At 55.4% G+C, this 57,671-nt stretch carries 56 protein-coding genes (1 of these 56 running past the window's edge); 12 read left to right on the top strand and 44 right to left on the bottom strand.

What is annotated here, in order from left to right:
- Positions 1 to 230 precede the first annotated feature (230 nt).
- The 13 genes from PDUR_RS01645 to PDUR_RS01585 all read right to left on the bottom strand — a co-directional run bounded on the left by PDUR_RS01645 (position 231) and on the right by PDUR_RS01585 (position 14,147).
- A complete protein-coding gene (locus PDUR_RS01645; protein ID WP_042204802.1) occupies positions 231 to 977 on the bottom strand; it encodes a TerC family protein in 747 nt (248 codons plus the stop codon).
- A gap of 49 nt (positions 978 to 1,026) precedes the next feature.
- Positions 1,027 to 1,620, bottom strand: a complete 594-nt coding sequence (locus tag PDUR_RS01640) for a TerD family protein (RefSeq protein WP_042204801.1) — start codon at positions 1,618 to 1,620, stop codon at positions 1,027 to 1,029.
- A gap of 135 nt (positions 1,621 to 1,755) precedes the next feature.
- Positions 1,756 to 2,478 carry an amino acid ABC transporter ATP-binding protein gene (locus PDUR_RS01635; protein ID WP_042208958.1) on the bottom strand — a complete coding sequence of 241 codons (723 nt, stop codon included), beginning with the start codon at positions 2,476 to 2,478 and terminating at the stop codon, positions 1,756 to 1,758.
- A gap of 15 nt (positions 2,479 to 2,493) precedes the next feature.
- On the bottom strand, positions 2,494 to 3,141 hold the full coding sequence (locus PDUR_RS01630; protein WP_042204800.1) for an amino acid ABC transporter permease: 648 nt from the start codon (positions 3,139 to 3,141) through the stop codon (positions 2,494 to 2,496).
- A 127-nt stretch (positions 3,142 to 3,268) separates the two neighbouring features.
- Entirely contained in the window at positions 3,269 to 4,153 is an 885-nt protein-coding gene (locus PDUR_RS01625) for a basic amino acid ABC transporter substrate-binding protein (protein ID WP_042204798.1), read from the bottom strand.
- Between the two features lie 202 nt (positions 4,154 to 4,355).
- The gene (gene aguB, locus PDUR_RS01620; protein WP_042204797.1) at positions 4,356 to 5,231 is read right to left on the bottom strand and encodes an N-carbamoylputrescine amidase; all 876 of its coding nucleotides are present in this window, start codon (positions 5,229 to 5,231) and stop codon (positions 4,356 to 4,358) included.
- A 27-nt stretch (positions 5,232 to 5,258) separates the two neighbouring features.
- Positions 5,259 to 6,293 (bottom strand): agmatine deiminase family protein, encoded by a 1,035-nt coding sequence (locus PDUR_RS01615; protein WP_042208957.1) that lies wholly within the window; start codon positions 6,291 to 6,293, stop codon positions 5,259 to 5,261.
- 211 nt (positions 6,294 to 6,504) lie between these two features.
- Positions 6,505 to 7,050: a phosphodiesterase gene (gene yfcE / locus PDUR_RS01610; RefSeq protein ID WP_042204795.1), complete on the bottom strand. Its 546-nt coding sequence runs from the start codon at positions 7,048 to 7,050 to the stop codon at positions 6,505 to 6,507.
- 196 nt (positions 7,051 to 7,246) lie between these two features.
- Positions 7,247 to 8,731 carry a glutamate synthase subunit beta gene (locus tag PDUR_RS01605; RefSeq protein WP_042204794.1) on the bottom strand — a complete coding sequence of 495 codons (1,485 nt, stop codon included), beginning with the start codon at positions 8,729 to 8,731 and terminating at the stop codon, positions 7,247 to 7,249.
- A 390-nt stretch (positions 8,732 to 9,121) separates the two neighbouring features.
- Entirely contained in the window at positions 9,122 to 11,077 is a 1,956-nt protein-coding gene (gene pulA / locus PDUR_RS01600; protein ID WP_042208956.1) for a type I pullulanase, read from the bottom strand.
- Positions 11,078 to 11,294: 217 nt separating this feature from the next.
- Entirely contained in the window at positions 11,295 to 11,909 is a 615-nt protein-coding gene (locus tag PDUR_RS01595; protein WP_042204793.1) for a C39 family peptidase, read from the bottom strand.
- Positions 11,910 to 12,267: 358 nt separating this feature from the next.
- Positions 12,268 to 13,188: a glycosyltransferase family 2 protein gene (locus PDUR_RS01590; RefSeq protein WP_156130235.1), complete on the bottom strand. Its 921-nt coding sequence runs from the start codon at positions 13,186 to 13,188 to the stop codon at positions 12,268 to 12,270.
- Positions 13,189 to 13,376: 188 nt separating this feature from the next.
- Positions 13,377 to 14,147: a YheC/YheD family protein gene (locus PDUR_RS01585; protein WP_042204791.1), complete on the bottom strand. Its 771-nt coding sequence runs from the start codon at positions 14,145 to 14,147 to the stop codon at positions 13,377 to 13,379.
- Positions 14,148 to 14,337: 190 nt separating this feature from the next.
- Between PDUR_RS01585 and PDUR_RS01580 the strand changes: the two genes are divergently transcribed.
- Together PDUR_RS01580 and PDUR_RS01575 are read left to right on the top strand one after the other, a co-directional pair.
- On the top strand, positions 14,338 to 15,444 hold the full coding sequence (locus PDUR_RS01580; protein WP_042204789.1) for a glycosyltransferase family 4 protein: 1,107 nt from the start codon (positions 14,338 to 14,340) through the stop codon (positions 15,442 to 15,444).
- 152 nt (positions 15,445 to 15,596) lie between these two features.
- Positions 15,597 to 15,923, top strand: a complete 327-nt coding sequence (locus PDUR_RS01575) for a P-II family nitrogen regulator (RefSeq protein WP_042204788.1) — start codon at positions 15,597 to 15,599, stop codon at positions 15,921 to 15,923.
- A 185-nt stretch (positions 15,924 to 16,108) separates the two neighbouring features.
- Here PDUR_RS01575 and PDUR_RS01570 read toward each other — a convergent pair whose 3' ends face one another.
- The 6 genes from PDUR_RS01570 to PDUR_RS01545 form a co-directional block, all read right to left on the bottom strand.
- Entirely contained in the window at positions 16,109 to 17,359 is a 1,251-nt protein-coding gene (locus PDUR_RS01570; RefSeq protein ID WP_042204787.1) for a DUF445 domain-containing protein, read from the bottom strand.
- Between the two features lie 334 nt (positions 17,360 to 17,693).
- Positions 17,694 to 18,242: a 6-phospho-3-hexuloisomerase gene (hxlB, locus tag PDUR_RS01565; protein ID WP_042204786.1), complete on the bottom strand. Its 549-nt coding sequence runs from the start codon at positions 18,240 to 18,242 to the stop codon at positions 17,694 to 17,696.
- Positions 18,243 to 18,334: 92 nt separating this feature from the next.
- The gene (locus PDUR_RS29590; protein ID WP_042204785.1) at positions 18,335 to 19,168 is read right to left on the bottom strand and encodes an orotidine 5'-phosphate decarboxylase / HUMPS family protein; all 834 of its coding nucleotides are present in this window, start codon (positions 19,166 to 19,168) and stop codon (positions 18,335 to 18,337) included.
- Entirely contained in the window at positions 19,165 to 20,466 is a 1,302-nt protein-coding gene (locus PDUR_RS01555) for an MFS transporter (RefSeq protein WP_042204784.1), read from the bottom strand. The genes PDUR_RS29590 and PDUR_RS01555 overlap by 4 nt, the downstream gene beginning before the upstream one ends.
- Before the next feature lie 2 nt (positions 20,467 to 20,468).
- Positions 20,469 to 21,428, bottom strand: coding sequence for a sugar kinase (locus PDUR_RS01550; RefSeq protein WP_042204783.1), 960 nt, complete (start codon positions 21,426 to 21,428; stop codon positions 20,469 to 20,471).
- Positions 21,428 to 22,282, bottom strand: coding sequence for a sugar phosphate isomerase/epimerase family protein (locus PDUR_RS01545; protein WP_052409901.1), 855 nt, complete (start codon positions 22,280 to 22,282; stop codon positions 21,428 to 21,430). The genes PDUR_RS01550 and PDUR_RS01545 overlap by 1 nt, the downstream gene beginning before the upstream one ends.
- A gap of 365 nt (positions 22,283 to 22,647) precedes the next feature.
- On the opposite strand from PDUR_RS01545, the gene PDUR_RS01540 reads away from it, so the two are divergent.
- The 4 genes from PDUR_RS01540 (at position 22,648) to PDUR_RS01525 (ending at position 25,670) form a co-directional block, all read left to right on the top strand.
- On the top strand, positions 22,648 to 22,845 hold the full coding sequence (locus tag PDUR_RS01540; RefSeq protein WP_025690607.1) for a helix-turn-helix transcriptional regulator: 198 nt from the start codon (positions 22,648 to 22,650) through the stop codon (positions 22,843 to 22,845).
- A gap of 3 nt (positions 22,846 to 22,848) precedes the next feature.
- Positions 22,849 to 23,268 carry a hypothetical protein gene (locus PDUR_RS01535; protein ID WP_042204782.1) on the top strand — a complete coding sequence of 140 codons (420 nt, stop codon included), beginning with the start codon at positions 22,849 to 22,851 and terminating at the stop codon, positions 23,266 to 23,268.
- Between the two features lie 91 nt (positions 23,269 to 23,359).
- Positions 23,360 to 24,076 (top strand): ABC transporter ATP-binding protein, encoded by a 717-nt coding sequence (locus PDUR_RS01530; RefSeq protein ID WP_042204781.1) that lies wholly within the window; start codon positions 23,360 to 23,362, stop codon positions 24,074 to 24,076.
- A complete protein-coding gene (locus tag PDUR_RS01525; RefSeq protein ID WP_042204780.1) occupies positions 24,060 to 25,670 on the top strand; it encodes a hypothetical protein in 1,611 nt (536 codons plus the stop codon). Before PDUR_RS01530 ends, PDUR_RS01525 begins: the two co-directional genes overlap by 17 nt.
- 182 nt (positions 25,671 to 25,852) lie before the next feature.
- Here PDUR_RS01525 and PDUR_RS01520 read toward each other — a convergent pair whose 3' ends face one another.
- The 4 genes from PDUR_RS01520 to PDUR_RS01505 all read right to left on the bottom strand — a co-directional run bounded on the left by PDUR_RS01520 (position 25,853) and on the right by PDUR_RS01505 (position 29,003).
- Positions 25,853 to 26,869 (bottom strand): LacI family DNA-binding transcriptional regulator, encoded by a 1,017-nt coding sequence (locus PDUR_RS01520; protein WP_042204779.1) that lies wholly within the window; start codon positions 26,867 to 26,869, stop codon positions 25,853 to 25,855.
- Positions 26,870 to 26,994: 125 nt separating this feature from the next.
- Positions 26,995 to 27,792, bottom strand: a complete 798-nt coding sequence (locus PDUR_RS01515) for a DUF6492 family protein (RefSeq protein WP_042204778.1) — start codon at positions 27,790 to 27,792, stop codon at positions 26,995 to 26,997.
- An 84-nt stretch (positions 27,793 to 27,876) separates the two neighbouring features.
- A complete protein-coding gene (locus PDUR_RS01510; protein ID WP_042204777.1) occupies positions 27,877 to 28,563 on the bottom strand; it encodes a hypothetical protein in 687 nt (228 codons plus the stop codon).
- Between the two features lie 32 nt (positions 28,564 to 28,595).
- Positions 28,596 to 29,003: a helix-turn-helix domain-containing protein gene (locus PDUR_RS01505; RefSeq protein ID WP_156130234.1), complete on the bottom strand. Its 408-nt coding sequence runs from the start codon at positions 29,001 to 29,003 to the stop codon at positions 28,596 to 28,598.
- A gap of 176 nt (positions 29,004 to 29,179) precedes the next feature.
- Between PDUR_RS01505 and PDUR_RS01500 the strand changes: the two genes are divergently transcribed.
- Together PDUR_RS01500 and PDUR_RS01495 are read left to right on the top strand one after the other, a co-directional pair.
- Positions 29,180 to 29,989: an alpha/beta fold hydrolase gene (locus tag PDUR_RS01500; protein WP_042204776.1), complete on the top strand. Its 810-nt coding sequence runs from the start codon at positions 29,180 to 29,182 to the stop codon at positions 29,987 to 29,989.
- Between the two features lie 76 nt (positions 29,990 to 30,065).
- A complete protein-coding gene (locus tag PDUR_RS01495; protein WP_042204774.1) occupies positions 30,066 to 32,621 on the top strand; it encodes a UvrD-helicase domain-containing protein in 2,556 nt (851 codons plus the stop codon).
- A gap of 568 nt (positions 32,622 to 33,189) precedes the next feature.
- Here the strand turns inward: PDUR_RS01495 and PDUR_RS01490 are convergent.
- The 7 genes from PDUR_RS01490 to PDUR_RS01460 all read right to left on the bottom strand — a co-directional run bounded on the left by PDUR_RS01490 (position 33,190) and on the right by PDUR_RS01460 (position 38,820).
- Positions 33,190 to 33,426, bottom strand: a complete 237-nt coding sequence (locus PDUR_RS01490) for a DUF6953 family protein (RefSeq protein ID WP_025699597.1) — start codon at positions 33,424 to 33,426, stop codon at positions 33,190 to 33,192.
- 288 nt (positions 33,427 to 33,714) lie between these two features.
- Entirely contained in the window at positions 33,715 to 33,930 is a 216-nt protein-coding gene (locus PDUR_RS01485) for a hypothetical protein (RefSeq protein ID WP_156130233.1), read from the bottom strand.
- 110 nt (positions 33,931 to 34,040) lie between these two features.
- Positions 34,041 to 34,817 carry an ABC transporter permease gene (locus PDUR_RS01480; protein ID WP_042204771.1) on the bottom strand — a complete coding sequence of 259 codons (777 nt, stop codon included), beginning with the start codon at positions 34,815 to 34,817 and terminating at the stop codon, positions 34,041 to 34,043.
- Positions 34,818 to 34,830: 13 nt separating this feature from the next.
- Positions 34,831 to 35,607 carry an ABC transporter ATP-binding protein gene (locus PDUR_RS01475; RefSeq protein ID WP_042204770.1) on the bottom strand — a complete coding sequence of 259 codons (777 nt, stop codon included), beginning with the start codon at positions 35,605 to 35,607 and terminating at the stop codon, positions 34,831 to 34,833.
- A gap of 14 nt (positions 35,608 to 35,621) precedes the next feature.
- Positions 35,622 to 36,638, bottom strand: coding sequence for an ABC transporter substrate-binding protein (locus PDUR_RS01470; RefSeq protein WP_042204768.1), 1,017 nt, complete (start codon positions 36,636 to 36,638; stop codon positions 35,622 to 35,624).
- Positions 36,639 to 36,784: 146 nt separating this feature from the next.
- On the bottom strand, positions 36,785 to 38,236 hold the full coding sequence (locus PDUR_RS01465) for an aryl-sulfate sulfotransferase (protein WP_042204767.1): 1,452 nt from the start codon (positions 38,234 to 38,236) through the stop codon (positions 36,785 to 36,787).
- A gap of 35 nt (positions 38,237 to 38,271) precedes the next feature.
- A complete protein-coding gene (locus PDUR_RS01460; RefSeq protein WP_042204766.1) occupies positions 38,272 to 38,820 on the bottom strand; it encodes a MarR family winged helix-turn-helix transcriptional regulator in 549 nt (182 codons plus the stop codon).
- Positions 38,821 to 39,210: 390 nt separating this feature from the next.
- Here PDUR_RS01460 and PDUR_RS01455 point away from each other — a divergent pair, with 390 nt between their 5' ends.
- Positions 39,211 to 39,609 carry a hypothetical protein gene (locus PDUR_RS01455; RefSeq protein ID WP_042204765.1) on the top strand — a complete coding sequence of 133 codons (399 nt, stop codon included), beginning with the start codon at positions 39,211 to 39,213 and terminating at the stop codon, positions 39,607 to 39,609.
- Between the two features lie 253 nt (positions 39,610 to 39,862).
- On the opposite strand, the gene PDUR_RS01450 is transcribed toward PDUR_RS01455, so the two are convergent.
- From PDUR_RS01450 to PDUR_RS29580, 3 genes are all read right to left on the bottom strand, one after another.
- Complete coding sequence (locus tag PDUR_RS01450; protein ID WP_042204764.1) at positions 39,863 to 40,909, bottom strand: AI-2E family transporter; 1,047 nt, start codon at positions 40,907 to 40,909, stop codon at positions 39,863 to 39,865.
- Between the two features lie 255 nt (positions 40,910 to 41,164).
- Positions 41,165 to 41,965, bottom strand: a complete 801-nt coding sequence (locus PDUR_RS29585) for an RNA-guided endonuclease TnpB family protein (RefSeq protein WP_233277459.1) — start codon at positions 41,963 to 41,965, stop codon at positions 41,165 to 41,167.
- Entirely contained in the window at positions 41,953 to 42,483 is a 531-nt protein-coding gene (locus PDUR_RS29580) for a hypothetical protein (protein ID WP_233277458.1), read from the bottom strand. The genes PDUR_RS29585 and PDUR_RS29580 overlap by 13 nt, the downstream gene beginning before the upstream one ends.
- Positions 42,484 to 42,720: 237 nt before the next feature.
- On the opposite strand from PDUR_RS29580, the gene PDUR_RS01440 reads away from it, so the two are divergent.
- Together PDUR_RS01440 and PDUR_RS01435 are read left to right on the top strand one after the other, a co-directional pair.
- Positions 42,721 to 43,998, top strand: coding sequence for an MFS transporter (locus PDUR_RS01440; protein ID WP_407944275.1), 1,278 nt, complete (start codon positions 42,721 to 42,723; stop codon positions 43,996 to 43,998).
- A 191-nt stretch (positions 43,999 to 44,189) separates the two neighbouring features.
- Complete coding sequence (locus PDUR_RS01435; RefSeq protein WP_042204762.1) at positions 44,190 to 44,510, top strand: hypothetical protein; 321 nt, start codon at positions 44,190 to 44,192, stop codon at positions 44,508 to 44,510.
- 30 nt (positions 44,511 to 44,540) lie between these two features.
- Here the strand turns inward: PDUR_RS01435 and PDUR_RS01430 are convergent, their stop codons facing one another.
- Positions 44,541 to 45,785 (bottom strand): stalk domain-containing protein, encoded by a 1,245-nt coding sequence (locus PDUR_RS01430; protein WP_042204761.1) that lies wholly within the window; start codon positions 45,783 to 45,785, stop codon positions 44,541 to 44,543.
- Positions 45,786 to 46,050: 265 nt separating this feature from the next.
- On the opposite strand from PDUR_RS01430, the gene PDUR_RS01425 reads away from it, so the two are divergent.
- Positions 46,051 to 46,500, top strand: a complete 450-nt coding sequence (locus PDUR_RS01425) for a GNAT family N-acetyltransferase (RefSeq protein ID WP_233277457.1) — start codon at positions 46,051 to 46,053, stop codon at positions 46,498 to 46,500.
- A 93-nt stretch (positions 46,501 to 46,593) separates the two neighbouring features.
- Here PDUR_RS01425 and PDUR_RS01420 read toward each other — a convergent pair whose 3' ends face one another.
- The 10 genes from PDUR_RS01420 to PDUR_RS28445 form a co-directional block, all read right to left on the bottom strand.
- Positions 46,594 to 47,559, bottom strand: a complete 966-nt coding sequence (locus PDUR_RS01420; protein WP_042204760.1) for an ABC transporter ATP-binding protein — start codon at positions 47,557 to 47,559, stop codon at positions 46,594 to 46,596.
- Entirely contained in the window at positions 47,556 to 48,539 is a 984-nt protein-coding gene (locus PDUR_RS01415) for an ABC transporter ATP-binding protein (protein WP_042204759.1), read from the bottom strand. The genes PDUR_RS01420 and PDUR_RS01415 overlap by 4 nt, the downstream gene beginning before the upstream one ends.
- 85 nt (positions 48,540 to 48,624) lie before the next feature.
- Positions 48,625 to 49,905, bottom strand: a complete 1,281-nt coding sequence (locus PDUR_RS01410; RefSeq protein WP_042204758.1) for a M20 family metallopeptidase — start codon at positions 49,903 to 49,905, stop codon at positions 48,625 to 48,627.
- Between the two features lie 134 nt (positions 49,906 to 50,039).
- Positions 50,040 to 51,650, bottom strand: coding sequence for an ABC transporter substrate-binding protein (locus PDUR_RS01405; protein ID WP_042204757.1), 1,611 nt, complete (start codon positions 51,648 to 51,650; stop codon positions 50,040 to 50,042).
- Between the two features lie 97 nt (positions 51,651 to 51,747).
- The gene (locus tag PDUR_RS01400) at positions 51,748 to 52,632 is read right to left on the bottom strand and encodes an ABC transporter permease (RefSeq protein ID WP_042208951.1); all 885 of its coding nucleotides are present in this window, start codon (positions 52,630 to 52,632) and stop codon (positions 51,748 to 51,750) included.
- Positions 52,633 to 52,667: 35 nt separating this feature from the next.
- Positions 52,668 to 53,678 (bottom strand): ABC transporter permease, encoded by a 1,011-nt coding sequence (locus PDUR_RS01395; protein WP_042204756.1) that lies wholly within the window; start codon positions 53,676 to 53,678, stop codon positions 52,668 to 52,670.
- Positions 53,679 to 53,923: 245 nt separating this feature from the next.
- Positions 53,924 to 55,462, bottom strand: coding sequence for a PucR family transcriptional regulator (locus PDUR_RS01390; RefSeq protein ID WP_042204755.1), 1,539 nt, complete (start codon positions 55,460 to 55,462; stop codon positions 53,924 to 53,926).
- 238 nt (positions 55,463 to 55,700) lie between these two features.
- Positions 55,701 to 56,330 carry an aspartate/glutamate racemase family protein gene (locus PDUR_RS01385; RefSeq protein WP_042204754.1) on the bottom strand — a complete coding sequence of 210 codons (630 nt, stop codon included), beginning with the start codon at positions 56,328 to 56,330 and terminating at the stop codon, positions 55,701 to 55,703.
- 28 nt (positions 56,331 to 56,358) lie between these two features.
- Positions 56,359 to 57,306, bottom strand: coding sequence for an aminopeptidase (locus tag PDUR_RS28450; protein WP_042204753.1), 948 nt, complete (start codon positions 57,304 to 57,306; stop codon positions 56,359 to 56,361).
- 13 nt (positions 57,307 to 57,319) lie between these two features.
- Positions 57,320 to 57,671: the 3' portion of an AroM family protein gene (locus PDUR_RS28445; protein WP_042204752.1), read on the bottom strand. It continues 347 nt past the right edge of the window; the window shows 352 of its 699 coding nt (coding positions 348-699); its start codon lies beyond the right edge, outside the window — the gene reads right to left on this strand; its stop codon occupies positions 57,320 to 57,322.

The raw sequence follows: 57,671 nt of genomic DNA, 5'->3' as shown, positions 1-57,671 counted from the left end.
AATCAGGACTCCCAGGATCATTAGACAGCCCCCTTCCCCGTAATAGCCGCGCCCTGTGGCAATGTATGTGCGGGAGAGAGGGATTATGATTGCAGCGGCAAAAAAGACCTGCCGATCAAATCGGACAGGCCTAGCGATTATTCAATAAGAGAGGGTTGTCCCGGTTTAGAAAACTGCCCAGCCCATGGTCCGCCGCTTTCAGCGCCTGACGCTGCCCGGTAGTCGACGGTTTAATGGCGAACTTCGTTCTCCGCTTCACGTTGTTTACGTCCGGAGCTGTACAGAATCGTTCCAACAAAGACCGAGATGATGACGGCAAAGAAGATAACATGGGGCATTTCGTATCCGAAAGCGCCGGCCATCATTTTACCGGCAATAATGGCAATCAGCAGGAAAGCCATCTGCTCCAGTTCAGGGAATTTCTCGATCAGCTTCAGGAAGATCTGTGCCACGCCGCGCATCATCAGCACGCCCAGAATACCGCCCATGAACAGCACCCATACTTCGCTGCTTAGGCCGAAGGCGGCAATGACGCTGTCGATACTGAAGGCAATGTCCATCAGCTCGACGAGCAGCACCGTTCTCCAGAAGGAGGCTCCCTTATTCTCTACCTTTTCGTTCCCGCCGCCCTTGAAGATTCCTTTATAGGCGATGTAGAAGAGATAGAGGGCGCCAAGAACCTTAACCAATGTGAACTTGATCAGATAAGTGCCTAGACCGATGGCCAAGAACCGGAATAGATAAGCTCCCAGAATCCCGTAAAAGAGCGCCTTCTTCTGCTGCTCTTTAGGCAAATGCTTAACCATTACGGCAAGCACGAGCGCGTTATCCGCCGAGAGCAGTCCTTCTAGCAGGACCAGACTTGCGATAATGCCCCAGCTTACGGGGTCCGACAGCGTAGCGATTACATCATGCCATGAGAAAAAATGGCCATAGCTGTCGCTCATGCTCCTAAAAAAATTTGATAACCCTTCCATCTTCACTTGCCTCCGGTAAAATCATATTATTATTTATTCTCGTCCCAGGTTATACATACCGCTCGGCCAACTGGCTGATATGCGCCGCGTGGCTGCCTTCGCCGATCGCCGCAAACTTCCATTCCGATTCGTGCCTGTACAGCTCTCCGCTGATCAGAGCGGTGAACCCGGAGTAGTTGTCCGACAGGTTATATTTCACCAGCTCGGCTCCGCCCGAAGCATTCTTCACACGGATATACGCCGACTTAATCATGCCGAAATCCTGTCCGCGGAGCACGGCGTCGTAGATGTTGACGACAACCAGTATCCGATGCACATCGAACGGGACAGCGTCCAGGTTCACCCTGATTTGCTCATCATCCCCGTCATCATCGCCTGTCAGATTATCGCCGGAATGAACGACCGAATTACAGGAGCTCTGCATGTTATGGAAGCAGACCAGATTGGTCTTCTTCGTCAATTTCCCGTCAGCATTCAGCAGCAGGGCCGAGGCGTCGCAGTCGATATTGGCCTTCTGCCTGGAGCCGAACAACTCCTCGTTCTCTGCAGGGTCCCAGCCCAAACCAACGATCACGTTCTTCAGACCCGAATTGCCTTTGGTCAGATCAATGTTCTGGCCCTTTGCCAAATGAATTCCAGCCAAGCGTGATCCCTCACTTTCAAAAAATGCATATACAAAGTCATACGCTTAGAAATTGAATATGTTTCAATATGGCATATAGCAGCAATGCTGCCGGTCCCTCCCGCGCAGAAAAAAGCAGCGGAAAATCCCCGCCGCCTACAGTACCTTCGACAAAAATCCCCGGGTCCGCACATGCTGCGGATTTCCGAACAGCACCTCAGGCGGCCCTTCTTCCACAATGGCGCCCTGCTCCATGAACAGCACCCGGTCGCCCACCTCGCGCGCAAAGCCCATCTCATGCGTGACGACGACCATCGTCATCCCTTCGCGGGCGAGATCCTTCATGACGGCCAGCACCTCGCCGACCATCTCCGGATCGAGCGCCGATGTTGGCTCGTCGAACAGTATAATTTTCGGCTCCATGGCCAGCGCCCTGGCAATAGCTACACGCTGGGCCTGTCCTCCGGACAGGGAAGGGGGATATACCTCGGCCTTCTCGGCGAGCCCGACCTTCTTCAGCAGCTCCAGCGCCTTCTGACGGGCCTTATCCTCCGGCCATTTGCGAACCTGAATCGGTGCCAGCATAATATTCTCAATCACCTTTTTGTGCGGAAACAGATTGAACTGCTGGAACACCATCCCAACCTCGGTCCGGACCTCGTTGATCCGCGTCTTCTTGTCCATCAGATTGACGCCCTCGATAACGATCTCGCCACCCTGCGGCTGCTCCAGCAGGTTCAGACAGCGGAGAAAGGTCGATTTGCCCGATCCTGAAGGCCCGATTACGACGACAACCTCCCGGCTGTTAATGTCGATGCTGATATCGCCCAGCACCGTATGGTTCCCAAACGACTTGCGAAGATGTCTGACTGAAATAATCGGCTCCATAGCTTCTTACATCCTCCGTTCGATATAGCCGAGCAACTTGTTCAGCGAATAGGTGAGAATAAAATAAATAACCGCCGCCGTCAAATACGGTTCCCAAATCCGCATATACTGGCCTTTCATCGTATTTCCCCAGTACATGATTTCCGGCGCAGCGACGAGCGCCAGCAGTGAAGAATCCTTGACCAGCACGATGAACTCATTGCCGAAAGCCGGCACCATTCGCTTGATGGCCTGTGGCAGCACCACGAACCGCATCGACTGCAGCCTGGTCATGCCCAGCGACAATGCCGCCTCCGACTGACCGGAATCGACCGACTGAATGCCTGCCCGGAAGATTTCCCCCGCATAGGCCGCCGAATTGAGCGACAGCGCGACAACACCGGAAATCAGCGCGTTCGTGCTTCCATAAAAGAAAGGCACAACCCCGAAATGTACGATCAGAATCTGCACGTACAGCGGAGTACCCCGAAAGATATTAACATAGGTGTCAAAAGGCCAACGCCAAAGCGGGCTCTTCAGCATTCTGCCGAATCCGATACCCAGCCCGAGAAGGGACCCGAGTATAATGGAAGCGATTGAAAAACCGATCGTATACAAGGTTCCCCGTAAAAATAATGGCATGTACCCCCAAATGATGTCGAAATTGAAATCCATCTTTCTCTTCCCCTTCTCTTCTTTTCGCGGGTAGACGGCATGCCGCCGTTCCCCATGGCTTCTCTGTCAAAAAAACAAGCACGCGCAATAGTGTTCATTACGCATGCTTGTTGTCGCCTTGCACCGCTTACTTCGCATTCTTCAAATTAGTCAGATCGGGAGCTTCTCCGAACCATTTCTTGTAGATTTCCTCGTACTTGCCGTTCTCAATTACCTTTTGGATCGCAGGGTCCAGCTTCGCTTTCAGCTCGCTGCCCTTCGGATACAGAATCCCGTAAAACTCGGAGCCGAAATTCGGCGTATCCGTAATGCCGACCAGCTTCATTTTCGGGTTGTTCTTAATATACTCGCGAACGATCGCGATATCGGCCACAACCGCGTCCGCACCGCCATTGTCCAGTTCCATCATCGCTACAGCGTTGCTGTCAAAGCGCTTCAGCTTCGTGTTGCCCACACCCATAATCTTGCTCATCAGTTCATCGGCGGTAGTGGCGGTCTGTACGGCAACCTTCTTGTCTTTCAGGTCCAGCGCGCTCTTGATGTCGCTGCCTTCCTTGACCAAAATCATATTGGTCGATTCAAAGTAAGGAACAGAGAAATCATAGGTCTGTTTGCGATCATCGGTAATGGACACCGCAGACAGGCCTGCCTGATATTCCGTGCCCTGCTTCACACTCTGAAGCATCGTATCCCAGCCGGTGTTCACCACTTCGTACTTCATTCCCGCTTCTTCCATGACCGCAGCGATAAAGTCGATGTCGAAGCCCTTGATCGTATCCTTGTCCATGTATTCCATCGGCGCATAGGAAGCGTCGCTCGCGAACTTGACGACTGTTTCTGGGGCGCTTGTTTCTGGGGCGCTGCCGCCGGAGTTTGTGCTGCCTGCATTACTTGCGCTGCTTGCATTATTTGCGTTATCCGATCCGCAGCCCGCAATAGCCAATACCAGAATTGCAATTAAAGCTGACAAAATCCATTTATTTCGGGTCTTCGTCTCTTTTCTAGTCTCCACTCTCTCAATCCCCCTGAGAAATTATCTATAATACAAAGAGATTTTAACAGATTAAAGTGCGGATGACAATTATCATTTCCTCATGATGTTATGTTACATCACACATTATCGGAAGTTTGTAACAATTTGTGTTTTAAAAAGAGCACTGCCAAGAGTTTAACATCTTGGTCAGTGCCCACGGCATTAAATCTGTAATATTTTGTTAAAAAGTCAAATCTCCGTCATAGGAGGCGATCAGGCGATACAGCTCCGGACGGCGGTCGCGGAAGATGCCCCACTCGATCCGGAGGGTCTCCAGCGCGTCCAGATCGAACTCGCCGACCAGCACTGTCTCTTCATCCCGTCCGGCTTCGGCAATCTTGTTGCCCTGCGGACCGGCGATAAACGAGGACCCGTAGAAATTGATGCTCGATTCTTCGTCCTCTTCGCGGCCGATGCGATTGGAAGCTACAACGGGAATCAGATTCGCTGCAGCATGGCCGAGCATGCACATCTGCCAGTGATCCTTCGAATCAATGGAGCTGTCCTGCGGCTCCGAGCCGATGGCCGTCGGATAGAACAGAAGCTCCGCTCCCATCAGCGTCATGACGCGCGCCGCTTCCGGATACCATTGATCCCAGCATACGCCTACCCCGATTTTGGCGTAACGGGTGTTCCATACTTTAAAACCGGTGTCCCCGGGATTGAAATAGAACTTCTCCTCATAACCGGGGCCGTCCGGAATATGGCTCTTGCGGTATTTGCCAAGGATGCTTCCATCGGCGTCGATGACAGCCAGCGAATTGTAGCGCGCATAGTTCTTCTTCTCATAGAAGCTGATCGGCAGCACGACCTTCAGCTCTTTTGCCACCTCTTTAAAATGGTTCACGGCTTTATTCTGTTCCAGTTCCGTCGCGTACTCATAGTAATCCGACTTTTCCTTCTGGCAGAAATAGGGCGTCTCGAACAGCTCCTGCAGCAGAATAATCTGCGCTCCCTGCGCCGCCGCCTCCCGAACCAGCTTGTCGGCCTTGGCAATATTCTCATCAATGCTGCCGGAGCAGCTCATCTGCGTTGCGGCTACTTTTACGTTTCTCAAGCTTGTTCCTCCTTGCTATGACTGAAATCAAAATGTATGAACTTCCGGGGCCGGCATTTGCTGCGTTGTGCAGTGTACGTTGCCGCCCTCACGGATGACCGCCATTCCATTCACCGTGCGGATTCGCCGGTCCGGGAACAGACGCTTTAGCGTCTCCTCCGCGAGCGCATCGCTCTCGGGCGCGCCGAATACAGGCAGGATAATCCCGCCGTTGACGAAATAGAAATTCAGGTAGCTGAGCGTCAACCGATTTCCCTCATGGTCGGCGCGCGGCGGCTGCTGGATTTTGACGATCTCCAGCTTCCTGCCCTTGGCGTCCGCCATATTCTCCAGAATGTGCAGATTCTCGGCCGTGATCTCATAATTCTCATCCTGCGGGTCCTCGCACACCTGAATGATAACCTTGCCCGGAGCGGCAAAGCAGGCGATATTATCGACATGTCCGTCGGTCTCGTCGCCGCTCAGGCCGCGCTTCAGCCAGATAATCTTGTCCGCGCCGGTGTACTGGCGAAGAACCTCCTCAATATCACCCCGTCCAAGTCCGGGATTGCGGTTCGGATTCAGCAGACATTCCTCGGTCGTAATCATCGTGCCTTCGCCGTCGGTATGAAAGGAACCTCCTTCCATCACAATCGGCGCGTCGAACCGGGCAACCTTCACTGTCTCGATAATTTGCGGAGCAACCTTGTCGTCGAGATCCCATGGCGAGTATTTGCCGCCCCAGGCGTTGAACTTCCAGTTGATACCGGCAAGCTGCCCGCCAGTGTTCATGACAAAGGTCGGCCCGTTATCCCGCAGCCAGGCGTCGCTGTGTTCAATCGGCAAGAAGGTAATTCCGGGCCCGCTTACCAGGCGCATAACCTCCTCCTGCTCGTCCGGACCCACAACGACCGTCACCGGCTCGAATTCGGCGATGGCCCGGATAATATCGGCATAGCCTTGGCATACGGATTCATGGTCGTCCGGAAAGCACATGGACGCCTGCACCGGCCAGGATATAAACGTCCGTTCATGCTTCGCCCATTCGGGCGGCATGCTATAATTCAAAGCTTTAGGATTCATCATTTTAGCTCACTTTACATTAGTCTCCGGAATACACTTTTCCCGGCATTCCTTACCCATCATACAATATTATCAACCCGGGCTCAATTCCGTCTGGAAGGCTGAAATCCGGCATTTTCCAGCAGACGGATGACCGGCCAAGCGAAAAAACTGGACGCACGCGCCCGGTCTTCATTTATGCCCGCAGCGGCGGGCGTATTCTTTTTACGAATCAGGAAATCCGGATCGACTTCACCGTCTCCCCCGCAAAGCTCTTTACCGTAAACTCCCCGCCCTCCAGTACGCCATAGGAATTGGGATTGTTTTCTTTGGGGAGCGAGATGGAGCCGGGGTTAAGCACGTAAATGCCTTCCTTGACGCCGGCCACCGGAACATGGGTATGTCCCTGAATGAAGATATCCCCTTCGCTGAGCTCCGGCAGATTCTCAATGCTGAAGCCATGTCCATGCGTGACGTAAATGCGTCTGCCTTCGTACAGAATTTGCGTATAGTCTCCCATCATCGGAAAATCGAGCAGCATCTGATCCACCTCGGAGTCGCAGTTGCCCCGCACGGCTGTAATATGCCGCTTGATCGCATTGAGCTCCTGCGCCACTCCCTTAGGATCGTAACCATCCGGCAGCGGATTGCGGGGACCGTGGTACATGAAATCCCCCAGAATGACTAGGCCGTCCGCCTTCTCCTCGGCGTATTTCTCCAGCGCTTTCTTTAACCAGTGCAACGAACCGTGAATATCGGAAATAAACATCAGCTTCATGCATTTCCCGCCCTTTCCTGTTTTGGATATGTACTATTATCACGCAAAAAGCCCCACAAAGTGAGGCCTTTCATTGATGTTGGTCAGATATTGTGCCCGGACCTCGAAAATAAATCAGGTAAAGGGGGCCGGCTCCTTAGCCGACGCCCCGCTGTTTCTATCGCGCTTGCTTCGTGTCTTTCGACCCGCTTAGGCGTTAAGGCAGATTCGAGGAGCCCATCAGATAACGGTCCACTTCCCGTGCAGCCTGACGACCTTCGCTGATCGCCCACACGATAAGGCTCTGTCCGCGGCGCATGTCGCCGGCGGCAAAGACGCCCTCCACATTGGTCGTATGCACTCCGTATTCCGCCTTGATGTTGGAACGTTCGTCGCGCTCCAGACCAAGCTGGCTTGGCAGCGTCTCCTCCGGTCCGGTAAAGCCCAGCGCCAGCAGCACGAGCTGCGCCGGAATGACTTCTTCACTGCCCGGAACTTCTTTTGGCACCATACGGCCATCTTCGTTGCGCACCCATTCGATACGTACTGTGTGCAGTTCCTTCACATGTCCGTTCTCATCCCCGGCGAACCGCTTCGTCGATACAAGATAGCGGCGCGGATCTTCCTGATACAAAGCCTTCGCTTCTACCTGTCCGTAGTCCACCTTAAGCACCTTCGGAAATTCTGGCCAAGGATTGCTTGGCTCACGGGTGAGCGGCGCTTGCGGCATGATCTCCAGTTGGATGACGCTCTTGCAGCCATGACGGATGGAGGTCGCCACGCAGTCGGTGCCGGTATCGCCGCCGCCGATAACGACAACATCTTTGCCGGCTGCGGACAGGTACTCCCCGTTCTGAAGCTCCGAATCAAGCAGGCTCTTCGTATTCAGGGTCAGGAATTCCATCGCCTGGTAAATGCCGGACAGCTCTCTTCCTTCGATTGGAAGATCACGAGTCTTCGTCGAACCCGCGCAGAGCACAACCGCATCATACTGGGCCTTCAGCTCCTCGGCCGAAATATCCTTGCCGATTTCCGTTCCGGTTATAAAGTTAACCCCTTCGGCCTCAAGCAGATCAGCCCGGCGCTGCACCTTCTTCTTGTCGAGCTTCATATTCGGAATGCCATAGGTCAGCAGGCCGCCGACCCGGTCAGCCCGTTCATAGACGGTGACCGTGTGGCCCGCTTTGTTAAGCTGCGCCGCGCAGGCTAGACCCGCCGGCCCGGAGCCGACGACGGCCACGCTTTTGCCGGTGCGCGCAAGCGGGGGCTCCGGCTTGATCCAGCCTTCTTCGAAGCCTTTATCCACAATCGCTTTCTCGATCGAACGGATGGTCACGGGCTGACCGTTCATTCCCACCGTACACGCGCCTTCGCAAGGCGAAGGACATACCCGGCTTGTGAATTCAGGGAAGTTATTACTCTTCTGGAGACGTTTCAAGGCTACTTCCCAGTTCCCTTTATATACCATATCATTCCATTCTGGAATCAGATTATGCAGCGGACAGCCGGAAGCCATTCCCGACAGCAGCCGGCCCACATGGCAAAAAGGCGTCCCACAGTCCATACATCGCGCGGCCTGATCCCGCAGCTGCTCCTCCTCCAACGGTATCGAAAACTCATTCCAATTCTTAATTCGCTCCAGTGCTTCGCATTCCGAAGGCGTTACACGCTGATATTCCATAAATCCCGTAGATTTGCCCATCCCTGTCATCCTCCGTGTCTTCTTGGATTTCCGGCGGACCGCCGGCAATGTATTCTAGATGCCGCTTACACTAAGGACTTCAGTCCCTTCCAAGCGCCAGCTCGTATGACGCTGTAAAGCAGCAAAGCAGCAGGCCGCATCCGGGCGATTGACGCCGGCTGTACGGTTGTCCGCCACATTTAAAATTAGAAGTAATAAGTGACTACATAGTACCATCCGCTTTCCGTATCCGAACGTGAGCAATGTCACCTTTTGTTGAAATCGAGAACATCATTTTGCCATTATCACAGAAATTTCAAATTTAAATCAATTCGTCTTTAATCGTGGAGGCGCAGCCGGAAGACTCTTCACAAAAAAAAGACCCCAAAGGGTCTATAGATCCAAAAACAATCACTGCACCGCCAGCACCGTCATTCCGATGCCCCGGATAATGGCCTGTTCTTTGGTCAGACGGGTGATTTGTTCTCCGCCGAGCAGCGGCTGCCATTCTCCCAGCTTCGGAAGCGCCAGCGACATCTCTTCTTTATTCACTTTATAAACGACGTACAAGTGACTCGCCGAATCTCCTCCGGCGTGATTCCGCAGCGTAAAGGCTACCGCTCCGCCAGGGGCCCGCTCAAAGAAAAGCCCCCGGCGAATCTCCTCCGCGCTCCGCAACCGGAACGCCGGATGCTCCTTGCGAAGCGCAATCAATTTCTTCATATATTCAACATCATCCTGATGGGCGGCGCACCGCTGCCAATCGAGCCAATTGATTTCTTCCGGACCGTTATAACTGTTCTCAATGCCGTTCTTCGTCCGCATGAACTCCTGGCCGGCATGCAGAAACGGAATACCCTGGCTCGTCAGCACCATTGCAGAAGCAAGCCGGTGCATAGCCCGGCGTTCCTCATCCGTCGCCCCTTCCGTAGACAACAGCAGTTTATCCCACAGCGAATGATTGTCATGGCATTCCACAAAGTTAACCGATTGCTGCGGCTCCTGGGCGAACTGCCAGATCCCCGGCCCGTAAGTAATGCCTCCGGCGATTCCGGCCATGACCCCGTTCTCAGTTCCGGCTCCTCCGCTGATGAAGCCTTTGCGGTTATGCAGAAAAATGCTTCCCTTAACCGCGTCACGGAACCCGTCGTTAAACTGCCCGAACCTTTGCAATAAGGCGCTGTTCTGCTGGTTCGCCCGCTGCGAAGGCGCAAGCTCCGTGTCCATCACCCAGCCCTCCCCGATCGTAAGGATGGAAGGGTCCAGCTCGTCGAGCCGCCGGCGGATCTCCGTCATGGTTCCGATGTCCATGAGGCCCATCAGATCGAAGCGGAAGCCGTCGATATGGTACTCCCCAGCCCAATACAGCACAGAATCGGCAATATAGCGGGACATCATCTTGCGCTCGGTGGCGCAATCATTGCCGCAGCCCGATCCGTTCGACAGCGTACCGTCCGCTTTGTAACGCAAGTAGTAGCCCGGAACAAGCTTGGTGAGACTCATACGGAAGCTGTCATAAACATGGTTATATACAACGTCCATGATAACCCGCAGGCCGCGGTCATGCAGCGTCTGAATCAGATACTTAAGCTCTTGTATCCGTACCCCCGGAACGTAAGGATCGGTCGCATAGGAGCCTTCGGGGACATTATAGTTCTTCGGGTCGTAGCCCCAATTATAGTGCGGCTGATCGAGCTTCGTTTCATCCACGCTTTCGGTCGCGTAATCCGCAATCGGCTGCAGCTGCACATGGGTAACGCCAAGATCCGCGATATAGTCCAGCCCGGTAAGAATCCCCTCCGGTCCCCGCGTGCCGCTCTCCGAAAGGCCGGCAAACTTCCCTTTCTGACGGATGCCACCGGCCGGATGGATCGACAAGTCCCGCAGGTGCAGCTCATAGATGACGGCATCCACGGGATCGCCAAAAGGCGGTTTGTCTTCGGTCCAGCGCAGCGGGTCCGTCTTCCTCAGATCGAGAATGGCCCCACGGTCGCCATTCACGCCGACGGCTCTGGCGTAGGGATCGACCGCCTCGTTCCACCGGTCTTCGAACCATACGCGATACGTATAGAATTTGCCTTCCAAATCGCCCTTTACCGTCAATATCCAGGTTCCCCCGATATCGCGGGTCATTGGCAGAACGGCTGAAGCATCTCCCTGCCAGGAATCGTACAGTACCAGCTCCGCCTGCTGGGAGGTCGGCGCCCATAGCCGGAACGCAGAGCGCTCCGGCATGTAGCTCACGCCCAAATCGTCGCCCTCGTAACCGGGCAAATCGTCAAAGCCGCCAACATGGACGGGGACTCCCCCTACGACCGCAGGATCGCCGTAATCAATCGGCTCACCTTTTCCCCCTTGTACCGACAAATCGATCATGGCTCCTTTATTCTCTCACTCTTGGCGATCTGCCAAGATCGCGCGCAGAGCAAACGTTTGATTTGTTATTATAACGGATGCGGTCTCTGAAAGGACGGGCACGCCGTTTTTTGTTGTATTCCCCGGGATTATACAATGCGCCCAATCTGGTGTCAAACTGCTAGATTTCCGTTTTTTGTAAGCAAATTACCCGATTTTCTGTAAAATACTACAAATTCACCGACATCATCGTTATTACCTCGCGATTGCCAGCATATTCAATTCGGCGCTCCCGGCTTGCAGCAAACGCTCCGTTCGCCCGTTTCGATCCGTTATCCTGGATAATCAGCCAGAGACCGGACTCCGTCATCTCATAGCCCGTTCCCACCGTCCAGTGATAGTTGTACGCGTAGTTCCCGAACCAGTGCAGGGAGAACCATTTGTCGAACTTCACCGCCACCGGCCGGCCCGCGTCGATTTCCGCCTTGTACAAGGCGAAATCATTGAAGCTCCACAGCCGAATCGCGGGTTCGTTTCCGAGAGATGCCCTGAGATACGCCTTAATCCCCTTGGCGAAACCGCGCGCGCTCATCCCCCACGGCCTTCCGCCGTATCTCCCGTACAAATGATTGATATGCTCCGCCTTAGAGCGGAAACGCTCCTTGCCGATAAGGTCCGGCCTCCCCAGCTTCTTGCCCCAATACTCCGTAATCGCGGCCATCGTGGCGGGCCCGCAGGCGGACGAAGCAGACCGGACGCCCGGCGCCCACTGGGTGTAAGGCTCCAGATTAAGCTTTTTTCCGGTAACGGTACTCGTCATAAAGCAACAGCGTTCTGCCGCCAAAGCCGGACCCTCCTAGTGTTCGGGCAAAGAGGAGGCTCGTTGATGAAATCCCGCAGTCCACCCTCGCGGTCTTCTCTGCTAATGTATGCCGGTACCGCCAAGCAGTTCATTCCATTAAGGCCCCTTTCTGAGTAGCGTAAAGCCGATGATATACGAAGAACTCTGCCATACCAGTATACGATAACAGAGAAGCTAACACACGAGGGGACTCAAAGGCTATTATTCAAAACGAAAAGCACCCGCCAAGGCTTCTTTCGCCCATGGTTCGGGTGCTCTGTATACTTTGTAAAAAGCGGATATAAGTCCGGTTTCGGGGTATCGACTCCGGTGCAGAAGCCGTAAATCAGACACCAGAGGATTAGCTTCGGGTCTGCGCCCCTCTGAGCTCCCGTATGCCTCTGAGATAGCCGCTGCTTGCCTCCTTCCGGCGCCGGAGGGCCGTTTCCGCGTATAAAAATCCGGCTGTCCACAGCAGCATGGCATAGCGGAAAGGCGTTATGCCGGTTCTGAGCTTCAGCAGCTCATAGTGGTTGATAACTTTGGTATAGGCGACCTGTTCCTCCTTGTCTCTGGAAGCCGGCGACCCGTGGTGCACCAGCTTGAGCTCCGGATTTATAATCATCGGCCCGTGCAGCCCTGCCAGATAGGACAGATACAGGTCTTCGCCAAGGCTGTAGCCGTTCAGCCATTCAACCACTTTTACATCCCGCAGCGCCGACTTGCGGAAGCACATATTGCATCCGTGCAGGAATTCGGTCCGGAAGACCCGTTTCTGCCGGTTCCACAAATTCATGGCGGAAGCAAATCCGCTGTAAGACAGCTTCCCGGGGTCGAAACGGCTTCGGCCGCTTATCAGCATGAGCAGTCTGCCCTTCAGGGAGCAGGAGAAGCTCTGGTCTACTCCGCCAACGCCGACGGCATCAGGATAGCGTTCAAATGTCCGCAGAAGTACGGCCAGATAATCCGCTTCCAGCTCTACATCGTCATCCAGGAACAGAAGGGTCTCATATTTAGAGGCATGGGTCGCATAAATCCGTGATTTAAGCAGGCCCGCTTCCTCCCGATTCTTCCGGTGGTAGCCCAGTTCCATACCGGGAGGCAGTTCCCTCCTGACCTCATCCAACCAGGATTCCTGCGTATCGCCGTCGTCAATGATCAGAATTTCAATCACCGCGCCTGCAATATCCCTCTGGCTAAATATCGACTTCAGGCATTTCCTTAAATCCTCATGTCTGTTCCGGGTGCAAATGGCTATCGACAACGTCATCGATCCGTTCAAACTCCCACCCCTTTTTCCAAAAATGAATAATAGACGAACTGTTCTACAGACTGCGTTGTTACTGCTCCTGACGAAATTCGATCTTTTCCACAGTTTTTTTGTATTTACCCTTTATTTTGCAGGATGAAACGCAATATGCAAGTTTTTCTTAGATTTAATTCATTTTCAGAAAGAAAAGAGTGCAGGTTCTAACGCTTGGGACGGGTTGTCTGCTGCGCCCGGCGGTAGGCCATAACCTTGCGGTACATGGTTTTATCCGAAAGCTGATTAAAAATGTACGGATCGGGATTGGTGTTGACTTCAATGATCCATGGAGTCAGGGAACGGTCGAGGCCGACATCGACCCCAAGCTGCTTGAACCCCGGGTATTTTTTCTTGTAAAATTGCCCGACATCTTTGCCGAGCTTCCGCAGACGCTTCATCGTCTCAGCCCGAAGCGCATCGCTCGTATGCGGGGCGAGCAGCTTCTCCACCGCCGTCGGCTTGCCGCCGGCATGGTAGTTCGTAACGATCTTTCCCACCCCGGCCACTCTGCCGATCAGCCCCGTCGTTTCCCAGATTCCGCTGGGACTGCGCTGAACCATGACGCGGATATCGAAGCGCTTGCCACCCGCTTTCAGCAGGTCGATTCCTTTTTGAATCAGGTACTTGCGGCTGCCCGTCTTCCCTTTAAGTGAGGTATAGAATGCCTCAAAGGTGCCGAAGGTTCTCTGCTTGGTCCCGCTCTGATACCAGTACGCGGCCCCCTTTTCACCCGATCGGCGCTCGGCCCGAATGACTCCGTTTCCGTAAGTGCCTACCTCCGGCTTGATATACACCATTCCGTATTTGTCCAACATTCTCTTGGCATTCTCGCGGGTCAGTCTTGCCGTCTCCGGAATCAACGGCGATATTTCCGGACTGCGGAGCAGCACCTTCGTCTTGATCCATTTGCTTGTCAGTGTCGATTTTGCTTTCATCCTTCCATTCCACACTCCCGTTCACTAGGTCCTGTCGAAGCATGATACTCATACAAGGTAAACTATGCTTCGGCGAAAGCTTTCGCATTGGATAGACGCCGCTCTCCAGTAAAGAAAGTGACTCCCCGAGAGACATGAGCATATAGTGCAAACAAGAAGAAAATCCGCTGCTTGGGAAAGGAGCCTAACGATGAAGATCTGTATGATAGCGCCGGGACGGTTTCCGCTTCCGGGCAGCGGTTCCGTGGAAATCTGTATCTGGGAGACGGCCAGACTGCTCGCCCGCCGCCACAGCACCACCGTAATCAGCCGGAGAATGCCGGGACTTCCCGGGCTTGAAGAGCGCGAAGGAGTCAGGCTGATCCGCCTGCCTGCGGATACTCCCGGCCTCTACCTTGCCGAAACGCTGGATGCCCTCCGGGAGGAACCGTATGAGCTTATTCAAGTTGACAACCGTCCGCATTTGGCGGCTGCCGTGAAGCGGGCCTTCCCTCACATTCCGGTCGTGTTATTCCTGCACTCCCTGACCTTTGTGCCCAGCGACCCGAAGGTCGCTCTGAGCCTTGGCCACGCGGATCTTATCGCCGTCAACAGCCAGTCGCTGCGCGGCAGGCTGGACCGCCGATTCACCTCTGCCCGCCTCCCGGTTGCAGTTGTGCCGCTGGGCGCCGACCTGTCCCGGTTCACACCGCTTCCAGACGATCAGCGGAAGCTGCTCCGCCGGGAATATGGGCTGCCCCGCCGCTTTACCGTTCTATTCGTCGGCCGGCTTATTCCCCGCAAAGGCGTGCCCATCCTGATGCGGGCGGCGGCTATGCTGAATAGGCGGCTGCCCGTGCATCTCGTAATCGCCGGCACGGGGAAGCCAGCCTATATGCGGAAGCTCAATCAGCTCGCCCGGCGTCTGCGCCTGTCCGTTTCTTTTATCGGCGGCGTTCCGCACGAGGAAATTCACCGGATGTACCAGATTGCCGACTGTCTGGTCTGCCCTTCGCAGCGGCATGAATCATTCGGCCTGGTCAATGTGGAAGCCATGGCCGCCGGACTGCCGGTCATCGCCTCCAATAACGGCGGTATCCGCGAAATCATATCATCCGGCCGCAACGGCTTCCTCGTGGAGCGCTACCGGGAGGCCGCTTCTTTTGCCCGAATGATGCTGCCGCTTGCCCGCAGCCCGAAGCGGGCCGCCGCCATCGGAATGCAAGGGCGGCGGGACGCGTTTCAGACTTTCGATTGGGCGAGAACGGCTGATCGGTTGGAGCTTCTATACTCTGGACTCTGTCAGCGCCGGAAATGAAATTAATTGTTATGCAATGACAATATTCACTTTTAGGCATTCTTATCCGATGTATAATAACGGTGTAAGCGTTGCCATGCCGAATTAATCATCTTAGCCCCCTAGTCGGCAACACCCTGCATATCTTTTGTCCGTGGAAAGGGTGGATTGTTATGTTGATGCTCGAAATTATCGTAAGACCGGAGAAGGCCGATGAAGTGATGGCGGAACTGCTGGCCGCAGGTTTTCCTTCCATCAGTAAAATGGATATATTGGGACGCGGTAAGCAAAAAGGAATTCAAGTCGGCACGAACCACTACAACCAGATTTCGAAAAAAATGCTGATGATGGTTATTCCTGAGGATGACAAGGAGGAAGTCATCGACATTGTGAAGCGGACGGCAAGAACCGGCGATCACGGCTCTTTCGGGGACGGCAAAATTTTCGTACTCCCCGTTCTGGAAGCGTATACAGTCAGTACCGGCAAAAAAGAATTGTAATTCACTGCGAGTCAGCGGCGGAACCCCCTCATGGCAGGAACCCCGAACCCCAAACCCTGCTACGACTGTACGGATGTGTCGGCTTTATTTTTCTTAAGAGAGATAGACTAAAAGAAAAAGGGCAAGGCCCCGGATGCTCACATGAGCTCCGGCAGCCTTGCCCTTTAAACATTAGCGCGTCCCGTTTAAGTTAACGGGATCCATTGGATTAGGGTAAGCGCCAGACCAACCACGAACCCGCACACCGCGCCGTTGACGCGGATCCATTGCAGGTCCTTCCCGACCTTCTGCTCCAGCATGGCGACCAGGCTGGCGTCGTCCATTTTGTCGAGGTTTTCCTTCACCAGCACGCCGATCCGGTAATGGTTCGCCTCCGCGAACGCGATTAGCGAGGAACGGATTTTGCCCTCCCATTCGAAGACCCATTCCTTCTCCCCGGCGATGCGGCGGGCGAGCAGGGCATACGCAGCGAACAGCCCCCGCCCCCCGCGGACGCGGTCTTCTTCCAGCAGAGCGAGTACCCTGCCGCGAATCTCCTCAAGCCGGGCCAGCAGAAAGGCTCCCGCCTCCTGGCCCTCAAGTTCGGCCGAAGCCCAGTCCGCCAGAGCTTTCATCCGCTCCTCGTCATTCACCAGCTGGAACAGGGCGACACGGATCTCCCGGATAATGTCCTCGCGGTAGACGTTGTCCTCATCCTGAATATCGCGGATAGCGGACCGCAGCATGTTCTGCAGCAGCTCGCCCAGCATCTCTTCATCGACGAAGCCGACAAAAGCCTGAAAAGCCACTCCTTTCAGTCCGCCCAGCTTCACCTCGGCAAGCTTGGAAGACGCGAGTTGGCCGAGCATAGCCTTCGTCTCCGGACGGCTGAGCCAGACCTCGGCCTGTTCGAGCCCGTAATCGAGGGCTTCCTTGTCCCTGCCGTCATGGAGCAGCCTCGTAAGGACCGTATCGGCGGTCTGCTTGAGGTCCGCGTTCCGGACATAACCCGCGAGCGCCGACTGAAGATACGGCAGCGCCTTTTCTCCTGGGATCTGGCTCACAAGGACACTCAGGCGAGCCAAAATTTCCACTCTCGTCTGCTTGCGGCTGAAGAACTTTGTGAGCATCGAAGACCCCAGCGAGATGAACTTGATTCCGCGCAGCTTGTTCTGGATGCTCTCCTTGTTCAGCAGTTCGTTCTCCATTGCCGAAATCAGGGACTCTACGATCTTATTCCGGTTCTTCAGCAGTAAGGAAGTATGCGGAATAGGAAGGCCGAGCGGATGGCGGAACAGCGCCGTAACCGCAAACCAGTCGGCTATGCCGCCGACCAGTCCGGCCTCAAAGCCGCCCCGGAGCAGCTTTACCGCCGTATTCTCAGGCAAAAACAGCGTCAGCAGAAAGCCGCACGCCATTGCCACAAGTGAAATTGCAGCCAAGTTTCTGGATTTCATATCAAATAATGCCTCCCACGTTCTATCGACAAGCTTAAATACTAAAAAATATTGTACCATGAATAATCCCCGTTTCGGAAATTCACACTCCCGGAAAAAATCCGGCTGAGCCAGAAAGCCTGCCGCCGGCTGGGCCAGACACCGGACAAGGGCTTATCTGGCGCAAGATCGGGCCTCTCTGAGCAGGGATTCTCCAGAGCGGCAATCGTGTTCGGGCTGCGGGAACGGTCACTTGCGGAGGGTCATTTTCTATATTCTTGAATCACAAAAAGCAGCCCCCCGCCGCATAGGCGCGAGGGACTGCTAAAATTCTATAGCGGCGGTAGAGCCGCCGCTATTCAACATTGCTGTGCAGCTTGTATGCCGCCAAATGATCGACGCCCCGCAGCTCTGCATAGCTCAGGCAGACGCTGTCCAGCACGAGATGGACGCACTGGTCGAACAGGGAGCCGAGCGGCTGGACGCTTCGGCGTTCACCCTCGCGGCGCTGCTTGGTCGCCGCCGGGATCATTAAGAGCCGGGAGGCGCATTTGCCAAGCGGTGAATCGCCGTCCGTCGTCAGGGCGATCATGAACGCGCCCAGTTCGCGGGCCTTCTGCGCCGTCCAGACGACGCCGTGCGTCGTTCCCGATCCGGATACGGCCACCAGGATGTCGCCTGGGGAGATGGACGGAGTAATCGTCTCGCCGATGACATACACGGTCGCGCCCAAATGCATCATCCGCATGGCGAATGATTTCGCCACAAGGCCCGACCTGCCCTCGCCCACAACAAAGATCCGCTGCCCTCCTGCCAGCAGCACAGCCGTTTCCGTCACATCCGCTTCATCCACACGTTCCAGCACTTCACTAGCTTCCGAGAGAATTTCCTTCAGCTTGCTCATCTTGGCGGTCACTCCTTATCTGCTTTTGAATAGGCTGAATCTGCTTCTTGTCCCGGATATGCTCCCTCTATTCATTTCGTGTGTTGTACTTTTCAGTTCGAACTGCTGCCCTTCTGGCTCTTTCCGCTATATTCCCGAATACGCTCCTTGAACTCGCGGGCCGCCTGCGCCGGATCGGGCGCCTTCGTAATCGCCGAGCCGACGATAATGACCTCCGGCTTCAGCGCCATCAGACCCGGCAGCGACTCCAGCGTAATGCCTCCGGCAGCGGCAATCCTAAGGCCTGCCACACCTTCGGCGCCCGGATCGCCGCCGTATGCGCCTTCACCGCTGCCCTCCCGAACCCCGGCAGACCCTTGCACTCCGGCTCGGTCGCCGCTTGGGCCTCCGGCAGCGCCATACGCTTCGGCCCGGCAGCCGCTTGGGCCTCCCGCAGCGCCATGCGCCCCGGGATCGCTTCCATGCCCGGCGTCCGCGCCGCCTGCCACTTCCAGCCTGCGGCCGCCGCCTTCCTGCTGGTCCTTGCTGACATGCAGGCAGTGGATCGCTCCGGGGTGCTGCGCCAATTCCCGCTGCTGCTCCGGCGAAGTATGAAGCAGGTCGATCATGACCTGCTTCTCCATCCGCCGCGCCGTCTCCACGCACAGCGCCACGGTAACCGGCGGTGCCGCGCCCATGACAGTCGCGACATCCGCCCCTGCGCTAAAGCACAACTCGAATTCGTACTTGGCGTTGTCGAAGGTCTTCATGTCCGCCACAATGACTTTATGCGGAAATTCACGCTTCAGCGCTTCTACGGACGCCATGCCGAATTCCTTGATCAGCGAGGTACCCACCTCGATCCAGTCGATATAGGGCTCCGTACGCCGGACCATAGCTGCCGCTTCCTCTATGCTCATCCGGTCGAGCGCCAATTGGATCTTCACCGCGTGGACACCTCCAGCTTCGGCTCAGGCCGCTGCTTAGACGCCTTGCGGGATTTGCCGACCGTCATCGTCAGAATCGCCGACAGCAGCAGCGAACCGGCCATGAAGATGTAGGAAGCGCCGAAGCCGCCGGTGGAGCCGTTCAGGTAGCCGACGATATACGAGCCGGCAAAAGAACCGAGCGCGCCCATGCTGTTAACGAGCGCGATCGCGCCGCCCGCCACGTTGCGGGGCAGAATTTCCGGCATGATGGCAAAGAACGGCCCATACGGAGTGTACATGGCGCCGCCCGCGATCACGAGCAGGATAAACGAAAGCCAGAAGTGATCCGCGCCCAGCAGATACGAAGCGTAGAAAGCGATGGCGCCGATCATCAGGAAAGGCCAGACGAATATTTTCCGGTTAAGCGTCTTGTCGGAGAAATAGGAAGCCGTCAGCATGCCGATAACCGCCAGCACGTAAGGAACGGACGACAGCCAGCCGGTTGTTACCATATTCATGTCGGGAGCCGACTTGATAATCGAAGGCAGCCACATGACGAATCCGTACACGCCGATGCTCCAGAAGAAATACTGCAGGCAGAGCTTGATGACGAGCGGGGACTTGAATGCTTCGCCGTAGTTTTTTACAGGCTTGAGCCCTTTTTGCTCTTCCTGAAGAGCGCCATCAAGCGCCTTCTTGTCTTCATCGTTCAGCCATTTCGCATCGGAAGGCTTATCGTTGACGAGCTTCCACCAGAAGAATGCCCAGATAACCGGCGGCAGTCCTTCAATAATGAACATCCATCTCCAGCCGACGGAGGATACGAGATAGCCGGATACAATGGACATCCACAGCACGGTTACGGGATTGCCGAGGATCAGGAACGTGTTGGCGCGGGAGCGCTCTTTTTTCGTAAACCAGTGGCTTAGGAAGACCAGCATCGCCGGCATAACCGCGCTCTCGACCACGCCGAGGCAGAACCGGATGACGATCAAAAAATGGACGTTATGGACTACGCCGGTGGCCGCCGCCAGAAAGCCCCATAGAATGAGGGACCAGAAGACGAGCTTCTTGGCGCTCTTGTTCTCGGCGTAATGCGCGCCAGGCACTTGAAAGAAGAAGTAGCCGAGGAAAAAGAGCGCGCCCAGCAGCGAAGACATCGAAGCCGTGATCTGCAAATCCTTCGCCATGCCGGCCGCCGCACCAAAGCTGTAGTTCGCCCGGTCGAGATAAGCCAGACTGTACGTAATGAATACGATGGGCATCAACCGCAGCCAGCGCGCGGCGACGAAGCCGCTGCTTTTCTTGTTATTCATCATTATTTCACTCCCGTAAGTTGATATTGGAGATAGGTTTCAAGCTTAAGGTTTGTCGGATAGCCGTCATGGTCGCCCTCCGACTGTACGGCCAGCGCGCCAATCGCGTTCCCCCGCTGCACCGCCTGCGGCACGGTAAGACCTTCCAGCATGCCGCTTACGAGTCCGACGGCAAAGCCGTCTCCGGCGCCTACCGTGTCCACAACCTCTTCCACTTTGAAGCCCTGTACCGTGCCTTCATCCGTCTGTGTGCGGAAGTACGCGCCCTCCGGCCCCAGCTTGACTGCAACGAGCGACACGCCCTTGTTCAGATAAAATTCGGCGATTGCGCGCGGGTCCCTGGAACCGGTCAAAATCTCACCCTCCTGGATTCCCGGCAGCACCCAGTCGGCGCGGCAGGCCAGATCGTTGATGACAGACACCATCTCTTCACGGGAAGACCAGAGCGCAGGCCGCAAATTCGGATCGAAGGAAACGCTGCGTCCCGCGGCCTTCATCGCTTCCAGCGCCCCATAAGCGAACTCGCGGGTATTTTTCGTCAGTGCCGGCGGGATGCCGGTCATGTGCAGATGGCGGAAGCCCGTCAAATAACCAACGTCCACGTCCGTGCCCGAAAGCGTGCTTGCCGCCGAATTTTTGCGGAAATACTGCACCTGCGGATCGCCTTCAAGCACCTTCGACTTGAGCTGAAAGCCAGTTGGATGCCGGGAATCGCTCGTTACGCCGGAGATGTCGATATTCTCTCTGTCCAGATACTCACGGATATACTCACCGAATACGTCGGCGCCCAATCGGCTGACCCATCCGGCCGAAAGTCCCAGCCGGGCGAAGCCGACCGCCGTATTCACTTCCGCTCCGGCCAGGCGCCGGCAGAACTTGTCAATATCCTTCAAGGCCCCTGGTTGCTCGGCAACGAACATGACCATCGCTTCTCCAAAAGTAACTACATCCTTCAGGCTCATTACGCAATCCCCTTTCCTATTTCTGCGGCGATTTCTGCGGTTCCTGTCCTTATCGTTCCAGAACAGCCTTCGCGCAGCATCTCGATATATCCTTTAAGGCATCCTTCCCCCGGAAGCCCGAACTCGATTGCGCGGGGCACATTGCCCGGCAGCAGCCCAAGCAGCTTCCGCCAGAGTGCATCCTCATCCTGCGGCAGCGGCAGCGTGACCCACATCCCGTCCGAACGGATGACGTGCTTGCAGTGAATATAGGCCACATAAGGGGCGAAGGTTTCCGCTGCCTTCAGCGGGTCTTCCCCGCTGTACAACCAGTTGCCCGTATCGAACGTCATCTTTACACCGCTAAGTCCGCAGTGCTCCACCGCCTGGAAAAACGCTTTCAAATTCTCGGCTCCGCCTCCGTACGAAGTCTGATCATTCTCGATCAGCAGCGTCAGCGCTCCTGCTGTCTCTCGGTACCCTTGAAGCAGCCGCTCAAGCTGGCCGAGCCGTTCATGTTCGGTGCCTCTCAGCTCATCCTCCGATGCAAATCCAGGAATCGCCGCATAATGCCCGAGCGACACTTTCAGCATTTCAGGCCTTAAGACCGCCGCTTCCGCAAGAATGTGCGACAGCTTCTCCTCATTAAGTGTCCCTTCCGGATTCCACAGCTCCATCGGAACGGAGTATACACAGCGCAGGCCGCTGCGCAGGATCGCCTCCCGGCACTCGGCCAGCGGAAGAGCCCCGGGCGCAAATAGCTCGCGCCGAATTTCAATGCCGACCGCTCCCCCGGAGCGTATAAGCTCCGTCAGTCCATACTGCCTTTCGCAAGCGCTTCCAAATACGGAAGTTGGAACAAAAACCGCATTCATCGTAACGTCCCCCTTAACTTAAAATGCAGACCCTGTATATCGGATTATGCTGCATCCTGACCATCGGGCTATGCCTAAGTCTGACCATCGATTCTGCTGTATCCTAACGTCGATTATTGTCGCTTGTAAATCGGTTTAGTAAATCGGTTTACTATTTATTATCAAATTATAATCCAGCCTTAAGTTCTTTGCAAGCCCTTTCTTTAAAGCGCTATCATTTTTTTGTTTACATCCATTCGCCAACTGCATTACCTGGGATTCTGTATATAGAATACCTGTTACGGAAAGTAGGCTTTACATTTTTTGGCTGCGGATGTTATATTGTAAATGTAAAGCTTACTTTCCATTTGAACAGAGGTGTGATGTTGAAAAACCGTCTGGAGGAGATCCGAAAACAACACGGAATCAAGCAGGAGGAATTGGCCGAGGCTTTGGCGGTTTCCAGGCAGACGATAGGGTCGCTGGAGAACGGGCGCTACAATCCCTCGATTATTTTGGCGTTTAAGATCGCCCGCTATTTCAAGCTGCCGATTGAAGAGATTTTTATCTATGAGGAGGAATAGCTTGTGAAAAAAAGCTCTGCTGCGCGCAATGTTATTTTACTGGTGATAGGGATTCTGCTGCTGGCTATCGGTCTGTTGGAGGTTGGTGACATGGCCAGGAACGTATCCGGGCTGTGCATAGGTATAGGCTCAGGGCTAATCGGCATGAGCACTGCCAATCTTATCATGATCCGCTATTATGCCAAGCATCCGGCACTCAAGAGACGGCAGGACATTGAAGCGGGGGATGAGCGGAGCATCTCGATCAACAACCTGTCGAAAGCCAAAGCCTTTGATATTACCGTAAGAGCCATGATGCTGATTCCCTTTGCGCTTATCTTCTCAGATTTGCCTATATGGACCACGTTTGCCGTGATTGCGTTCTATATATTCTCTTTCGGTATCCGTTATTATTACCTCGTCAAATACAGCAAGGTTATGTGAAGGCCATTAGAACAGAAACGAAAGGGGGAAGTTAACCGTATTTAACCAGAACTTTCCAAAGTGATTTTATCTTAAGGAGGAATGCGAGCTCATGCAATTAACATTGAAGAACCTCAGGAAAGACTTTGACGGGAAAAAGGTGCTTCAAGGGATTGATTTTACCTTTGAGAAGGGCAAGATTTACGGTCTGCTCGGCCGGAACGGCGCGGGAAAAACAACTCTGTTCAACTGTCTGAGCGGAGAGCTCGAGGCGGACGAAGGACAGGTGCATTTGGAGGGGGAGAAAGGCTTAAGGCCGCTGCGGGACGAGGACGTAGGCTATGTTTTTTCCCTCCCGATCCTGCCTGAATTTCTGACGGGATATGAATTTCTGAAGTTTTTTACCGATATCAACCGGGACAAAGTTCCCCAAGGGCTGACCGTCGACGACTATCTGGAAATGGTTAAAATTGACGGCGAGGACCGCCACCGGCTGATCAAAGGCTATTCCCACGGCATGAAGAACAAAATTCAGATGCTCTGTTTCCTCATCACGCGTCCGCCGCTGATTTTGCTGGATGAACCGTTGACCTCTTTTGATGTCATCGCGGCGCTGGAAATGAAGAAGCTGCTGCGGGAAATGAAGCAGGATCATATTCTCGTCTTCTCCACCCACATTTTGCAGCTCGCCCAAGACCTGTGTGATGAATTGGTGCTGCTCCGGCATGGCCGAATCGAGGCGGTACCGCCCGAGCTTCTCCGCAGTCCGGATTTTGAAGAGAAGATTGTTACGCTGTTGGGAGATGAGCCTGATGTACAGAACTCTTAAGTTTATACTCGGCATCCGGGTATCCGTTTTTGCCAACTGTCTGATTTACTATTTGCGTCGGCTCCCTCTCGTCGGCCAAGCGGTCAAGGACAGTGCTTACGCCAATCTCCCTCTTAAAAAAATCGCATCCGTTATCGCGCTGCTGGCGGCTGTACTCATCGGGTTCGGCTCCAATTTTTTATATACGGGCCTGATGATTTATTGGCCGGTATCGGTCACGGGTACGGAACTTCCTGCGGCGGAGCGGTTCGGGCGGTTTCTGCATGTCTTCGTGCTTCTGAGCTTTGCGGCGGCGGCCTTCTCCAACATTAAAGTGCTAGAGCCCAAACGAGAAAAATATATCGCGGTCAAGCTGATGCGGCTGAACGCCCGCCAATATATGCACGCCACCCTCAGCTTTCGGTATTTGACCTTTTTTCTTTATTTTGTGCCCGCTTCTATCGTGTTCTTCCGCTTGCTGGGCGCTTCCGTCACCCTGGGAATCCGCTTCGCGCTGCTGATTACCCTGTGGCGGGTAGCCTGCGAAGCGCTGCATCTTTATGTGTTCGACCGGACCGGGACCGTGCTGATCAAAAAAAATGGGATCGTCTGGTGCGGTATCGGGCTGAGCTTGGCCGCAGCGTACCTGCCTCTTGTGCTGGACGGAACGCCGGCAACCGGCGCGGCGGTGCTAAGCCTGCCCGGCGGCCTGATCATTACCGCAGCCGGAATAGCCGGAGCCTTGTACCTTAAACGCTATCCGCGCTACCGGGCGGCGGTGGATGCGGCTACCCATCGGGACGACCCGCTGCTGGACTACAGCCGGATGATGAGCGAGGCGCAAAAAGCGGATATGAAAATGCCCGATTCCGAGGATTCCGCCGCCATCTCTTCCGGGAAGCATGCCAAGAAAAAGGGCTATGCTTACTTGAACGCTATCTTTTTCGAAAGGCACAAGCGGTTTATCTCGGAGCCGGTAATCAAGCGGCTGTGGATCATCGGCCTGCTGACAGCCGCGGGCGCCGCCATTACGCTTCTTAGTCCCGATAGAGCCGGAACATATGTGGAGCGGTTGATCACCTCACCGAGATACTTTCTTCCGGTCATGTTCTTTATATCCATCAGCGACCGGTTATGTAAAGCGTTGTTCTACCATTGTGACGTCCATCTGCTGCGCTACGGATTTTATAGGAAACCCGGGGCGGTTCTGTCCAATTTCCGGGATCGGCTGCTTCGCATCTCGTCGCTTAATCTGATTCCGGCAGCCGCGCTCTGCGCGGCCGCAGCCATACTCGCCCGCCTTGCAGGAGCAGATTGGCCCATGGCAGACATGCTTCTGTTTCTGGTGTTTATCGTCTGCCTTTCCTTGTTTTTCTCGGTACATCACCTATTTATGTATTACCTGTTGCAGCCTTACTCCACGGAGCTGAATATTCGAAATCCGTTCTTTATCGTTGTCAATTCGATTGTATCCGGCATTTGCTTCTTCAGCTTGTCCCTTTCAAGCGACCCCGTTCCGTTTACGGCCTTCGTCATCGCCGCTACAGTCTTATACATCGCCGTGGCGCTGGCAGCCGTATACAAATACGCGCCCAGAACGTTCCGGATCAAATAGCCGCAGATTAGCCCGGAAATATCCCAGCCAAAATGAAGAACACCTCCGCCGAATCGTTCCCTGCGATTCACGGAGGTGTTCCCGGGATTATGGAATTTTTCATATGTCCTTCCTTCGGTCAGTGCGATGCCTTGATAAGCCTCTTTCGGCTTGGCCCTGCGGGAATCGCAAAGACTCACGGTTTAATCCGTGACCCGCTTCATCTCCGAGGACTGCCGCACCGCCAGTTCGCATTTGAAGACGTATTCTGCGGGCGGTAGATCCTCCTCTGATCGGATGCGGCTGATGATCCGCTCAGCCGCCTTTCTTCCCATTTCGAGCGAAGGCTGATTGATGGTGGTAAGCGTCGGCGTAAGCAGGTGGGCAAAAGGAATGTTGTCGAAGGCGACCAGCGCCAGATCCTCCGGCACCCGGAGATTCCGCTCCTTCACAAAGGCCAGCGCCTCAAGCAGCACCAGGTCATTGCCCGCAATGAGCGCCGTCGGCGGCTCCGGGCCGTCAAACAGCTTGCCGAATCTTCCCCGCAGGGCGGAGATTTCCGCATTAATAATGCTGCTGCTGCCGTACGTTAGTCCGAAATCGTCCATCGCCTTCCGGAAGCCTTCCGTCCGCTCAAGCCGGGTGCTGATCGTCAGCGGCGCCGTAGCGAGCGCAATTCTCCGGTGTCCCCGCTCCTTCAGATGCGACACCGCTTCATAGACCGACTCTCGGTTGTTGACGACAATGGTGTCGGCCTTGACGCTTTCCACCCGCCGGTCCATGAACAGAATGTGTTGCCCGTGCCGGGAAAGCTTTTTATACAGGGAAGCATTCTTCCCCGTAGGAAGCAGGATCATGCCGTCCACCTGCTTGGCCTGAAGCATTTCAGCGTACTTCTTCTCCTTCTCCCCGTCCTCGTCGCTGTTGCACAAAATGACATTGATGTCCTGCTCCTGGCAGTAATCCTCGATGCCCCGGCAAATTTCGGTGGAGAGCCTGTGCATGATATTCGCCACAATGACGCCAACCGTTGAAGTCCGCTTCTGCTTCAGTCCCCTTGCGAGCACATTCGGCTGGTAATCCAACGCTTCAATGGCCTCTGCGATCTTGGCGCGGGTTTCCACCCCCATATGCTGATACCGTTTATTCAAATATTGGGATACCGTGCTTTTGGATACACCGGCCCTTGCAGCCACGTCCCCGATTGTCGCTCTGACCAATGTTCTCTACTCCCATCGTTTACGCGTATATCCACTAACTATAATGCTGTTTGGGGCGCTTGTCTAATCGCGTAAGGGCCCCCCCGCAAGCCGGGAGCGAGAGGAGGAACCTTTCAAGGAGCGCATCATTTCGGCGTCCGAACGTAACCTTTTCGCTTGTGAAAAGAAAGTGACCGATAGGTCCGGGCGTACTTTTGGGCCGTGGCCGTGGAGATTTGCGAGCCGCTCATATTCAGGCTTTTGTTGCGGGCTTTCTTTAGAACCATCCCTCCGGGGTCCTTAGCATACAGATAGTTGCCGTAGGTTTCGAACTCGGAGAACCCAAACTGCCGGGAGCGGTTGATGCTGCGCAGGATGGCGGAATACCATGAAGTCCCGTGTCTGGCCTCGATTTCCCGTTTCATGCGGGCAAGCCGGCTGCGTTCAAACAGCATGTAATGGGTTACAAAAGAGGACGGGCGGACTGCCTTCTTGCCCATCAGCTTCCGGTAGGTCACAAAATATTCCGGCTGGCTCCAGTTCCGGCAGTAGAACACTGTCTTGCCGCTTAAACGGAACCGGTGCGGCGTGATCAGAACCGTATCGGCGTCAATGACCAAAAAATAATCCGCCGTGCACAGCTTGTCGCCGCCCAGCTTCAGCAGCTGCTGAAACAGCCAGCCCGAGCGCTCCCAGGTGCGCGAGCGGTAGTGAATATCCTTCTTGGTGATAGGCAGCACCGTATTTTCATCAACGAAGGTACAGCCTTTCCTGCGGCAAAAATCGAGGATACGCGGCTTGCGGGGGGCAACGACCATAATACTGCGGATCGGATGCTTAACATGCTTCCTTACAGCGTCAACCACATGCGGCAGAGTGGCCAGATCCTTCTCAATTGCCGGAATCAGCACATCTATGGCAGGTCCTTCAAGGGCTTGGGACATACGTTCATCTCCACTCATCAATTTCTATTAGAATATGAACGTTCGGGGCAAAGGGAATGGGCGGTAAAGCGGCTGTTCGCCGCCTTACCAGACCAGCAGACCCATCATAAGCGTCAGCAGACCGACTGCGGCGGCAAAAAGGCTGACCAGCGGCAGAGCGGCGGTTCTTGCAAGCCGCACCGCCACCAGATTAAAGCTGCTGTGAAGCGGAATGAGAAGCGCCGCCGACCACGGGGTACGGGCGATAATCAGCGCGGCTCCGATATGAAAAGCCGAAGCCCAGATCCGCTCCAGGATGCCCCACAGCGGACTTGCCTGCAGATTGCCCTGCGCCTGGAGGATTTGTTTCGCCTGCATGGCCTTCTCATCGGTCCGTTTGATCAGCGATATGATAATGATTGCGTTAACGATGACGAACAGCACTTCAATGGCCGCCCAGCCTTGGCCGAGCGACAGCGCCTGCGGGAATGAAGCGGCTAGGAGGGAGAGCAGCGCGAGCCTTACGCCTTCCTCCAGTACGCCGGAGCTTCCGCCGACGATCAGCTTGGCCCGCTCCTGCGGCCAACCCCGGACAAGCGCGGCGAGCGGCCCCCGCAGGAATAACGCCGCCAGCCAGCCAAGCGCCCCCAGCCCGAAGATCGTCCACTCTATGGCGTGGCCCGCCGCGCTGAACACAGCCCCGTACATGACCGGCACCAGAATGTATAGCGGCACATATTTCAGCGTTCTTTCCGATACTCCCGCAAACGGGTCCTTTTCGGCTGTACTCATGACTTCCATCTCTCCCGCTTCTGTTCGAATATTCAGTGCTCTTCCTCCCCCTCCTCTTCGTTTACACCTTCGGATGAACCGGAGAGCGCCCCCGGAATTACGATGGTGGAGATCATCCGCCGCCTGCGTCCGCTTCCGGCTTCGTTCCCGGCATATTTCTGCATGGACTGTCTCATTTCCGCCAAAAGCTGCGCATATTCGTCATCAGTCAAATGAAGCTGAACCTGGCGCATGGAGACGCCGTCCTTTTTCAAGTCATAGTTCTCTTGCTGTAAATAAACGCTGAAGTCGCCGGCAAGCGACGAGACGAATTTCTGAAAAAGCGCCATGTGCTCGCCTGCCGATTTCTCCGTCGTATCGGAGGGCGTGGCGTCTTCACCCCCCTGGGACAAGTAGTATACTTTCTCTACCGCGCCGCGCACCTTGTTCTCTTCGGCCACCTCAAGCACCCCGGCCTTCAGCAGCGTCCGATTAAAATCAACCTTCTTGACCCGGTTATTTGATCATAGCGCCATCGGTCTTCACGTATACATCGTATAGCAGAATCATGCGGCAGTCTGCGTGCTGTCACTTTTTTATTCGGATTATTAACGATACGGGAAGGCGGGATAAGGCTGTGCATTATTATATTGAAACGGAACCGGGCGTTAAGCTGTTTGTAGAGGACATCGGAAGCGGTATACCGGTCGTCTTGGTGCATGGCTGGCCGCTGAATCATGAAATGTACGAATACCAGGTGACGCATCTGCCCAAATACGGCTATCGCTGCATTTCGATTGATCTTCGCGGCTTCGGTCAATCCGACCGGCCCTGGGAAGGATACACCTATGACCGGATGGCCGACGATATCCGGGCGGTGCTGGATACTCTGCGGCTTACAGGCGTCCGGCTGGCCGGCTTCTCCATGGGCGGCGCCATCGCCTTACACTATGCAGCCCGGCACCAGGGTTTCCGCCTTTCGCAGCTGCTTCTGCTGGCTGCCGCAGCTCCCAAGCTCGCCCAAGGAGAAGGTTATCCGTACGGGATGCCTGTATCGGCCTTCAATCAACTGATCGCCGGAACTTATGCCGACCGTCCGCAGACGGTTGCCTCCTTTGGAGAGAGGTTTTTTGCCAAGCCGGTGTCACCCGCCTTTCGCGATTGGTTCCAATCGATGAACCTAACTGCCTCCAATCACGGAACCGCCGAAGGCGCGCGGATGCTGCGGGACGAGGATCTGCGCGCCGATCTCCCCCGGGTTCAGGTACCCACCACGATTTTTCACGGCCTTCTCGACCAGATTTGTCCCTACGAGTTGGCCCGCCTGATGCATCAGGGGATTCGGGGCTCGCAGCTGCTGACCTTTGAACAAAGCGGGCATGCCGTTTTCTATGACGAACTGGAGCTGTTCAATCAGCGGCTGCTCCAGGTTCTGGGAGGAAGATAGCCGGCTTTCTCCTGAGATGGTATAGTATAGGTTGGCAAAAATGGAATTCGAACGTTAGGTGAAGGTGACACTCATTATGGACAAACTGCTGTATCATCCTGTTCCGAAGGGAGCTTCCGGAACCCGCGTGCCGCAGGCGGCGGCAGCTTCCGCCAAGACGAGCCGGGAACTGGTGCGCGGAGATGAGCCGGACGCCGGTTATTTCCGGACGCTGGAGCAGGAAGGCATTCTGCTGAACGCTTCGCAGATCGCGGCGGTACGGCATGGCGACGGCCCGCTGCTGACGCTGGCGGGGGCCGGGTCCGGCAAGACAAGCGTATTGGTATGCCGGACCGGCTATTTACTGTCCGTTCGCCGCGTTCCTTCTGGACGTCTGCTGCTGCTGACGTTCTCCAGCAGGGCGGCGGCGGAAATGCGGGAGCGGATCGGCAGACTGCCGGGAATCGGCGGGCGGGATATTTCGGGGCTGCAGGCACGCACGTTTCATTCTTTTTTTCTGTATTTTCTACGAAGACAGGGGGCCAGCCAGGAGATATTCCACGATACGCGCCGCCAGCATATTCTGCTTAAAGCGATTATGCGCGAGCTGGGCCTGCCCAAAGACGCGTATCCGCCGGAAAGCCTGCTTTCTCTCCTCTCGTCCTGCAAAATGAACATGGGCGGCGTAGACACCCTTCCCCAGCTTACGAACGCGGATAAGGAAATCAAGGAGATTCTACAGCGCTACGAGCAGTGGAAGCAGGATAATGGCAAAATCGATTTCGACGATGTGCTGCTGCATGCCTACCGAATGCTGCTGGAACGGCCGGAGCTGCTTGCTGAACTGCAAAGAAAATACACATATATTATGGTCGATGAATTTCAGGATACGAATATGCTGCAGTATGAGCTGATCCGCATGATCGCCCGTCCCCTGAACAATCTGATGGTGGTCGGCGACGACGATCAGACGATCTATTCGTTTAACGGGGCGAGGAGCGAGTTTATTCTGGAGTTCGAGAAGCTGTACCCGGAGGCAAAAGTGATTACACTCGACATCAACTACCGTTCCGGGCCCGCCATCATCGGCCTTGGCAACGGTATTATCCGGGGCAACACGCGGCGGCGTTCCAAAACGCTGCGCGCGGCGGCGCAAGGCGGCAGCCAGCCCCGGTATCTTCGCCCTTACACCGCCGACGAGGAAGCGGAAGCCATCGTGGAGTATATCGCTTCCGCCGTAGAGCAGGGAGCGCGGAGCTATGGCGATTTCGCCGTGCTGTACCGGGCATCCAGCAGCAGCCGCGCCGTGCTGGAGCGGCTGCTGCTGCGAGATATTCCCTACATCGATTACGGCGAAGGGCAGCTGCTGTACGAGCATTGGCTCATCGCGCCGGTCATCAGCCACTTGCGGCTGACCGTGAACCGGCGCGATTTTGCCGCCATTGAGGACATGCTGCCCACGCTCTATGTAAGCCGGGAACAGGGGATGGGGCATATCCAGCGGATGGAAGCGGTTCAGCCGAAGCGGGGGCCGCTGATCCATCTGCTGAGCCTGCCGGGACTGGCGGAATTCCGCCAAGCTTCCATTCGGGAGCGGCTGGACATGCTCCGCCATCTGCGGGAGCTTACGCCGCTTCAGGCAATCCGGCAGATCCGCAGCCGGTTCTACGATCAATTCGTCCTGGCGGACGAGCGCCATCAGGCGACGCTGCACCGGGAGACGCTGAAGGAGATGCTGGACGAGCTGGAGCTGTCGGCGGGACGCTTCGGGAGCATCCCTCTTTTTCTTGATTTTCTGGACGAGATAACGTCAAGGAACGAGCAGCACCGGACTCCTGGCGGTACAGAGCAGGAGACCCAAGTCGCCCTGATGACGATTCATAAGTCCAAAGGGCTCGAATTCCCCGTCGTCATGCTGCTCGGCGCGTCCGAAGGCATCCTGCCGCACAGCTCGGCGCTCGAAGCGGGCCGCCTGAAGGACCGCCAGACGGCGGAAGGCGGCGGAGAAGCGCTTGCGCTGCTGGAAGAGGAGCGCCGCCTGGCGTATGTTGCGGTCACCCGCGCCAAGGAAGAGCTGTTCATCAGCTCGCCCGCGATGCACCGGGGCCGGAAGGCCCCGGTCTCCCGCTTCATGTTGGCGGCGTTCGGCGTCGGCGCGGCGGACGCAGCTGACGCTGGCGTACGCGGCGGGCGGCAAGGGGCCCGGCCCGGCGGCGGGACCGCGTCCGGGCCGGGCAGCGGCTCCGGCGGCAGCGGCTTCGGCGCGGCAAACGCCAGTGCCGCGCGCGGAAGCGGCGGGACCGCGACCGAGCCAGGCAGCGGCTCCGGCGGCAGGGGTGGCCGCGCGGCAAGTGCCGGTGCTGCGCGCGGAAGCGGCGCGGGCAGCGGATATGGCGCAGCCCGCGATGGGCGCACTGGCGCCGGCATAGGCGGCGCCGGCAGCTTCGGGGGCCTCCGCCGCTCGGGCGGCGTAGCCCATGCAGCCGCCCCCTCCGGCCGCACGCGCACGGTCGCGGTCTGGAGCTGCCCGGCCGCTGCCTGCCCAGGCTGGATGCGCGTCAAAGCCGGCGGCGCCGAGGACCATCTGGCGCATAAGCCCTGCCCGCTGTGCGGCACGCCGATGGAGAGGGGCACCCGGGATGTTCCGGTGTAGACCGACGGCATCCGGTCTGGACCATCGCCATCCGGTACGTACCGCCAACCATCACTTCCCTTCTGTGTAGACCGGCGTCAAACGGAATTCCTCCCTTTTATTTCTGGGCAAATGAAGCTTTACCGGTTACGAAAGGGATTTTCTCCACTTTAATAGCGCGTTTCCCTCTGTTTTCAGCAAAATCACAAGAATAAGAGGGAGAAATTCCAGCTTAATTAAAAAACAAGCCTTTATCCCATGAATAACCGGGAGAAATTCCGGCTTATCCATTAGATGATATCGCAAGCAGCGCCTAAACACGCAAAAATCTCCAGCCGCATCCTTTCAAGGAGGTACAGCTGGAGATTTTCATATCACTGCGGCCTTTGCCGCCGGTTCCCTTTAGTGCAGAAGGTCTACGCGCAGATCGCGCTATGCCCAGAAGCTCAGACGCAGCTGGTTCCGGCACTGATTGCCACAGCGGTTACTGGCACACGATGCCCGTTGCCCTTGCCATAGGTTGCCATTGCAAAGGTGACCCGCAGCCCCTTCTTCCGCCACTCGCTGTCCGGCTAATCGGCCGCATCCCTTAGGTCCAGGCCCACAAAAAGCCGTCCCGGTCCCAGGCGATCCGTCCGCCATGCAGCTTACGGAACGCTTTTTTGACTTCCTTCGACAGCGAAGCGTTGCCGTTCTCATTCACAAAGACGAAATGCTCGCCGAAATTTCTTTTTACATAATCAATTGCGTCGGTCTGGTACAAGGTCCCCGTAAAACGGATCTCCTTCACCATCCACTCCGCCACATCCTGGGCTGTCGGTTCCACTTGGCTCCTCTTTTCTTGTGGCTTATATAACATGAACTTGAGATTTTCCCATTCGGGTATTACTCGTAACTGCAAGGAATGTTTGGACTTCCGGCCGCTGCCCATCCCCAGATTTCTTGATTGAAACCGTTCTTCGCGGATGAAATCCGGAGACAGCTTATGCTTTCGAAGCGAGCTTTCCTTCGGAAAGCTTTCGGGCGGTCGCTATCGCTCTTACAGTTCCAAAATTCCCCTTCGTTACTCCTTACCTGATGTGATTTTTTTCAAGTTCATCTTATATAGTTATGTCTATCTTATCAGATTCATCAGCCAAAGAAACAGCATTATGACGGAGACGGTCGTGCCAAGCGCGACAAAAGCGTTAAAAAAGTTCAATGACGAGCCCTGACGGGACTCCTCGGCGATCCTTGCGCTTCTTCCTTGGTACTCCTGCGGAGCGTCTTCACTGCCGGGAGCTTCCTCCCACTCGGGAGCTTCTTTGGCATTCAGGTTATCGGGGAGCACAAGCATACCTTCCCTTCGTTTCCTTTTTCCAAAGAATTATACCAGGTTTTTCTAAATTTGTAATGCGTACTTGTCCCTATTTATCTTTTGCCCGTCCTGTATGAAATTGTCTATCCCCGTCGAACCGCCGATCCGGCCACACCGTAACGGTACAGCACCTTGCGTCCGAACCACCCGAACAGCCTGTCCGTGAAAAAGCCCATGAAGCCCAGGCAGAACAATCCCACAAAAATCCAGTCCGTGCGGAAAAATAACCGGGAATTCCAGATGAGGTAGCCTACGCCTTCGTTCGAGGCAATCATTTCCGCGCCGATTATAGCCATGTACGACGTACCCATCGCCAGGCGCACACCCGTGTAAATGTACGGCGTTGTTGCCGGAATGATGACATGCAGCAGGATCTGCCACTCGCTTGCGCCCATGCTGCGGGCCGAACGGAGTTTATCCTCCTCTACGGCCAGGACGCCGGTCAGCGTATTCAGCACAACGATGAAGAAGGTCGCGTACATGATCAGCGCGATTTTGGACTGCTCCCCGATACCGAACCAGACGAGAAACAGCGTGATGAAGGCGATCGGCGGGATAAACCGGATAAAATTGAGGAACGGCTCGGCAAAAATCCGGATCAGCCGCACCCTGCCGATGGCAAGGCCTACGGGAATCGCCAGCAGGCTGCCCAGCGTCCAGCCAACGAGCACGCGGATAAAGCTGATGCCGATGTACTGCATTAGCGTGCCGTCCATCACCAGTTCGCGGCCGCCCTGAAGCGTCCTCCACGGACCCGGAATAACGTCCGGCCCGTATATAAGCGCCCCAAGCTGCCAAAGCAGAATCGCCGCCACCCAGAGAATGGTCACGGAGACCCATTTGCGCTCTATCCATTTCATCTATCCGGTCCCCCTATTTCTCAAAATGGCTTTGAATTTTGTTATACAGCTCACCAAACTCCGGCGACGCCTCATCTCTTGGAAAGGAGAGCGGATTATCGTAAATATCCGTAATATTCGAAGACGGACCGACTGACATAATGCCGATGCGCTGGCCCAGCAGCAGCGCCTCCTGAATGTCGTGCGTCACGAAAATGACCGTCTTGTGCGTTTCCCGCCAGATCCGGATCAGCTCCCTCTGCATCGTCCGCCGGGTCATGGCGTCCAGCGCCCCGAACGGCTCGTCCATCAGCAGAATTGCCGGATCATTGGCGAGCACTCTCGCAAGCTGGACACGCTGCTTCATGCCGCCGGACAGCTCCTTCGGGAACTTGTTCTCATGTCCCGTGAGGCCGACCAGTCCGATGAAGCGGTCCGAAATGCGCCGGCGCTCGGCCTTCGGCGTCTTCTTCATCCGCAGGCCGAACTCCACGTTCTCGCGAACGGTCAGCCAAGGGAACAGGGAGGAATCAGCTTGCTGGAACACAACCGCCCGGTCCTTGCCCGGCTCTTGCACCTCCACATCGTCAATCCGCAGACGGCCCCCCGATTTGGAGACAAATCCGGCGATAATGTTCAGCAGCGTCGATTTGCCGCAGCCGCTTGGGCCGAGCAGGATGAAGAATTCACCGCCCTTGATAACCAGATTTACATCCTTGATAATATAGCGGACATCTCCGGAAGCCTGCTCGTTGTAGCTTTTGCGCAGAGCTTCGATATGAATAGTGTTTTGCTTTACGGGCAAGGACATGGGCGAAGCACCTCCTATTGATTGTATGTGACTTTATCCGGCAGCACCTTGCGAAGAGGTTCCAGACTGATTTTGCCCGCCAGATCGAAATCCTTCTCGATGATTCCGCTCTCGACCATGTATTTCTTCTGGCTCTCCAGACTGTCGAAGGCCGCCTGCGTGAAACCGACCTTCCACGGGTTCTTCGGCAAATCCTTCAGCGTCGCTTCTTTCGGCTGCTTCAATTCCTTGTACATAATGTCCGCTGTCTCTTCGGGATGTTCCTGGGTGTAGACAGCCGCTTCATCGACCGCCTTCAGGAAGCCTTCGACCGCTTCGGGATGCTCCTTCACCAGCGCATTGCCCGTCACGATACCCATGCCCAGCCGCACCTTCGTCTTGGACATGTCGCTGAGCTGATGCACCCCGGCAAGTCCCTCGAATTTATCGACCAGCGCCGAACCGGTGAACCAGGCCGCGTCGACGTCCCCCTGCTTCAAGGCGATAAACGCCTCGTCAAAAGCGCCTTGGCCAACCGTCTTGGTATCCGCAAGGTTCACATTATGCTCCTTCAAATACTCGTCCCACAGATAGGGCAGAAAGGTCCCGCGCAAAAAGCTCAGCTTCTTGCCCTTGAGGTCCTCGGGCTTCTGGATATCATCGCGAACGAACAGCTTCCATTGCGCAGCCGCTTCATCGGTAGCCTGTCCCGCTGAAGCAATGATCGAATAATCACCTTTGGCGACGGCGTTCAGCAGCGGGAAATCGGCTCCATACGCCACATCGACCTGCTTGATGAACAAGGCGTTTACACCTTCGGCCGGCGTGCCGAAGTTAACGATCTCGGCGTCGATGCCGTTGTCTTTGAAGAAGCCTTTGGCCAAAGCCGTGCGGAAGACCGGATTTGTGCCGGTGTCGGCGATTTTCAGCTTAAGCAATTCCTTGCCCGATGTGCCGGATGAAGACGATGCCTCTCCTTTGGCGCCGCACCCTGCGAGAACGAGCAGAGCGGACAAGAGCAGCAGCAGAACAGTAACACGGGATTTTTTCATGTTTATACACCTCTCTAGAGAAACGGCTGCGCTGTGCGACTTAAAAGTCTATGCTTTTAAGGCCAGCGTTGGCAAGCACTAGCTACCCGGCATCCAATCCCCGTAAATTAGTCGTTTCTTTTTACAAAAATGGTCTTAAGCTCTATCTATTTGGCGCTGCGCCGGGCTTCATCCGAGGTCGCTACGCAGGCCGCACCCTCCACGAAAGGCAGCGTAGTGGCCACACTGACAACGGAATCGCTGCCCTTCGGCGCGGCTCCAGGCACTCTGAACTGTGCGGCAGAGATCGGCTCGATGGCTCTCTCTTCCGGCTTCGCAAGCTGCGGTACCCATTCATAGGGCAGCCGGTAGGAGCGGTACACCATATTCGTGTTTCTTCTGTCGGTGTAAGGAGAAATGTACTCCCAGACGATCTCATGATCCTCCGTCACTTCGAACAGCCGGCCGTTGGAGCCTTCCGTAATCAAGGTGTTGCCGTTCGGAAGCCGCTGCGCCGAGCTGATATACGGACTGTAAAATTTATAGGAGTCAGTCGGAACCGAGAAGCCCGCTTCCGCTCCAGTGTACTGCCATTCAATTTCCAGCGTCACGGGGTTGATCTCCAGAACCCGCGAATGATCGCGGATTGCATTCTTCTGGCCGAACGGGGATGCGGGATTCGGCAGACCGTAACCTCCCCAGCCGCCGTTGTCGAACACGAGCAGATTGCCTTCGCCCGGCAGACCCTTCGGTATGATATGGGCGTGATGCTGGCCGATGATCCAGCCGATATGCTTCACTTCCGGCAGGGAGTAATCCGGGCCAAGCCGCCAGACGATACTGCCGGTTCTTCGGTCCGTGATCGCGATAATGTTGGCTTCCCGGGCGTCCCAGATAATATTGTCCGGATGAAACCGCTCGTCGCCCTCGTCGTAGAAGCGGTTCGGTCCCACATAGGACGCCGAGTTGATATGCAGCCAATCGCCTACGCCGCCGCCGAGGTGGCCGAAGGACCGAGTGTTGGGGTCGCGGAACAGCACGTTGCGGGCCGACTCGTCAAAGCCCAGCTCCTCGAAATGGTCGCTCGCTTTCCATTCCCACTTCACATTGCCCTCCCAGTCAACCTCGATAATGACATCATCCAGCAGCTGCTTGTCGGAAATGGCCGGGTTATTCACATTTTTATGAGCGAGGATCAGCGTCGTGCCTCTGGAAACCTCGGGTTCAAGGCCAGGGGCATAGTAGCCGACCGGATTGCCTTCGCGCTGGTAATCGTGATGCTGCCGAGCATACCACAGCGGCTCATAGCCGGGATCTTCGATATGCTCGTAGCCGTTGTATCTCCAGACGATATTGCCGTCCCAATCCACCTGCACCAGATCGACATTGTCCTGAATGCCGAATTTCGGATCTCTGCGGCCCGTGCTGCCCAGCACATATCCGCCTGGAAGCGCCTTGGCCGGAAAGCCGATCAGCCCTTTCCACAGATGAACTTCACGGCCGTTCATGTCGATCAGAACGACGCCCTCTTCGCCTGCCTGATACACGGTATAGCCGCTCCATGCCTTGCTCGGGTTATAGATGGTTGCGCCTGTCGGATATACAGTTGGAAATCCCATTGTTCATGTCTCCCTTGTTATTAAATGAATGAATGCTAATAGGTCAAATAACGGCTCTGCGTCGATACCCGGCTCTGCTTCCGTTCAGAGACGCCCGGCGCGGGAGCCTCGTCGGCATTCTGCTTGGCAAGATCCAGGATGGCTTCCGAGAACCCTTCAAGATTGCCGATGACTTTCTCGAACGCCCGGTTCTGGGCGGTCAGCTCCTCCTGTTCGAAGCCTTCGAACAGAAGTGTGATACACCTTGCACCGACGCTGCGGTTGCGCTCGAACATGGCCCGCCCCTTATCCGTAATGCCCAGCAGCACCGTCCTGCGGTCTCCCTCCTTGCGCCGCCGGACGGTATACCCGGCCGCATCCAGCTTGTCGCACAGCGCAGTGATCGCTCCCGATGTGAGATCCAGCTGCTCCGCCAAATCGCTGAGCCGCTGCTCGCCCTCGCGGATGATTTTATGCAGAATCATCATGCCCGGCAGCGCGACGCCCTCAATGTTAATCCGGTCCCGCTCCTTCACGAACCTTCTGACCATCTTGCGGAACAGCCAGTCAGCCTCCTCCAGCACATCCCAATCCAAATTCTCCATAGACCCTTTGCTCCTTACATTCGCCGCAAGGCATCAAAAAAGGCCCCCGGAGCGGCCCATCGAGAAGGGTAACGCTGCGGGAGCCTTTGGCGATCCAATCGGCTCGAAGTGTTATTTCACTGTTCATTTATTCAGTGTTGAAAGGTTATGAACGAATCATAAACCTATTAATCTTACCTGTCAAGTATGAATTTGATAAGGAATTTTAAGGTTATTTTAAAATCCCCTTAAGGCTGCTGTCACATTGGGCGGTTACAATAAGAACAACTCCTGCTGGGAGCCTGGCCGAAGAACAATGCCGCCGGTCCGCTTAAGCTTCAACTTTCTCGCGATTAATGAATCTTTTGCTCCGCCAAATACGTAAACGAACTATGAAATGAGGGACTACATATGAATATCAAACGGAATATTAAACGGGTGATGATCGTCGGTACAATGATCGTAGCGATATCATTTGGAGGAAATACATGGAGAAGCGGTACGGTGAGCGCGAGTCCGGTCGCTAAGCTTTCCTTATCCGCCGCGTCGATGGAGCGTGATGATTTGCTGGAGGCCTTGAAGCAGCCTTCCGGCGAGGATCTGTACTATTCCTTGTATGAAGGCAAGTCGCTTGCCGAGATCGCCTCGGAGAATAGCGTGGACGCTCAGCAGGTCATTGACCTGCAGACAAAGCAGCTTACCCGGCAGTTGGATCAGCGCCTTGCTTCCAGAAGCATTACACCGGAGCAGTATGAGGCTTACATGGCGGAAGTGCCGGATATTATTCGGAGCAGCGTGTACAGTCTCTAATTCGCCTCGGCTTCCGGGCTTCCGAATTCGATAAGAGCGCAGCATAGACTCTTGAACGATTGGCTCTGCTGAGGCGAAAATCCCCAAAAGGACGGCTTACGGCCCTTCTGGGGATTTTTTTCGTTATAAAGGCTTAAAAAATAAAAGGCCCCCTTCAAGAGCGCCTCCGCGCACTAGCTTAAGATTAACAGGGAGCTACTTAAAAGGAGCCTAAATTCCCGAGGAATATGGGTATTGCGTCTTGGTTCCGGTTTTACGGCTGTTTCTCCGGGCGGTCGGCCGGAAGCTCGTCACCGAGCTTTGTCCGCCGGATCTCCAGAATATCCAGCGCGAATACAAAGATCGGAATGCCCAGGATGAGTCCCCATACGCCGAGATAATGCTCAGAGAACAGCAGCACAATGAACGTATAGAACATCGGCAGATTCATTTTGGAAGACATCAGCTTCGGATTCAGGAAGTAGCCTTCGACGAAATGCAGCACGGCGATCATCGCCAGCACGTAAATCACCATCATCAGCCCGCCGATATTGTAGCCGATGATGCAGAGCGGAATGAGCGAGATGAGAAAGCCCGCCACCGGAATAAGGCTGAGCAGGAAGATCATAACCCCAAGCGCGAACAGATACGGAAAGCCGAGAATCGTCAATCCGACCACAGTAAAAGCGGTATTGAACAGCGCGATCAAAATCTGCGCCTCAATGACTTTACCGAAAGACAAAGTAAACTTGTTGCCGAAAAACTCGAGTTCATTATAGAACCAGGCAATCTTGCTCTGCTTCATCCGCGACGTGAACGCGACAATCCGGTTCTTCTCCAGAATGAAGACAAAGCTTAGAATAATGGCCAGGACGAACGTGGTGCCCCAGTTGCCGATCGTCGTTACATAATTGAGGCCGCTCTGCATGTATTTTTCATAATTCAAATCCTTGACGGTGCTGAATAAATATTGAACAATCTCGTTCTGCGGAATATTTTCCGGGGTTAACGAAGTGAGGAAGTTGGTCAACTGTCTGACCTGGACGAATATTTTGGGCAAATAGTGAATCAGCGCCAGCACCAGCGTAGAAATCATCGCCAGATAAAGGATAATGATGATGACCTTGCTGTTAACCCGTATGTACTTGCCGATCCTCTTAGACAGCAGCACCTGAAAGCTGTTCATGATATAAGCGATCAGAAAGGTCAGCAGCACCAGGTTGAGCATATCCCTGATTCCGTACAGCAACAAAATTACCAGCAGCAAAATTCCAAACCTGCGGAAGGTTAGATCCGTAAAAAAGCGCTTAAAAGATTCCATTGTCTCTCTCCATTCACCTGCATTTGACACTTAGTATAGTCTACCTTAACAAAAACGATGAACGCAACCTGCGAATAATGGCCACAGCAGCCATTTCGCCTTATGATCAGCTTATACGGCCTAATCGGTTTCATGTTTCATGATTATCGAAATAGTGAACTCTCCCCCACTTAGCTTACGCATGAAGTGGGGGCTTCTGTTGGCATCGATACAGGGTTGCACACGCTGCGAGCTTCATGATTGAAGGCTCAGCGCCTATTGCACCCGAATGAGGGAAGCCAACGTCCAATACGTTCGTTTTGCCAATGAAGGGTCTTTTGCCTCCAAGGACAACCACATCTTTTCAGATGTGGCTTTGTGTAGGTTGCGCAGCACGTACCGTGCGCCGATGTTATACGAGGCATTAAGGTCCGCGTTATACGTTTTACCTGTTTGGAATACAGCAACATCACGCTTCGTGTTTCGTTGTACAAATCCACTGCCATCAAAAGCAAGCGCACTCGTATTCGCAGGGTTGACCATGGAAACCCGCATCCCCAGGAAATGCGCCATTTCGGTCACTTTCTTTTGGATGCGCCGTTTGGCCCAAAACTGGACTTTGGCTCGAAGCCGCTTGGCTCCCCACGTTCCTTTAGGCAGACGCATCTTGCCTAAATACTCCATGACAATGACATCTGCGCTGTGCTTTTGGGCAAAGGCGAGGATTTGATGCGCGGTATCGTGGACGATATGCGTCTGTAAGCCGTTCATCCGCCGCCAGAAATTCGGCTTTGCGCCTATGCCGGATTGACGCTGGGCTTGTTTCAGTTTGCCTGTGATTTGGCGCATCCGGTCTTTTTCTTTGGCTTGGTTGATAAATGTCCTCGCCAAGACAGTGCCGCTAGCATCCATCACGGAACAGACTGCAGAATTCGTTAATCCCAAATCAACGGCACACACCCGCTGCTTGGAACGTTCCGCCTGAGTCAACTTCACATCCCCTTCATAGGCGATATGAAGGGCATAGCGTTTTCCTTTTCGGACTAATGTGGGGCTGCATTCTTTCATGCTCCACACGTTACGTTTAAATAGGTCTTGCCCCTTAAAGGTAATGGGGAGCCATACCAAATCACCTTGATGTTGGCTGCCCGATCGGAGGTTCTGATGAACATATTGCCTCTATAGAAGCAAGGGAACGCCTGATGCTGAGCCTCAAGTGTCGGCGGTTTCTTCGAAAAGCGTTTCCCTTTTTGCTGGGCGTGTTGCCGCTCGGCTTGCCAAAGCTGAAAGCGGGAGTTATGACTTTTCACAATGCCAAACGCTTCTGCAATGGCACTCCTGCGGAAGTACGAAGGAAACTTGTAAAAGCGTTGATCGAACTCGGCGTAGAACGGATTCGGATTATGCCTGGTACGGTGAGTCAGCCGTTCTACCGCCGTCACCACCGCTTGGGTGGATAACGATTCTAAAGCCATAAACTGCTCTTGAATGACCGCAATCAAAAACGACAGCGCCTCTTGATACACATGGAGAGTCGCATCCAGCATGCGGTGGTGAGACGTGATTGGATGTTTGAGTGTTTTAACCACCTTCATGAGATGCGCCTCCATCACAAGTTTGATGGATCTAGTATAACACAAGAACGTATGTTTGGTGAAGCGAACGTGTCTAACCCCCACCTTCACTGTTGGCTTAGAGGTGGGGGACTGCGACACTAAATCGGTTCAAGTTAGAGTCGGCGCTTTCCCCGGACAGGCGGTGCCGTGTATAATACTAAAGATTGGCTGCCCCGCCTTGCGGCCGGCCGGATTACTTCTGTATGGAGGAATTCATTGGATACTCTGCCAAAAGAACTCAGTCAAACCAAAGCGCCTCCAAGCGCTTCGTCCAAACGCATATATATTTTTCAGCTGCTCACCGTCTTTATCGGATTTCTGATCTTCGGCTTCTCAGAAAATATCAAAGGCCCGGCCATTCCCCGCATCCAGCTCGAAATGGGTCTTGACGAGATGCGCATCGGCACGCTGCTGTCACTGAACTCGCTCGGCTATTTACTGGCCTGCTCCTTCACCGCCTACCTGATCCGCAAAATCGGTATCAAGGCCGTCTGCCTGCTGTCGTTCGGCTCCATGGTCGTATCCGGCGTGCTGATCTTCTTGTCCCGTAGCTATCCGGCGCTCTCCGGCTCCTTCTTCCTGATGTACATCGGCAACGGAATGCTGGAAATCGGGCTGGCCGTGCTCGGCGCGCGGATTTTTGTCCGCAATACCGGGACGATGATGAACCTGTCCCATTTCTTCTACGGGCTCAGCTCGACCGTGGCGCCGATGATCGCATCGGGGCTGATGACGCTGTCGATTGGCGGCCGGGCTATCGATTGGCGGGATGTTTACCTGCTCATTCTGTCGCTGGCCGTCCTGCCGATGATTCCGGCGATTGCGGGCAAATTCCCAAGCGGCGGTAATACAGAGGATGACCGGATTCCGCTGCGAACGATCGCTGCCGATCCCGTGATCTGGATGCTGATCGCTATTCTGTCCTTCGGCGTCATTTCCGAAATGGCGGTAGGAGGCTGGCTGGTCAACTTCCTGGAAAAAGCCTACGGCTGGAGCGGAACCGCTGCGGCGGGCATGCTGTCCGTCTTCTTCCTCTGCTTCACCTTCGCCCGGCTGTTTCTCGGTCCCGTCACCGATAAAATCGGCTTTACGCTGTCGGTTATCGTCTTCTCCGCCCTGTCCGGTCTGCTCACCTTCGCCGCCATCGCGGCTGGTGAACCGGGGGCGTTCCTGTTCGCGGCGGCGGGCATCGGCATCGCACCGATCTATCCTACCGTGATGGCGCTGATCGCACAGCGCTACCGTAAGGGCAGCGACACCGCCATTACGTTCATTGTCACCTTGATGGGCGTGTCCAGCGTCATCGGCAATTATCTGATCGGCGCAATCATTACCGGCATCAAGGACATTGTCGCTTCAAGCCGGGGTGCCGAGAACGGCCTGCTGCTCGGGCTTCAAGCGGGCTATGTGTTCATCGGCTTGTGCGCCCTGCTCTGCGCCTTGTCCGCCGTGCCGCTGTACAGGTACTTGAAAAAGCGGGGGGAGCTGTTGTAGGGGCTAGAATCGACGAGGGAGTGTAGACCAATGAGAAAATGGTTCTTATCCGGCTTTGTCGGATTGCTGGCTGACGTTATACTGACCTCCCGGATGTTACCGGCATACAAGAGAGCAGCGGCCCCAGCCCAAATTCTACCCCTGTCCAAAAGGAGCCGCCCGATTTTTTTAAAGCTGGAATATTTGTCAACGTGGAGAAGAGCAGTGAACCATTATTAAACGAAGAGATAAAAAGACTGCTGCAAACGGCGCTAACCTCCATGGCCAATAAGGACACGGAAGCGTTCCGCAACGTGTTTGCCGACGACCGATCGGGCAGCGCCCAGCTATATTTGTTAAACCGTGACTATGCTCTCAATCAGCTCGGCACCGTTAGGCAGGATCATGCGAGCCGTATAGAGGTTCAAATCATTGACAAAGTCAAGCAGGATGCCGGGGTAAGCGACCAATATCTATACTTCTATTTTGTCAAAAATGCTCAGGGCCAGTGGTTTCTTGGAGCGATTGATTAGCAGATCCGGCCTCCGAGCTATTTACTGCCCTTATTCCGCCACTTCCGCCGACAGGTTCGCCCAGGTAACGGAATCCGGGCCATATCCGAGGAAGGTCGTATAGGACAAGCCGTTTACATAAATCCGATATGAACCGGACTGAGAGAAGGTTACGCTCCTGCTGAACATCCCGTTTTTCACCGGAATTTCCTTTGTGGAAACCGTTGTAAAATCCTTTCTTATATCCCTCGCATCCGGTACATAGCGCTGAATCGTAACCGTCAATTTATTGATAGCCAGATTGGGCGGATTGATCAATTTGCCCGAAATCGTGAACGAGTCTCCGGACTTAAGTTTAAGGTAGCCGCCTGCCGGAGATTCCAGAGTCAAAAATTCTTTCCCTTCCTCTGTAATATTCACCGGAATCGCGGACGGGTCGCTTACATTGCGTCTGATCCGGATTCCTGCCGCTGCCATCCCTATGGAACTGATCTCGACCGGGTTGATGCCCGGCTCCAGCGGCATGGACAGCTGGATACGGTTATAGAGCGATCCGTCCAGAGAGATGTCCTTCCCCACAATCTTCCCTACCGAGCTGAACCAGACCCCCGAGCCGATTGGAGATCCGGCTCCCGGCGCATACAGCTCTTTGGCGTAGAGTACAGTAAACACTGCCTGATCTTCTCCCGTCTCCCAGTACGGCTGCAGTACCTGCGTCTTCTTCTCGCTCCATCTCCAGAAAAGCTGGCCGTTCTCCGTACCTGCCGACAGACCGAAGAAGGCCAGCGCGTGCACTGGAACATAGGCCGTGCCGCCTACTAACAGCGGCGCCGGAATCGTAAAGTTCTCCGCCGGCAGAGCCTTGCCCTGCCTATCATATACCCGGATCGAGCCGATGCGGAAATTCAGCTCTGCCCGCCGCGAAACGACCCGAACCTGCCGTTTCGCGGAATTCCAGTCAACGGAGGATACCGCTCCCGATTCGCCCAGCGCGCGCAGCGGTACATACAATCGGCCGTTTCGCTTTACAGGCGTAGCCGCCTTGACAGCCTTTCCATCCAGCGACGCTTCGCCGCCAGATAGATTAATTCTCATCTCATGCTTGATCAAGTTCAACCGGACCGCATCCGTGGAACTCACGGCGCCGGATGCCGTTAGTGCCGAAGCGGCTGGCACGACGGCTTCCGCGCCGGCGGCAGAAATTTTGACATCCCGGACCGGAATGATAACCGTTGCCGCCAAGAAAGCGAACGCTGCCAGCCATACTGCCGGTTTCGGCATTTTTTTAACCGTCATATACTTGCCTCCCCAAATAATTTCAAAAATATCCCATCTGATTAGACGATGAACGGCGTTAAAGGTTTCTTTCGAGCAACAAAACAGGGCTATCCCACTGCCTTACCGTCCTAGGGAAAACCCTGTATTTCTGTGCGAATGGCAGCGCCGAACTCCATTTCAAGGGGATGATCGCCGAACATCTTTTTCTCCCTAGCTAAAGATTGTCCAACCACCCTCCTATAATATGGTAATATAATTCAGAAAATCATGGGAGGTGCTATCTTTGAAGCATATTACAGTTAGAAAAGCCGAAATCGATGATATTGCAGGACTTTCCGAGTTATTCGTTGACTTTAATGGCAAAGAGTCTAATCTAACCGCAATGAAAAAACAGCTTGAAGTTATATCCGCTAATCCTGACTATTATGTTGCCGTCGCCTGCGACGGAGACAGAGTGATCGGCACTGCGATGGGAATTGCTTGTTACGACCTTGTTGGTGATTGCAATTCTTTTCTGCTGATCGAAAACGTAGTCGTACTGCCTCAGTACCGGGGTCAAGGGGTAGGAAAGCTGCTTATGCAAGCGCTTGAGGATTTTGGGGAAATCCAACATTGCAAATATGTCATACTGGTATCCGAAAGCAAACGTGAATCCTCGCATAAATTTTATGAATCCATCGGTTATTCCACTGACCAGAGAGGGTTTAAGAAACAGTTAATGAAGCATGTTTAGCGGGAAATATTAGAAGGGGCTGCCCCTCAGTAGTCTCAAAACTACTTATGGGGCAACCCCTTAATCCTGTCTTATCCCAATTATGCGCTGGCTTCACACATGATGGCAAGCCGCCTGCGTCCCGGGAGAAATCTCCCGGAGCGCCGGAACCTCCTGTCTGCAAATATCCGTCGCTACCGGGCAGCGGGTATGAAAAGCGCAGCCCGGCGGCGGATTCTCGGGGCTTGGAACATCCCCCCGCAGAATCACACGCTCTCGTCTTTGGGCCGGGTCCGGCACCGGAACCGCCGACATCAGCGCTTTCGTATACGGATGCAGCGGGTTCGCGAACAACTCCTTGGTCGGCGCAAGCTCCACCACTTTGCCCAGATACATAACGGCCACCCGGTCGCTAATGAACTTGACGACAGACAAGTCATGCGAGATGAACATATAGGTCAGTCCGAACCGTTCCTGCAAATCCTGCATAAGGCCTAGCACCTGCGCCTGAATCGACACGTCCAGCGCGGACACCGGCTCGTCGCAGACTACAAACTTCGGGTTCATGGCCAGCGCCCGGGCAATGCCGATCCGCTGGCGCTGCCCGCCCGAGAACTCATGGGGGTACCTATGGGCATGGTAAGGGGAAAGCCCCACCACCTCCATCAGCTCCGCGACGCGGCCCTTCAGTTCCGCCCCGGCCAGCTCCGGCATATGCGTTGCGAACGGCTCCTCCAGTGTCTGCCTGACGGTCCAGCGCGGGTCCAATGAGGCATACGGGTCTTGGAATACCATCTGCATTTGCGTACGCATTTTCCGGAGCGCTTCCGGTCCGAGCGAGCGCACATCGGTGCCATCGAACAAAATTGAACCGTCTGTCGGCTCGATCAGCCGCAGAATTGCCCGGCCGGTCGTAGACTTGCCGCAGCCCGACTCGCCGACCACGGCCAGCGTCTCGCCCCGCAGCACGGTCAGGTTGACGCCGTCCACCGCCTTTACGGCCCCGGTCTGCTTGGAGAACAGACCTTTGCGGATCGGGTAGTGCTTCTTTAAATCGCGAACTTCCAAGAGCGTGCTCATGACAACACCTCCCGCTTCTCATATAGGAAACACCGGCAGGAATGTCCCGTTTCGTCCTCAAGCAGCTGCGGTTCAGCCTGTTCGCACCGCTCGAACCGGTGAGGACAGCGCGGGGCAAACCGGCAGCCGGAAGGCATATGCAGCGGATTCGGAACCTGTCCCGGGATGGACTGCAGACGATCCGCGTCTCCCGCAAGCTGCGGCAGCGAAGCCAGCAGCCCCTGGGTATACGGATGCTTCGGATCACTGAACAACGTGGCGACATCCGTCTCTTCCACCACCTGACCGGCGTACATAATCACGACACGGTCGCACATTTCGGCGACCACGCCTAGATCATGGGTAATCATCAGGATCGAGGTCCCTTCCTTTTCCTGCAATTCTCGCATCAGATCGAGAATTTGAGCCTGAATGGTGACATCCAGCGCGGTTGTAGGCTCGTCGGCAATCAGCAGCGTCGGGTTACAGATCATCGCCATGGCAATCATAACGCGCTGGCGCATGCCGCCGGACAGCTGGTGCGGATACTGATCCGCAATTTTCTCCGGCCGTGGGATGCCCACCTTGGTCAGCATCTCCACCGAGCGCTTCCAGGCTTCTTTTTTGCCGATCTTCAAATGGTACCTGGCGGCCTCGGAGATTTGCTTGCCGATCTTGAAGACGGGATTCAGCGAGGTCATCGGCTCCTGAAAGATCATCGCAATCCGGTTGCCCCGAATGCCGCGCATCTCCCGGCGGCTGGCTTTCAGGAGATCCCTGCCCTCAAACCGGATCTCTCCGGCCGAAATCCGGCCGATTTTCAGGGGAAGCAGCTGCATGATCGACAGCGAAGTGATGCTCTTGCCGCAGCCCGATTCGCCTACAATGCCGAGCGTCTCGCCTTTTTTGATGCGAAGATCGACGCCGTCTACCGCCCGGATCATCCCTCCGGAGGTCTTAAATTCCGTTCTCAGTCCGGATACTTCCAGCAGTTCGGGCATGACTCCCCCTCCTTCTTGTTGCTCTGATCGTTATGACAGGTCTTAGTTTCATAATCCGCCGGGCTTCGGGAGCAGTACGGTTCCCCTACGCGTTCGGCGTTTCCTCCACGCCCAAATATTTCAGCGCCGTCAGCGCATAAACCTTGGCGGACCGGATAATCTGCCAGACCGGCGCTTTTTCGTTAAACGAATGGATAGTGGACAGCTCGGCCGGGCCGTACTGAAGCACGGGAATGTTATGCGTACGGAAATGGCGCGCATCGCTGGATGCCCACTGCAGAACTCCGTATGCCTCCTCGCCGCTGACCTCGGAGATGCTGTCCACAAGATGTTTCACCACAGGCTCTTCCGGTGGCGTCCAGTTGGCATTGCCCTGAAAACCAAACGGCTTAATATCGGTCTCGATGCCCGCCTCCAGCAGCAGCGATCCCGCGCGGTCCATCACCTGACGATAGTCAACGCCGAACGGAACGCGCGAGTCCACCTGAACCGTGCAGCGGTCGGCGACCACGTTGACTTTAGTGCCGCCCTGAATGGTGCCGATATTGACGCTAACATGATCGAACACCTGGTAAGCCAGACCTTCCGGCTCGCGTTCCTTGGCATACTGCTGGGAAATCGCGATAATGCTCTTGACCTCTTCGGGGATATTCGGTTCGATATCCCACAAGCGCTGAAGCGCTTCGATCCCTTTTGCGGCCTTCACGATGGCGCTCTCGCCGACGACCGGCGACAGGCTGCCGTGTCCCGGCGTCCCCTCGACGGTAAATTCGAACCAGCAGCTTCCTTTTTGCCCAATCGTCGGGTTCAGCGGACCGGACGGCTCGGCGATAACCGCGGCCGTACCCTCCACCAGTCCCCGCTCCAGTACCCAAGGAACGCCGAGATGCCCGCCGGTCTCTTCGTCCGGTACAACAAGCAGCGTCAGGTCGCCTCCCAGCGGAACGCCAAGCTTCGCCAGCAGAGATGCGGCGAACAGCACCCCGGCCAGCCCCGCCTTCATGTCGGAGGCTCCGCGTCCCAGCAGGTAGCCGTCCCGGATTTCCCCGCAGAAGGGATCGAAATCCCAGCGGTCCAAATCGCCGGCGGGAACGACATCGGTGTGGCCGCAGAAGATCAGCTTTTTGCCGGAGCCCGTTCTGCCGCTTCCTTTATAGGTTGATACCAAATTCAGCATTTCCGGAGTGGCGGCGTGAACCGTCGTCCCGATCCCGGATTTCGCCAAATACTCTATGATAAAATCGCTGATGTCTCTCGAATCCCCGGGCGGGTTCTCCGTTGGAAACTGAATAAATTTCGAGCAAAGTTCAAGAAGCTCCTCCTGACGGGCATCGATTTCATCAAGCACCTTTTGTCTCCAGTTCATAACCGGCTACAACTCCTTTGAATGATTGCCTGCGACTGCTCAGGCTTTTGCTATGGAAAAGAGGGCCGGACCGGCATTTGCATCCGGCTCGGCCGCTCTATTTTTAAGAAACCGTGAAGGATTCCCTATAATTATCAGTTCTTGGACAGCGGGTAGAAGCGGATAATCTCATCCGGGTAATAGACATAACCGCTGACTTTGGCGTTCATGCCGACGATCCGGTTGTATTCGTAGAGATAGCTCCATGGCGCTTCGGTTGTAATAATCTCCTGGGCTTTCTCATACAGCTGCTTGCGCGCATCCGCATTTGGTTCCGCGCTGGCCTGCTCCCAAAGCTTGTCTACTTCGGCGTTGCTGTAATTGTTATAGTTGGACGAACCTTTGCCGTACATCAAAAATCCGAGGTGATAGCCGGGATCGTTAACGAAGGAGGTCCATTTCGAGATATAGGCGGTCAGATTTTTCTTCTTTTGCATCTCCAGGAACTGAGCCCGGGCTACCTTGTTGATGTTCATCGTCACTCCGACTTTGGCAAGCTCGGCCTGAATGAGCACCGCGTCGTCTTCCCAATCCTGGAAGCCCGAACCCAGTGTCAGGTCAAAGCTGAACCCGTTTCCGTAACCTGCCTCCTGAAGCAGCTGCTTCGCTTTATCCAGGTTATGCTCGTACGTGTAGCCCTTGTCGGTGTATCCCGGCGTGTTGCTGGCAACGGCGCTCTTCATCTGTTTCGCTTGACCGTGCATAACATCGTTGATCAGCTGATCATAAGGAATCGCGTAAGCAATCGCCTGACGGACCTTTACGTTGTCAAAAGGCTTGACTTTGTTATTGAGCGCAAGGAACAGGATGCGGTTGCTGGCATTGGATTTCACGCTGAGGGCGCTGTTCGCCTGCAGGGAGGAAACATCCTTGGCCGGAATTTCGATGGCCATGTCCACATCGCCTTTATCCAGCAGCAGCACACGGTTGGAGGCTTCCTTGGTGAATTTCAGCGTAACCTTGCTGAGCTTCGGCGCCCCCTGCCAGTAGTCGGCGTTGGCGGTAAGCACGGCTTCACTCGCCGGGTCCCATTTCTCCACTGCGAACGGACCGGAGCCTGCGGTATTAGTTTTAAGGTAATCCGCGCTTTTGCCCTTCATGGCAACATCGTCAACAATAGAGAAATTGTAGAGGGCGATAATCTGCATAAACATATGGTTCGGCTTGTTCACAGCAATTTCAACGGTGGAAGGGTCTTTGGCGGTGACCGTCTTAATATCGGCCATCCCGTACAGGAAGCTGCCGGATTTCGAGTTCTTCACGCGGTCGAACGTGTATACGACCGAATCCGCCGTCACCGTGTTGCCGCTTTGGAACTTAACGCCACTGCGGAGCTTGAAAGTATAGGTCAGGTTATCGTCCGATACACTCCAGCTTTCCGCCAGCATCGGCTTGATCTCATCCGTGTTGGCGACGTCGGCGCCATCCACGGTTTTGACTCCATAGGTCACGAGCTGGTCGTAAGCGGCGATGACGAAGGTGTCGGAGGTCAGGTCGCTCGCCTCGGCGGGATCGAGTGTCGTTCCTCCTTCGGAGAACGCTACGGTAAGAGTCGATGAAGCGGCTGCCGGCTGCGCGGTTGCGCCGCTATCCGCGCCGGGGCTCTGGCTCGCGCTTGAGGCCGGCGGATTGGATTTGGGGGCACAGCCGGCCAGAACGACGCACAGAACCAGCAGCAGGGTAAGATGTTTGGTCATTTTTTTCATTCGAATTTCCCCTTTATCAATCATTTGCATTGCTGATAACCGAAGGATATTTCTCTTTCGCGGGACGGCCCGCCGGTGAGGCGGCACCCGCTTTCTTTTATCTGCCGGAACGGAGCCGCGGGTCCATGACGTCACGGAGTCCGTCGCCAAGCAGGTTGAAGCCCAAAATAGCCGTTGCGATGGAAAGCCCCGGAAAGGTCACGAGCCACCATTCCCCGGAAATGATATATTCCCGGCCTTCCGCGATCATGGCGCCCCATTCGGCGGTCGGCGGTTTGACGCCAAGGCCCAGAAAGCTGAGACTGGATGCGGTCAGAATGGCAAAGCCCATTCCGAGTGTAGCCTGAACCAGCAGCGGAGCCAGCGCATTGGGGAGGATGTGGCGCAGCAGAATGACGCTGTCTTTAACGCCGATGGACCGGCTGGCCTCCACATATTCTTTTTCCCGCAGCGATATCGTCTGGCCGTACATCAGCCGCCCGAATTCGGGGATGCCCACCACGCCCACCGCAATCATCGCGCTGAACAAGCCCGCACCGATGGAAGCGGCGATCGCCATGGAGAGCACCAGTGAAGGGAAGGACAGCAATACGTCGAGCAGACGCATAATGATGGTTTCCGTTCTGCCTCCGTAATAAGCGGCTATGCCGCCGAGCGGCACGCCGATGACAAACGAAATGCTCACGGCGATAAGCCCCGTCCAAATGCTGATGCGCGCTCCATACAGCACCCTGCTCAAAATATCTCTGCCGAAATTGTCCGTGCCCAGCAAATGCGCTCCGCCCGGAGGCTGCAGCTTGGCGGCCATATCGGGGACGTAAGGATTATATGGAGCGATCCACGGGGCGACGATAGCGGCGATCGTCCACAGCACGATAAAGCTTAGCCCGATCGCCGCGAGGCGGTTCCTAAGCAGCAGCCGAAGGAATCCCGCCGGTTTAGGAGCCGAGTCCGACTGCCCCTGAGAACTTGTCGTTGACATGACTGTCACTGCCGCAGCACCTCCTTCTGTAAGAATTATTCATAACGGATACGCGGATCGACCAGCCCGTAAATCAAATCCACCGCCAGATTAATCAAGCAGTACAGCACCGCGCTAACCAGCGTGAAGGCTTGAATGGGCGCATAATCAGCCGCCAGGATGGAATCGGTGATATAGCCGCCGACCCCGGGCCAGGAGAAGATTGTTTCCGTAATCACCGCGCCGCCCAGCAGATAACCGAACTGAAGACCGAGCACGGTCAGCGTCGGAATCAGGGCGTTGATCAGCGCATGCTTGCAGATGACAATCGACTCCCGCAGCCCCTTCGCTCTGGCCGTCCGGATAAAATCCTGGCCGATCACTTCCAGCATGCTGGAGCGGGTCATCCGGGCCACTATGGCCATTGTCCCGGTGCTGAGGCAGATGGCCGGAAGCAGAAGGTGGATAATACTGCTCTTTAGAGCGACGAAGTCCGCTGACAGCAGGCTGTCCAGAACATACAATCCGGTGATGTCCGTCGGCGGATTGAGGTCCCCGCTGATCCGTCCCATCGGGGGCGGCGCCCAGCCGAGCTTCGAATAGAAAATGTAGATCAGAATCAGACCGAGCCAGAAAATCGGAACACAGGCTCCGATCAGGGAGAACACCCTGGAAATATGGTCGATCACGGATTCTTTGCGGGTTGCGGCGATAATGCCGACAGGGATGGCTACAAGAATGGCGATCAGGATGCTGAACAGGGTTAATTCGACGGTTGCCGGGAACCGCGAGGCAAAATCGCTGGCGACCGAATGTCCGGTATGGTAAGCGTCACCGAGATCCCCACGCGCGAGCATGCCGAGGTAATCAATAAATTGGCTGTAAAGCGGCTTGTCCAGGCCCATATCCTGCCTGATTTTCTCAATAACATCCGGGGTCGCCTGCTCGCCGGCAAGCATCACCGCCGGGTCTCCAGGAAGCACGCGGGACAGTATGAAGGTTATCAGGATAATCCCCAGCAGCGCAGGGATCATCTGCCCGAGCCTGCGGACCGAATAGACTAACAATGGATCAACCCCTTTGCACGGCCGGCAGGACCCAGCCTGTCAAGTTAATTGTCTTACGAGGTAATTGTGCTCATTTTACAAAGATTACGGACAAGTCACTACGTCCCCTTTAACTAAAAAAGCAGCAGTTTGTTTGGTTGCTGCGGACGAATGTGGCACTGTCGTGTCATATTTTATAACACATAAAATTTTAAAATCCTCTTTTTTATATAAAAAACGACAAACTATATCCCGGAAACGGCAGATTACTCCACCGGATTTACGCGCATATAGTAATAAATCAGGCAGAGCTGGCAGACCAGCTGCTCCCTGGAATCGTTCAAATCAAAACCCGTAATATCCCGAATTCGCTCCAATCTGTATTTTACGGAATTGCGGTGGATAAACAGGCGGTTGGACGTATCGATGAGGCTCCCCCGGCTTTCCAGATAGTACAAAAAAGTACGCATAAGATCACCGTTATGCTCCTCATCGTACTGCCGGAGTTTACCCAGTTTGCGATTGAACAGCTCAGCGAATTCGGGGCCCTCCATCGCGTTCCCGAGCAGATCGTAGATCTCCACTTCCTCATAGCGAATGACAAATCTGCCTTGCCCGATCCGCCGGGACACGTTAAGCGCCTTGCGGGCTTCGTTGTAGCTGTCGTAGATCTCCCACAGACGCTTTTGTCCTCCCAGGCCAATCCGGCTTCCCGTAAGCCCCGGTAATTTGTCCGAAGCCCATCCCTCCAGCGTGTCCGCCCATGGCATCAACCGGTTCCGGTTGTCCTCCACCCGTTTGATTTCCATACTCGGCAAAAAAAGAACGGCCCGGTTGGAGCGAAACTCCACATGGGGGGACACGCGCCGGATTCTGGCTTCTTCCTCAAGGCGCCTAGTCAGCAGTTCCTCCTCACCCGCTGCCCATTCGCCTTCAATCACGGCCACTTCCCATAAATGCTCCACATTGAGGCCCAGCTTGCGGGCCCGCTGCTCGACTTCATGCCTTGGTGGAACCGGAGGCGTCAGCAGCTCGTCGATGAAATTTCCGCGCAGGCGCATTTCCGTATCCGCTACAATTTTGTTGCGCATCAGTTCAAGCGCGAGCACCAGCCTGGCCTGTTCGATTCCGACCAGTTCCATCTCGTCCAGCTCCTTCTTGTCCACCAGAAGCCTCGCGACATTGCGGCGGTCTACGTTAATGGCCCATTCGAGCGGCGTCCGGGACAGATCCCACGCTTGGCCTGCTGGCGAGGAGACGATAAGCTCCCCCTCGTTGTCGATCACCGCAACAGGCGCCCGGAGAAGACCTGCCACATTGTCGCTGACCGCTTGAATGCCACTGTTCTGAAGCACCATCGTGGTCAGTGTCCGGTACACCTCTTCCGAGCGCCTTAAGAGCGCCGCCTGGCGGTCCAGCACCCGCTCCATGATCGGCCTCGTAATATCCGTGTATGGGATTTCAGAAGGGACCTCGATGAGCGGCAGGCCCGTCTCGTCGCTGGCATCCAGCGCATCCTGCGGAATGCCCTTCAGAAATCGGGCGGGCTTGATGGCCAGAGCTGCTCCTCCTCCTTGGTCCAGTACCCGGATCAATCCCGCGAGCTCCGAAGGATTGTCGCGAATGGCATAAGCGGTGGTCAGCATCAGGACCCCTTCCTTGACCCAGCCTTTCAAATCGGGTACTTCCATTACATCGATGAATTGAACCACCCGGTTCAATCCCTGGCTTCCTGCAAGCACTCTGGCATTCCGTAAAATAGGAATTGCCAGCACTTCCTCGATCGTAATCCCTGTTTTATCCATGGTGGTCGGCCTCCCCGTAAGTTTTAATGCGATCCGCAGTGCAACTTTTTGAGAGCTAGTTTAACAAAGATAACGGGCAAGGAAAATGGAATGATTTTCAAGCTGAAAAAAATACGCCCATACATTGCGGTTTCCCGCAAGTACAGGCGCATGACTCCGCGTTATTTGTTGCGTTGGCAGGATGACGCGCGTTCCCCAGGCGAACGCGAAGACTCCATATATGGCAGCAGTCTCAGGTTCACAGACAGACGGCTGCCGCGGCTCCCAGCGAATAAATGGGATCGAAGGCCCGCAGTCCAAGCCGCCGCTCCAGTTCCTCCGCGAATCCGATCGTGGCGAAGCCCGTACAGGCAAGCACAATCCCTTCAGCTCCCTGTTCGGCCAGCTTGACCGCCGAGCGGAAGGAAGCTTCCCGGCCCGCTTCCGTACGGAGGTCCAGCGTGGTCATAACGCCTTCCGGCCGCTCCATCCCGACATACGCATCGCCCAGAATGGAGCGGATAAGCGGCGGCGTCTCCTCCAGAATAGTCAGCACGCCCAGTTTGTCCACGCTGGCAAGCCCGAGATGAGCCGCACAGGAGCCCGCGCCAAGCACCGGCACGTTCACCGCCTGCCTGCATTCGGCCAGGGCGGGGTCGGCGGCGCAGCTGATGCCGATGGCCCGGCAGCCCCTCTTCTCCAGCTCACCGGCAAGCAGGACGATCTTGGGGATGGCGAGTTCCTCGGTCCGCTCGTCGAAGACGCCTTCCGGCTGGTCTTCAATACAGGCGCTTGTCACTTCAAGCCCATATCTGCGCCGGATCAGCTCGCCGTGCAAATCGGCGTCCCTTTGATCCGGCAGCGTGATTACTCTGATTATTCCAAGCACAGCGGTCTTCCTCCTTCATGCGGCGTGTTCATCTAACGAGATTGCCTGCCGCAATGACTAGCTGGTCGTCCAGATAGACATCCGGCTCTTTCACGACAACATCAATATGCACTCCTGCTGAAATCTGGCCGCCGAAGGTATGATTATTGCCAAAGGCGACATGAATGGTTCCGTATACCTTCTCATCTTCCAGCACCACTCCGGTGATCCGCGCTTTGTCATTGGTGCCGATTCCGAACTCGCCGAGCAGACGGCCGTCTCCTTCGCCAAGCATCGACAGCAGCGCATCCGCGCCGTCTCCCTCTGCGGCTATCAGCCGCCCCTGCTCCACCGTCAGCAGCAGCAGAGAAGCCAGCGGTCCGTAGCCCGCCACGGAGCCGTCGGCCAGAAGAGAACCGGCTGCGGTTCCTTCCACCGGAGCGATATACGCCTCGCCGGACGGAAGATTGCCGGATTCGCCCGGCAGCAGATACAATCCCGTGCTGGGCACACCGTTCCTTCCCTCAATCGAGAAGCTTAAGGCATGCCCCGCCTTTTCAATGCGGACGCTCCGGCTTTCGCTCAGCTTAGCCGTAAGCGTGTCCGTCAAGGCCTTGACCTTCAGGTAATCGGCCGTGATGGCGCCGTTCAGGAACATATCCTCCGTCACGCCGGGCATCGTCGCCACCCTCGCCCCCGCAGCCGCAGCACGTTTGCGCGCTGCGGTATGGGTAAGCGAATACTCGGTGATGCAGACAACGGCGCTTGCCGCTTCCATTGCCGCAGCGACAGCCGCCGGCGGCTCCTCTCCCGACCTTGACCGCTCACTCATCACCATCAGCACCGCTTCCGCGCCAAGGAAAGCGCCGGCGGCGCGGACCGCTTCGCCCAGCATTTGCTTGCCATCGTCGGCAACGACCAGCAAAGATTCGCCGCCGCGCAGCCCTAAACAATCGGCCAGCATCTTCCGGCTTGCCGCTGCAATTTTATCATTCATCCCAAGCCATCCTTTATACCAAAATTTCGGAGACGAGCTTGCTCATCAGCGTGTTGGAGAGAATAACCGGCAGCCCGGAGGCGTGGGCTATGCTCTCCCTGTGCCGCTCCGTATATCCCATGCAATCCAGCAGCAGAACATCCGCTCTTCCTTGAAGGGCCCCAGCAGCCCTTTCGAAGTCCTCTTCCACTCCGGTATAGGGCGAGGCGGCGGCGAAGACGGGTCGGAGCCCGTACTCGCCGAATTTGTCCATCAGGCTGTCCGCCTGCTCTTCCAGCGGACAAATCACGCCAAGACGCCGTCCGCCGGCAAGAGCGGCCACCGCCGGGGTAAGTATCCGGTCCGGTTCGATCAGAAAGGACGAA

It is taken from the genome of Paenibacillus durus (assembly GCF_000756615.1).
GTDB lineage: Bacteria > Bacillota > Bacilli > Paenibacillales > Paenibacillaceae > Paenibacillus_AQ > Paenibacillus_AQ durus.
The sequence above is the reverse complement of the archived record's forward strand: the minus strand, read 5'-3'. Positions and strand labels throughout refer to the sequence as shown.

Bases quoted from the DNA above. Each gene is read 5' to 3' on its own strand.
- PDUR_RS01645 (WP_042204802.1), bottom strand. From the start codon at position 977: ATGGAAGGGTTATCAAATTTTTTTAGGAGCATGAGCGACAGCTATGGC.
- PDUR_RS01630 (WP_042204800.1), bottom strand. From the start codon at position 3,141: ATGGATTTCAATTTCGACATCATTTGGGGGTACATGCCATTATTTTTA.
- PDUR_RS01615 (WP_042208957.1), bottom strand. From the start codon at position 6,293: ATGAATCCTAAAGCTTTGAATTATAGCATGCCGCCCGAATGGGCGAAG.
- yfcE (WP_042204795.1), bottom strand. From the start codon at position 7,050: ATGAAGCTGATGTTTATTTCCGATATTCACGGTTCGTTGCACTGGTTA.
- PDUR_RS01605 (WP_042204794.1), bottom strand. From the start codon at position 8,731: ATGGGCAAATCTACGGGATTTATGGAATATCAGCGTGTAACGCCTTCG.
- PDUR_RS01585 (WP_042204791.1), bottom strand. From the start codon at position 14,147: ATGAAAGCAAAATCGACACTGACAAGCAAATGGATCAAGACGAAGGTG.
- PDUR_RS01580 (WP_042204789.1), top strand. From the start codon at position 14,338: ATGAAGATCTGTATGATAGCGCCGGGACGGTTTCCGCTTCCGGGCAGC.
- PDUR_RS01575 (WP_042204788.1), top strand. From the start codon at position 15,597: ATGTTGATGCTCGAAATTATCGTAAGACCGGAGAAGGCCGATGAAGTG.
- PDUR_RS01570 (WP_042204787.1), bottom strand. From the start codon at position 17,359: ATGAAATCCAGAAACTTGGCTGCAATTTCACTTGTGGCAATGGCGTGC.
- hxlB (WP_042204786.1), bottom strand. From the start codon at position 18,242: ATGAGCAAGCTGAAGGAAATTCTCTCGGAAGCTAGTGAAGTGCTGGAA.
- PDUR_RS01555 (WP_042204784.1), bottom strand. From the start codon at position 20,466: ATGAATAACAAGAAAAGCAGCGGCTTCGTCGCCGCGCGCTGGCTGCGG.
- PDUR_RS01550 (WP_042204783.1), bottom strand. From the start codon at position 21,428: ATGAGCCTGAAGGATGTAGTTACTTTTGGAGAAGCGATGGTCATGTTC.
- PDUR_RS01545 (WP_052409901.1), bottom strand. From the start codon at position 22,282: ATGAATGCGGTTTTTGTTCCAACTTCCGTATTTGGAAGCGCTTGCGAA.
- PDUR_RS01530 (WP_042204781.1), top strand. From the start codon at position 23,360: ATGCAATTAACATTGAAGAACCTCAGGAAAGACTTTGACGGGAAAAAG.
- PDUR_RS01525 (WP_042204780.1), top strand. From the start codon at position 24,060: ATGTACAGAACTCTTAAGTTTATACTCGGCATCCGGGTATCCGTTTTT.
- PDUR_RS01515 (WP_042204778.1), bottom strand. From the start codon at position 27,792: ATGTCCCAAGCCCTTGAAGGACCTGCCATAGATGTGCTGATTCCGGCA.
- PDUR_RS01510 (WP_042204777.1), bottom strand. From the start codon at position 28,563: ATGAGTACAGCCGAAAAGGACCCGTTTGCGGGAGTATCGGAAAGAACG.
- PDUR_RS01495 (WP_042204774.1), top strand. From the start codon at position 30,066: ATGGACAAACTGCTGTATCATCCTGTTCCGAAGGGAGCTTCCGGAACC.
- PDUR_RS01480 (WP_042204771.1), bottom strand. From the start codon at position 34,817: ATGAAATGGATAGAGCGCAAATGGGTCTCCGTGACCATTCTCTGGGTG.
- PDUR_RS01475 (WP_042204770.1), bottom strand. From the start codon at position 35,607: ATGTCCTTGCCCGTAAAGCAAAACACTATTCATATCGAAGCTCTGCGC.
- PDUR_RS01470 (WP_042204768.1), bottom strand. From the start codon at position 36,638: ATGAAAAAATCCCGTGTTACTGTTCTGCTGCTGCTCTTGTCCGCTCTG.
- PDUR_RS01465 (WP_042204767.1), bottom strand. From the start codon at position 38,236: ATGGGATTTCCAACTGTATATCCGACAGGCGCAACCATCTATAACCCG.
- PDUR_RS01460 (WP_042204766.1), bottom strand. From the start codon at position 38,820: ATGGAGAATTTGGATTGGGATGTGCTGGAGGAGGCTGACTGGCTGTTC.
- PDUR_RS01455 (WP_042204765.1), top strand. From the start codon at position 39,211: ATGAATATCAAACGGAATATTAAACGGGTGATGATCGTCGGTACAATG.
- PDUR_RS01450 (WP_042204764.1), bottom strand. From the start codon at position 40,909: ATGGAATCTTTTAAGCGCTTTTTTACGGATCTAACCTTCCGCAGGTTT.
- PDUR_RS29580 (WP_233277458.1), bottom strand. From the start codon at position 42,483: ATGAAGGTGGTTAAAACACTCAAACATCCAATCACGTCTCACCACCGC.
- PDUR_RS01430 (WP_042204761.1), bottom strand. From the start codon at position 45,785: ATGACGGTTAAAAAAATGCCGAAACCGGCAGTATGGCTGGCAGCGTTC.
- PDUR_RS01420 (WP_042204760.1), bottom strand. From the start codon at position 47,559: ATGAGCACGCTCTTGGAAGTTCGCGATTTAAAGAAGCACTACCCGATC.
- PDUR_RS01415 (WP_042204759.1), bottom strand. From the start codon at position 48,539: ATGCCCGAACTGCTGGAAGTATCCGGACTGAGAACGGAATTTAAGACC.
- PDUR_RS01410 (WP_042204758.1), bottom strand. From the start codon at position 49,905: ATGAACTGGAGACAAAAGGTGCTTGATGAAATCGATGCCCGTCAGGAG.
- PDUR_RS01405 (WP_042204757.1), bottom strand. From the start codon at position 51,650: ATGAAAAAAATGACCAAACATCTTACCCTGCTGCTGGTTCTGTGCGTC.
- PDUR_RS01400 (WP_042208951.1), bottom strand. From the start codon at position 52,632: ATGTCAACGACAAGTTCTCAGGGGCAGTCGGACTCGGCTCCTAAACCG.
- PDUR_RS01390 (WP_042204755.1), bottom strand. From the start codon at position 55,462: ATGGATAAAACAGGGATTACGATCGAGGAAGTGCTGGCAATTCCTATT.
- PDUR_RS28450 (WP_042204753.1), bottom strand. From the start codon at position 57,306: ATGAATGATAAAATTGCAGCGGCAAGCCGGAAGATGCTGGCCGATTGT.